Below are 57,671 nucleotides of genomic sequence, written 5' to 3'. Positions count from 1 at the left end.
GCAAGCCGCGGCAACACCCGCAAACGAGACTTGCGACGACACCGTCGCCTGACCGCCAGTCGAGTCGTGTGCGCCGTTATCGAGCAGCACGTGCGTGAGATTCGACGGACCGTACGCGCCGAGCGTCGCGAATGCGCCCATGCGCATCAGCGCGGCGCCGTCGCCGTCGAGCGCGACCACGTGCAGATCCGGACGCGCAAGCGCGAGACCCAGCGCGAACGGCGTCACGCAGCCCATCGAGCCGACCATGTACAACTGGTTGGGACGGTCGTCGATTGCATAGAGCTCGCGGCCGCAAAAACCGGTCGACGCGAGCACCACGGTCGATTCGACCGGCGTGTGGGCGATGACTTTCTGCAGCGCATCGTGACGTGAAGCCAATTCATTCGCCACGACGTTTTTGAATTGCGAACGCGGCGCTGCCGGCACACGGCGCGCAGCTGCGTTGCTCTCTTTCAACTCGTACGGCGCCACACTGCCCTTTTGCATCACGAGCGCGTACGGACGGCCGGTTTCGTCCATGTGGGCGATGGCACGATCCAGCGCCGGGCCGATCGCGTCAGCCTCGGTCGGGAAGGTTTCCCACGGAATTTCCATCGTATCGAGCATCGCGGGCGTGACCGGGCCCATCAGCGCGTGCTGCGGTTCGTCCGCGACGCCGGGTTGCCCGCGCCATGTAACGATCAGCAATTGCGGCAGACGGAAGGTCCACGTGAGCGAGGTCAACGGGCTCACCGCATTGCCGAGGCCGGAGTTCTGCATCATCGTGATGCCGCGCCGGCCGTTCTGCGCGCCGAGCGTGACGCCCGCGATCAACGCGACCGCATCGCCTTCATTGGCCGCCGAGACGTAATGCAGCGATTCATCCTGCAATACGTAATTGATGAACGGCGTCAGATATGAGCACGGCACGCCTGCATACCAGTCGAAGCCGCGTTCGCGCGCCGCCTCGACGAATTGGGCTGCCTCGATCATTGCGCGGCTCCGCTGGCGGCGTCCGTCTGGTTGCCGACTGCTGCCGCGAACGGTGCTTGCGCATGCGCGAAATCACCGGCACGACGGAAATCATCCAGATCGTTCACACCGCGCCAGTGCCCGTGCACGTATTGCACTTCGATCGCTTCACCCGCTTCGATCAACGCATTGAGCAGCGCGGGCATATCGAGCGAATCGAAATCCGGGCGTGCCTGCAGTTTGGCGAGCACCGCTTGCAGACGCTCACGGCCCTCGCCGCGTACATTCAGCAGCCCCATCCAGCGGCCGTGCGGCGTTTGCGAAGCGATGGCGGACGTTGCCTCCTGCCCGCTCGACACGTGACGCAGCGTGACCTTGTTGCCGAACAGACCGCGATCGTCGCCTGCCGAGCACCATGCGAAGTCGCGCACGCTAGCGTTTTCCGCATCGGTCAGCGACGAATCGACCACCACGCTGAACGCGGCTTCGCTCTCGACCAGATCGCGCAGGATGTAGCTGCGAAATAGCAGATCGCCGTACGAGATCACGGTATCGCCCGCAAGCTTGTCGGCTGCACACGCGAGCGACGCCAGCTCGCCGGTTTGCGCGTGACGTTCATTGACGACCAGCTTGATACCGGCCGTGTCGATCGCATCGGCGCGATAGCCGCCGACCACGGTGATGTCATTGACGCTCTGCTTCTTGAACGCATCGACGAGCCAGCGCAAGAGCGGCCTGCCCGCGATCGGCAGCATGACTTTCGGACGATCTTCGGTGACGGCTTCGAGCCCCTTGCCGCGGCTTGCCGCAAGCACGATAGCGGCACCGGCCGCGCGACCGCTCGACAGATAGCGGTCTTCGGCTTCCGAGTATTCGTCGGCGTCTTGCAAACGGAAGATTTCGTTGACGGCGGCGATGCTGTCTTCGACGTTGACGAGCGTTTCGCTCGAGTGAATTTCCTTGGCGACGGCCTGCATGGCCGAGGTCGCGGCGCGGATCAGATGATTCGCCCAGATGACGGTGCTGATGCCGGCCTCGCGGAACACTTCGGTGGGCGTGCTGTAGTACTTGGTCGGCACGATGACGAGCGGCCCGCGGCCGGCCCATTCGCGCGCGAACTCGAGGATTTCATCGGGGCGCGAGAGCTTGCTGTGAATCAGAATCGCATCGGCACCGGCTTGCCGATAGGCTTCCGCGCGACGTAGGGCTTCGTCCATGCCCCAGCCGGCGATCAGCGCTTCTACGCGGGCGACGATCGAGAAGTTTTCATCCGACTGCGAGTCTTTACCGGCTTTGATCTTGCCGCAGAACTCGTCCATATCGGCGAGCGGCTGGGCTTCGCCGTTGATGAAGCTATTCGTTTTCGGGAATTGTTTGTCTTCGATACAGACGCCGGCGATGCCGCGTTGTTCGAGTTTGCGCACGAGCCGGCGCACGTTGTTGAAGTTACCGTAGCCGGTATCGCCATCGAGGAGGATGGGCAGATCGCTGGCATCGGCCATGAATTCGAGGGTATCGACGACTTGCGTCCAGCTGGCTTCGTTGTTGTCGCGCACGCCGAATTGGGCGGAGATCGCGAGGCCCGAACCCCAGATCGCCTTGAAGCCGGCTTCGCGGACGATACGGGCGGAGAGGCCGTTGTGGGCCTCCATCATGAATTCGAGTTCGTTGCTGACGAGCATCTGGCGCAGGCGTGCGCTGCGCGAAGCGGAGACGAATGCAGATTCGCGGGCGTTCATTTTCTTTACTCCTGGTGGCGGGCTTATTGGTGCTCTTTTTTGCCCGGCTGGCGGCTGGAAAATGGCGACTATAACTGAAATCGTTTTTATTCGTCGCCTAAGTGGTATTGGGTTTTTATGAGGTTGTTGTTAAGTGGGGAAATGTGTTGTTTTTTGCGTTTCACGCAATGCGGTGGGGGTTTGGATTTTTTTGGCATTGTGTGGAGGAATGTGATTGGGCCATGCGGGGCTTGGGTTTGTGGTTTTTTGTTTGTCTTTTTCTTTAATCTTATTTTGGTTTGTTTTATGTTTTTTATATTGTCTGTATTTATTCAGATTTGGTATTAATTGTGTTATTGGTTTATTAGCGTTGCCCCTGTGCGGGGCGAACGCTAATAGACCACTAACAATTCAAGGAAAGGCCAAAGAGCCAGATCAGGGAAAGGCAAAGGCCAAAACCACAGGTCAACAGACAACCAGACCCCCATTTGATCAGACAAATAAAAAACAGCGGGTTTCCCCTCCCCTGCGGAGCAAAGAACAGGAAGCCGTAAACACAGTGAGCGACAAGCCAATCGCTGCAAGCGAAAGAGTGAAAGAGCAACCACCCTGACCGACCACCTCGCGAAAGCGAAAGCAAAAACCCATTGCTATGACTCTGAACAAAAAACTAGCCTCAATGATCGCGGTCCTCTGGACCGGCCTGATCCTGATCGGCGGCTTCGGCGCATGGCAAAACCGCGCGTCGATGATCTCGGACCGCCGCGATCAACTCACCTCGCTGATCGACCAGGCCAATCACATCGTCAACCGCTACTACACCCTCGCCCAGCAACACACGATCACCGAAGACGAAGCCAAAAAACAGGCGCTCGACACACTCGCCGCCATGCGCTACGGCAAGGACGGCTATATCTCCGTCAACGATTCGCAGCCAGTCATGCTGATGCACCCGTTCAAGCCGGAAATGGTCGGCAAGAACTTCGCGCAATTCACCGACCCGGCCGGCAACCATCTGTTCGTCGATATCGTCAAAGCAGGCAGCCGCGACGGCGGCGGCTTCGTCGACTATCTGTGGGCCAAGCCGGGCAGCAACGAACCGGTGGCCAAAACCAGCTACGCAGGTCACTTCGCGCCGTGGGACTGGTACATCGTCACCGGCATGTACATGGACGACGTGCAGCGCGCGTTCTACGCCAATCTGCTGCGCTGGCTCGTCATCACCCTGACGCTCGGCACGATCGCCACGGTCGTCATGCTGCTGGTGTTGCGCAGCATCCGCCGCACGCTCGGCGGCGATCTCGAAGTCGCGGTCGAAGCGGCCCAACTGATGGCGCGCGGCAATCTCGCCACGCGCGTGCCGCTGCAAACAAACGACACCGGCAGCAGTCTGCTGCACGCCCTCCACACCATGCAGGCCGGTCTCGTCGATACGGTTTCGCGCGTGCGTCTCGGTACTGACAACATCAATATCGGCGCAACGGAAATCGCCGCCGGCAACACGGATCTCTCACAGCGCACCGAGGAGCAGGCGGCGGCGCTCGTCGAAACGGCGTCGAGCATGGATCAGATGACGGTCAACGTGAAGCAGAACGCGGACAGCGCGCTGCAAGCGGCACAACTCGCCGGCCAAGCTGCGGATGTGGCCACACGAGGCAGCCGCGTGGTCGACGACGTGGTCCGCACAATGGGCGAAATCACCAGCAGCTCACGGCAGATCGGCGACATCATCGGTGTGATCGACGGCATCGCGTTCCAGACCAACATTCTCGCGCTCAATGCCGCCGTCGAAGCGGCCCGCGCGGGCGAACAGGGACGCGGCTTCGCGGTGGTCGCCGCCGAAGTGCGCAGCCTCGCGCAGCGCTCGGCCACGGCCGCGAAGGAAATCAAGGCGTTGATCGAAACGTCCACCCATACCGTCGAAGCCGGCGCGTCGTTGGTCGCCAACGCCGGTTCGACCATGGGTGAGATCGTGCAGTCGGTACGCCGCGTGAACGAAATCCTCGCGGAGATCAGCAATGCATCGCGTGAACAGAGCGCGGGCATCGAACAGGTCAATCGCGCAGTCGGCGAAATGGATCAGGTCACGCAGCAAAATGCCGCGCTCGTCGAAGAAGCCGCTGCCGCGGCCCATTCGCTGAAGGATCAGGTGGGCGTGTTGCGCGAGGCGATCTCGAGCTTCGCCTTGCCGGCCTGAGGCCGCCGGCTCCCTTCATGCAGCGGGGACGCTAGCAGAAGAGAGAGAGGCAGAGAAAAAGAAGGCGCTCTACAGGCAGAGAGCGCCTCTTTAACACGCCGCGTCGGAGTCGACGCATCAATCGAACGAACCAGCCGCGCGGATTTTTCAAGTCCGCGCGGCTTTTTTGCGGCCGCCTGCGTTTGCGCCTGTGCATGCGCCGGCTACGTCTTGCGACTACGGCTATGCCGGTGTGTGCGAAGCCGCCCCGTGCAGCGAACGCTTACCACGCCCAATCCCACAACCAGGTTAAGCCGAATTCGGCTTAAGGCATTTTCATCAGGACCAGCCGCTTCCGATAATGGCCACTCCGCCCGCGCTATTTATGAATTGCGCTGCGCGCGCTAGTCACATCGCGCGTCGAGACGGGCGGCGCCGCGTTGCCCCAGGTATTGCGGATGAACGTCAACACCTGGGCCATTTCCTCGCTCGTCAGCTTGTCCGCGAAGGACGGCATCTTGCGCGAGGGCGGCCCACTCTCCGTGTGCGGGCTCGCGCCGCCTTCGACCAGCAGACGTACGAGCGACGTGGTCTGCGGCGCGAGCACCGCGGGATTACCCGCGAGGCGGGGATATTTTTGCACGACGCCGAGCCCATCTGATTGGTGACAACGCGCGCAATAGCTCTGGAAGATGCCGGCGCCCGGCCGCTCCACGTCGCCGGTGCGCAACGCCTGCATGGTTTGCTGCGCCGCGCGCGAACGCATGTCGTAGAGTCCAGCCGGCTCGCGCGGCGGCAAGCTCTTCAGGTACGCGGCGACGGCCGCGAGGTCGTCGTCACTCAGATACTGCGTGCTGTCCTCAACGACCTGAACCATGCTGCCGAACGCGACGAGCCCCCCGCCGTGCCCGCTTCTCAGGAACGCTGCGATGTCCTGCGCCGGCACGCGTCCGAGACCCGAGCCCGGGTCGCCGGTGAGGTTCGGCGCAAACCAGTGGTCGTTGGTTCCGCCCGTCAGATAAAGATGCGCATCGCCGTCGTAACCGCGCTCCTCATAGGCCGGACCGCGCGGCGTATGGCACGCGCCGCAATGGCCGAGCGATTGCACAATGTACGCGCCACGATTCCACTGCGCGTCGCGCCCGGGCTGCGACACGTATTGCCCGCGCGGCACCAGCGCCCAGTCCCAGAACAGCAACGCCCAGCGCTGGCTGAACGGAAAAGGCAGACGTGTCGACGGCGCTGGCTGTGCGACCGGTTTGACGCCATGCATGAAGTACGCGTAAAGCGCGTGCATGTCGTCGTCGTTGATCTTCGCGAACGACGGAAACGGCATCGCCGGATAAAGCCGCTTGCCGCCGGGCGCTATCCCCTCACGCAGCGCTCGGGCAAAGTCGCCGTAGGTATAGCGGCCGATTCCATTGTCGGGGTCAGGCGTGATGTTGGACGAGTAGATCGTGCCGAACGGCGAGGCCATGCCCAAGCCGCCGGCGAAGGGAGCAGGCTGCGTTTCCTTGCCCGGTTGGCCGCCGGCGGGCGCTGCCGTATGGCAGCCCGCGCAATCGGCGGCTTTGGCTAGATACGCGCCACGGGCGATCAGTGCCGCATCCGTCGCGCCTTGCGTGGCGCCGACGTACGGCACGGCCGGTTCGGCCGCGCGTAGCGGGGCCGAACCGGCCAGCATTGCCGCGAAAGCCGCAGCGCAACCCGCCGCCAGCACGGCGTGCAGACGCTGGCGGCTGAGGCCGCCGTGGAAGCGGCCTCGCGTGGCTCGGCGTGCGGATTGGCGCGCGTTCATCTTCACCACCGGCAAGGTGAGACGATCAGCACCGCGGTATCGGTGGCGATCAGCGCGAACACGAACAGGGTGCTGGACATCGCCCCCACTCGCGCGAGAAAACCGTCCAGCAGAGCGGGTTCGCCGCTCGCATTGCCAGGCATGCCTGGCATTCCAGAATGATTCCTTCTGACGAATCGAACGTTGCGCCATGCAACGAAGGCGCCCCAACAACCCAGCACGAGACAGGCGAAATTGACCGCGAGAATGGCGGCATCCAGCCACGGCCACGTCGGCGCCGTAAGCGGACGATTGTGGGGAAAGCAGCTCTGGGCGGCCAAAGTCTCGGTGATGCCCATCTGCGCAACCCATGCGAACGGAGCAGCGAGCATGCCGATCAGCGCGTGCGAGCCCGGCAGGCGCAGCGTAACAGCAGGCGTCGAGGACTGCGTTGCTGGTTGGTCGGTTCTGGCGGGACTCATGACCCTTCCCGAAACAGATATGGCGTCAGATACAACGTGGTGAAGATAAACAGCCACACCACGTCGACGAAGTGCCAGTACAGGCCGCCGATCGTCAGCGCAACGCAACGCTGCTCGTCGAAATAGCCAAACGCCGTCCAGAACAACAGCAGCAACAGCACGACGATGCCCACCGCGACGTGCACCATATGAAAGCCGGTGATCGTAAAGTAGAGCGAGCTGTACAGATGCGCAGTCAGTCCATACGGATGGTTAAGCCACTCGCGAAACTGGATGCCGACGAACAGGATGCCGAGCGCGATCGCCACGCTCATCGATGCGACACCCCAGCGCAGCCGTCTGCGCCGCACGCAGCGTTCGCAGAACCAGACGAAGCCGCTGCTCGACAACAGGACGCCGGTGTTCAGAATGCCGAGGCCGAGCTTGGGCAGCCCCTCTGGCGGCCATTGCTGACCGGTTTGCGCCGCAAGGTACAGATACGAAAAAATCAGATAGCCGAACAGCGACCCTTCGGTGACGATCAGCGTGAGGCAGCCCCACCATCCGCCGGAGCGCTCACCGGCGCTGCCGACCGGCAACGTGTACTCATGACGTGCGGTGACCTCGCCCATCGTCAGTCTCCCGTCTCGCTCACGGTTTGCGGCTCGCGCTGGAGCAGCGCGCGTTCGGGCCACAGCCACACCACGATAGTGATTGCGCAAGCGAGCAGCATCGCCGCCGTAAAGAGTTCGGCGCGCAATACGAGCCCGGCGAAGACGAGCATCGCGAACAGGCCGAGCCAGAACGGCGCGTACGAATCGCCGGGCATCTTCAGGATCACATCCGGCTGGCCTTCGAGCGCCGTAGTGCCGAGCGCCTCGCGGCCTTCGCCCAGCAGGAAGCCCTCGTCGAGCCTCGAGCGGCGACGCGGCGCCTCGCCGGCTGTCTCCTCTCCCAGCCTGCCTTCCCACAGCGGATGACGGCTCGCGACGAAAGGCAGCACCGCGAAGTTATACGGCGGCGGCGGCGACGATACCGACCATTCGAGCGTCGGCGCATCCCACGGGTTATCGCCAGCGATGGCGCCGCGTCTGACGCTATAGAGCAGATCGACAAGGAATATCAGCACGCCGAACGCGAACACGAACACGAACGATCCGAGCGAAGTCACCAGATTCACCGTGTTCCAGCCCATGTCGGCCGGATACGTGTAGATGCGCCTCGGCATGCCAAGCAGCCCGGCGATATGCATCGGGAAGAACGCGACGTTAAAGCCGATAAACATCACCCAGAAACCGATTTTGCCAAGCCGCTCGCTCATCATCCGGCCGGTGAATTTCGGAAACCAGAAGTAGATGCCGCCGATCACCGGAAACACGTTGATGCCGAGCAGCACATAGTGCAGATGCGCGACGACGAAATAGGTATCGGTCAGTTGCCAGTCGAACGGCACGGCGGCTGTCATCACGCCCGACACGCCGCCCACTACGAACAGGAACACAAAGCCGGCGAAGAACAGGAACGGTACGCGCATAACCGGCCTGCCCGTCCAGATCGTCGCAATCCACGCGAACGTTGCCACCGCGCTAGGCACCGAGATCACCATGCTGGCCGCGCCGAAAAACGACAGTGCGAGCGCCGGGATACCGGTTGCAAACATATGATGGATCCACACGACAAATCCCACCAGCATGGTCGCCACCGTCGAGAGCGCCACCGGCCCGTAGCCGACCAGCGGTCGGCGGCAGAACACCGGTAAGGCATCCGAAACGATCCCCATCGCCGGCAGCACGACCGCGTAGACCCATGGGTGCGCAAAAATCCAGAACAGATGCTGCCAGAGCAACGGCCGCCCGCCGTTGAGCACGTCGAAGAAATGGGTGCCCACGCGCCGGTCCAGCCACAGCATAAAAAACGCCAGGCTCACGGACGGCACCGCGAGCAGGTTGGCGCATGATGCGGTCAACGTACCCCACACCAGCACCGGCATACGGTCGAGCGACATGCCCGGCGCGCGCATCCGCAGCAGCGTGACGACAAAGTTGATCGAGCCGACCGTGGTCGAAATGCCGAGCAGCACCATGCCGAGCGCGTACACGTCAATGTTGGGTCCGGTGTCATACTCCAGCCCGGACAGCGGCGCATAGTTGAACCAGCCCGCATTCGGTGCTTCACCAAGCGGAAAGCTCGCATAGAGAAACAGGCCCGCGAACACGAACACCCAGTAGGAAAACGCATTGAGACGCGGAAACGCCATATCGCGCGCGCCGAGAATCAGTGGCCACAGATAGTTCGAAAAGCCGGATAGCACGGGCAGTGCGTACAGGAAAATCATCGTCACGCCGTGCATCGTGAAGAGCTGGTTGTACTGTTCAGGCGTCAGCAGCGTCGCGTTGGGGCGCGCCAGTTGCACGCGCATCAGCAGCGCTTCGATGCCACCTGCCAACAGGAACACAAAGGCCGTCACCAGATAGCGCAGGCCGATGGTCTTGTGGTCGACTGTGGAGAGCCAGCCGCGCCAGCCCGGCCGCGCTTCCCACAGTTCCCGCAGGCGCGCTTCCTCAACGCTGCCCGGTTCGATGCGGCCGATGCGCAGCGTGCGCGTCAACCTCAATCCCTCGGGTTGCGCTGGAGACACTGTGGTATCGGCCATCGGCTGGGCTCCTTCGTCAGTGCAGCGTGGACAGATACGCGGAGAGCGCAGCGGCATCCGCTGCGCTCAACGTAATGGACGGCATCAGCGAGTCAGGCTTGATCCGTTGCGCGTGCTGGACCCAGTCGAGTTGATGCGCGGGCGTGTTGGTGAGCGCCCCGGCGGCCAGCAGGCGGCGCGAGTCCAGATGCGTCAGATCGGGTGCCTCTACGCCCAGCGCGTCGGTGCCGCGCACCGTGTGACAGCCCGCGCAGCGCTCGCCGAAGAGCCGCTGCCCCGCGGCTGCATCAGCGCCGCCCACCGGTTGCGCGGTCTGCCCCTGCGCGAGGCGCCACGCGTCGAAATCCTGGGCGCTTTGCGCGATCACTTCGAATGCCATGTGCGCATGCTGCGCGCCGCAGAACTGCGAACACTGGCCGCGATAAGTACCGGGCCGGTCGGCCTCGATCCATTGCTCGTTGATCTGACCGGGAATCGTCTGCGTCTTGCCGGCCAGTTGCGGCACCCAGAATGCGTGGATCACATCGGCGCTCTGCAGTTCGATCTTCACCGGCTCACCGACCGGAATATGAATTTCATTGGCCGTCACGAAGTTGCGCGCCGCGTCGGGCGCGTCGCTGTAGGTCACTTTCCACCACCAGTCGTACGCTGTGACGGTAATCGTCAGGTTCGGCTGCCGGGCAGGTGCCGCGACGGTTTCGAGGGTCACCAGCACATAAGCAAGTGTCACGAACAGCACGACCGACGTCACACCCGTGCCGACATAGATCCACGCAACCCCGCCGCTATCCGCATGCAGCGCAGCCGGATCGGCACGCGGCCGGCGGCGCGCAATGGCGACGAGCAACAGCACCGCTATCAGCGACGACACGGCTACCGCCAGCGCGGTGAGCATCCAGCCCAAGTGCATGGTGGGCGCCGCGGCGGGACCGGCCGAGTGCAGGAAGTAGTTGAGAGGTGCGATGCCCGGCGCCGGTTGCGCGGCGGCCGGCGTCGCGGCAAGCCATGCCGGTGCGGCCCACATGCGCATTGCAGGGCAGCCGCACCGTGCCATCGTGAACCGCCGCCGTATCCGCATCTGTCCCGTCTCCGTGAGTCCAGGTTTCGCGGCAGACGCCTCGAACGGAGAACGTCCTGCGTGTGGCAAGTAGCAAAAAATGGGCCGCACAATGAACCGCACCCCAGAGGTTGGATCGGTGTCCAACTTTTGGGGTGCAGTTCAGTCGGCGATGGTGCAATGCAGATGAACAACTCGGCAATGACGCCGCGTCTTACCCAGACATCCGCGCCGAGCCGACGGGCACTGCTGCGCTGGCCGCGGCCAGCGCGCAACTATGGTTTGCGAACCGCGCCCGGCGGCACGGGATTCTTGTCCTGCGCAGACTGCAGCGCGTTTTCGGAGCGGCTATGTTTGGCCTTCTCCTGCGCATCCCGCGCGCTTTGCACGGTATCTGATAGCGGGTTCGTGCCGGCCTCCCTTTGTGCGTCAGCCGGCCTCGTGCCGCGACCGCCGCCTGCGCGCATGTCCTTTTCACCTTCCTTGCCGCGCTCGTCAGCGTGGCCTGCCATGTGTCCCATGATGTCCTCTTCGCGATGACTGCTTCCTGTTAGTGATTCCACTTCTTCCGCCGCTGGGCGATCCGCGTCGTATTCGGCGCGCACGCCCTTGGGGTGCCACGGCTCCCTATGGCATCACCAAAGCTCGTAATAATGTTAGCTCGCAGCAAGCGCTGTACCCGGCATGCTGCTTTTACAAGGAGGGGCCCGTCGGCGAGCATTCTTTGCAGGCCGGTTTCTTGCTGCCCGATCAATCACAACCCAATAATCCTCATCGCTCGACCATGCGCCTGCTCAAACATCTGGCTGCTTTATCGGTTTTGCCTCTCGCCGCCTGCGCGATCGGACCATCAAGTTCGAGCGATACCGGTTTCGGCGCTTCGCCTGCCATACCGGCTGCAGAATCGACATTGATTCCCACGGTCAATATCGCGCCGGTTCAGGCGCGCCCCGCCGGCTTCATGCCCACCGCTCCAAATGGTTTTTTGGTCACCGAGTTCGCCGGCGGCCTGGCGCACCCGCGCTGGCTCTATACGTTGCCCAACGGCGACGTACTGGTGGCGGAAAGCGATGCACCCAAAGAGCACGACGAAGGGAGTGGCATATTCGGCTGGATCAGACGGCAAGTCATGAAGCGCGCAGGCGCGGGTGTGCCGAGTCCCGATCGCATCGTGCTGTTGCGCGACGCGAACGGCAGCGGCGTCGCTCAGATGCAAACCGTATTTCTCCGCGACCTGCACTCGCCGTTCGGCATGACGCTGATTGGCAATCAACTCTACGTTGCCGATACAGATGCCCTGCTGCGCTTTGACTACGTGACGGGCGCCACGCAGATCACCCTCCCTGGAACGAAGGTCGCCGATTTGCCAGCCGGCCCGATCAATCATCACTGGACAAAAAATATCCTTGCGGATCACTCAGGCAAACATCTTTACGTCACGGTGGGATCGAATAGCAACGCCGGGGAAAATGGCGTCGATACCGAACAGGACCGCGCGCGGATCCTTGAATTTGACGTGGACACCGGCCGCTTGCGTCCCTATGCGACAGGATTGCGCAATGCCAATGGCCTCTCCTGGCAACCGGAGAGCGGCGCGTTGTGGACCACGGTCAACGAGCGGGACGATCTCGGCAACAACCTCGTACCCGATTACATGACCGCGGTAAAAGATGGGGCGTTCTATGGATTTCCTTATAGCTACTACGGCCAGCACATCGACACGCGAGTCAAGCCCCAACGTCCCGATCTGGTTGCCACTGCCATTGCACCAGACTATGCCCTCGGCAATCACACGGCGTCGCTCGGCCTTGTCTTTTACGACCAGACACTGTTCCCACCGCATTACCGGGGCGGCGCATTTGTCGGCCAGCACGGCTCATGGAACCGCAAGCCGCGCACCGGCTACAAGGTGGTGTTCGTGCCATTCGCCGACGGCAAGCCTGCCGGCGCCCCTGAGGACTTTCTGAGCGGCTTCTTAACGCCGGACGGCCACGCAGTGGGGCGGCCAGTTGGCGTCACGCTGGATGCGCATGGCGCCCTGCTCGTGGCGGACGACGTGGGTAACGCTGTGTGGCGAGTCGCGCCGCTTGGCGCCGTCAAGTCGGCGCAAGTCGGGCCAACGGGCAAATGATCCCGTGCCGACGTCGGTGGTGATCACCGGCATTGACAACGAGAAGGTGCTCCCCCTCCTGCACCTAAAACGTCATGAGCGCGAGTTACGGACGACTGCTCGCATTCACAGCGCAATTGGCCGACAGCCGCGATTTTTCTCTCCCACCTGATGGGAGCGCGAATGCTCGCTCACTTTGGACCGCTTCGGCCTGTGCCTCGTCCGCACCGTCACCGCGCTCGGCGGCGGCACCGTGCGCGACGTGTTGCCTAGCCACTCTCCCCTTGCATGGATCTCGCATCCAGATTACGTTCTGATTACAATCAGGGCAGCGCCGATTGCCGCGACCGGCGCCAAATGGCTGCGCAACTGGCAATGGCTGTTCGTCACGGTCGACGGCGTCGTTCACGGTCATCGGTTGCGATGCCGCCGCGACGCTGGAAGTGCGCCCGGCGATCGTCGTGCTGGCCGTGCGGTTTCGCTGGCAACTCAAGGTATTCACCGCCGCCGATTCGGGCGGCGCAAGCTAATCCCGCTGCACGCCACGCGTGCTGCTTTCACTCGAGGAGCACGCTCGACAGTCACGCGCAACAAGCCGCCGGCGTCGCCGGTTTCCGCTCGTAACGCATTGCTGTTCGTTATCCGCACTCATGGTCCAAAAGAAGAAATCGCAGTCGCACGATCCGTACGCACCCGTCGCGAAGAACCAGCTGCTGGCCGCGCGCCTGCCGATGTGGCGCTCGAAACTTGTCATCCTGCTGGTGTTCGGCGCGTTCGCGTCGCTGGCGGGGCGCGCGTTCTGGGTGCAGGTGGTCAATCAGGACTTCTACGTCGATCAGGGGCAAAAACGCTATCAGCGCACCATCGAACTCGATGCGACGCGCGGGCGCATCGTCGATCGCAATGGCTCGATGCTCGCCGTCAGCCTCGCGACCTATGAGATCTGGGCCTCGCCCAAGCTGCTCGACGAAGCCGCGTTCGCACCGCTTTCGAAGCTGCTCGAGCTGCCGCTGGCGGAACTGCGCCGGCGTCTGAACGGCGACAAGACCTTCGTGCTCCTCAAGCGCCAGGTGGATGCCGACACCGCCGATCACCTCAACAAACTGGGCCTCGCCGGCATCACGCAGATCGCAGATTCGAAGCGCTTTTATCCTGAAGGCGAATCGGCGGCGCACGTGGTCGGCTTCACGGATATCGAGGACAACGGCCAGGAAGGCGTCGAGCTCGCCGCCAACGAGCAACTGCTTGGCATGCCAGGCCAGCGCGAAGTGATTCGCGACCGCCTCGGCCGGGTGGTGTCCGAGACCCGGCCGCTCGTGCCCGCGCAGAACGGCGACACCATCCATCTGACGATCGACCGGCGCATTCAGCAGCTCGCCTACGCGCAACTGAAGGACGCCATTGCCAAACATCACGCCGAAGCCGGCAGCGTGGTCGTACTCGATGCGCGCAACGGCGAGATTCTCGCGCTCGCCAATTATCCGAGCTTCGATCCCAACGACCGCGCCCGTCTCACAGGGCGGCAGCTGCGCAATCGCGCGGTAGTCGACACCTTCGAGCCGGGCTCGACGATCAAGCCGGTCGTCGTCGCGCTGTCGATGGACGAAGGCAAGGTGCGTCCGCAAAGCATCATCGATACCGCACCGGGCTGGTACAAGATCGGCCCGGCCGTGATTCACGACACGTCGAATCATGGCGCGATGACGGTTGCCGAAGCCGTGCAGAAATCGAGCAATATCGCGCTCGCCAAGCTCGCACTGAATCTGCCCGCCGAAAAGATATGGAATAAGTATCAGGAATACGGGCTCGGGTTGAGGCCCGAGCTGACCTTTCCGGGTGTCGCGTCAGGCAAGGTGCGCCCGTACAAACGCTGGCGTCCGATCGAGCAGGCAACCATGGCGTACGGCTACGGTCTGTCCACTTCGCTGCTGCAGATCGCACAGGTCTACACCGCTTATGCCGGTGACGGCACCATGCATCACGTGAGTCTGGTGCGTAAAGACAGAAACGCGGACAGAAACGCGGACAAAGACGCGGACGGGAACGCGGGCGCGAGTGGCGCGGCGCAGGCCAGCGACAAGGGCCATGCGGTCACCACGCCCGCCACCGCGCGCGCGATCCGCTCGATGCTCGAAATGGCGACCGGCCCGGGCGGCACAGGGCGCGCCGCGGTGGTGGAAGGCTACCGGATCGGCGGCAAAACCGGCACGGCGCGCAAACAGGTCGGCGCCACTTACGCGAAAAGCCGTTACCGCGCGCTGTTTGTCGGCATGGCGCCGATGAGCGATCCACGACTGATCGTCGCCGTCATGATCGACGACCCGGCCGGCAAGGTGTTCTATGGTGGGACGGTGGCCGGCCCGGTGTTCGGCGCGGTGACGGGTGGAGCGCTGCAATTGCTGGGGGTGCCGCCGGATGCGTGAGGCGGCCCCGCTTCCGTGAATCGCGCGGCGCCGTTTCAGCGGCGAGGGTTAGCGCAGCGGGTTAGCGCAGCGGGTTAGCGCAGCGCGTTTTCGCTGCCCGCTTTCGCCAGCGCCTCGATGCGGTTGCGGCCGTTGCGTTTGGCCTGATACATCGCCCGATCAGCTTCTTCCATCATCGCGTGGCCGTGCGCGGCCGCGTCGGCCGGCGTACCGGTAATCGTGCGCGCCGCGACGCCGATCGACACGGTCAACGCGATGCGTTCGCCGTGGTCGTCCTGCAAATGCAGCCTTTCGACAGCCAGCCGCACGCGCTCGGCCACCGTCAGCGCATCGGCCCGATCGCCTTGCAGCAGCGCGGTGAATTCTTCGCCACCGTAACGCGCCACGGTATCGCCCAGCCGCACCTGCTGCCGCACACAGGCCGCCACCGCTGCCAGAGCGCGGTCGCCGGTCTGATGTCCGTAGGTGTCGTTGATACGCTTGAAACTGTCGATATCGATAAAAAGACACGCAACCGGCACGCCATACCGGACAGCGCGCATGATCTCCTCGCGCATCCGTTCATCGAAGTAGCGGCGATTGGCGAGACTGGTCAGCGAATCGGTCATGCCGAGTTGCTTGAGCCGCTCGCGATGCGCGACATTGTCAAGACTCGCCGTAACGATGCTCGCAAAGCGCTCCAGAATATCCGTGGCCATGCCTTCAGCGAAACGGCCGGGATCGTCGCTGCAGAGGCATAGATAGCCACTGACGGTATCGCCGGCGGCAAGCGGCAGCAAGATCGCACTCCCCGGCGTATCGGCATTGCCGAAGAACGCGCGGCGCGCCGTCTCATCCAGCTCGCCCAGCTTGCCCAGCCACGGCCGGCCGTCGTCGCACAGACCAACAGCAGCGAGGCCGCCTTCGCGTGACGTTCTCAGGTTGGGCTGATCGAGCGCATGCAAAGCGCCCGGCTCAAGGAGTTCGAGCAACATCGGCGCGCGGTCGTCGAGCCACACCACCACGCTCGCCAACGAGAATTCTTGCGGCAGATGGCTGAACAGCGTGTCGAGAAACGACGCGAAATCCCGCGCGCCTATCAACCTCAACTCGACGTTCTGGAAGCGGCGCAGCGTGCGCTCGTTGTGCTGCACAGTATCGACGAGCGAGCGAAGGCGGTCTGAAAGAGGCGTTTGAGCGAGATTCGTCACGTTATCAACGATGCGGGCCCGGAGGCGAAGCGGGGTCGGCGCCCCCAATCGCTCTAATAACGGCCAATTCCGCGAGGTCTTGAGGGTTGGATCACCACGCCACGCAAAACAGCAGCTCACCGAGGCGATCGGGCAAGGCGCTCAGGCAAGGCGCTCAGGCAAGACAATCAGGCAAGACAATCAGGCAGAGGGATCAAGCGCGGGATTTTGAGCGCGATCTTAAGTCTGGCTTAATTCTCGCCTGTAACTATCACGCACAACATCCCCTGTTGAGCCGCCAGAACATCGGCGGCGCTTTTTTCTAGAGGGGTGTCGCCGACGCGCCGATAGATGGACAGCATGCCTGCGAAGAAGGAGTCAAACGATGGTGGAAGACACGGTATTCGAGCATTTGCGCGCGATGCCCGGCAACGAATGGGTGCGCCAGATCCACTCGTGCAAGGTCTCGGACCCCTTGCAGCCCCCTTGGGGACGCTCGTACAGACTCGTCGAATGGACCATGAAGCACACCCCCGAGTCGAGCCGCCGCGTCGTGCCCGCGGAAAGCACGCCACTCGAAATTGCACAGGCGGTCGTGTCGCACATTCCGGGGCGCCGCTTCTGCCAGCACAGCGACGACTAATCGCGCAGCCTGCAACCTGCCCTCAGCTTTTCGCGCGCTTCGCCACTTCTTCTTCAAACAGGGCGATTTCTTCCGCAGCGGCTTTTGCGACACTCGGGCGCTGCATCAATCGCTTGTAGTAATCAGCAACCGCCGGCCATTGCGACAGAGCGATCCCGCCATACGACGCCCAGTTCAGCACGGTGACCAGATAGGCATCGCCCACGCTGAACGTGTCGAGCAGAAACTCGCTTTGCGCCAGATGATCTTGCAGAACGCCCAGCCGTAACGCGGCCTTGTCGCGCGCATAGCGCTTCACGTCTTCGGGGGCGCGCGCATCGAGTAGCGGCACGAACACCGCCTTGTGCAACTCGGTACTGATAAAACCCAGCCATTGCTGCAGCCGCGCACGCTGCGCCGTGCCTGCGGCGGGCGCGAGCCGTGCGGCCGGGAAATGATCGGCCACATAAGGCAGGATCGCCGTGTTTTCGCTCAACAGCCAGCCTTCGTCCGTGCGCAGCACCGGCACCTGCCCAAGCGGACTGATCGGATAGAAGTCCGAGCCATCCGGCAACTGCTTTGACTTCGTGTCGACCTGAATGTACCCAGCCTGCGCCCCCGCCTCGTACAACGCGATTCGGGTGGCCAGTGAGCAAGCGAGCGGCGAGAAGTACAGATCCATGAGGAATTCCCTGTCGTTAGTGTTTTTGTACTATATTGCATATAAATCACTTCCGCCACATTTTTATGCCGACCAGTACAAAAAAAGAAATTCGCCCTCGCGGCCGCCCGCGTGCCTATGATTCCAACCAGGCGCTCACCGATGCAACAGACGTGTTCTGGCGCAGCGGTTACGCGGGCACCTCGCTGGATCAATTGAGCGCCGCGACCGGCATGAACCGCCCGAGCCTGTACGGCGCATTCGGCGACAAACATGCGTTGTATCTGACCACGCTCGAACGTTATATCGAGGCTGGCCGGCTCGCGATGGTTCATGCGCTCGGCGAGGACCTGCCATTGCCGCAGGCGCTGCTGCGCGTTTATGACGGCGCACTCGCGTGGTACTTGCCCGCCGACGGCGATCCACTTGGTTGCTTCATGATCGGCACCGCCGCGGTTGAAGCAGTGGATGACGCCGAGGTCCGCACAGCGCTTGCCGAAGGACTGCGTACCTACGACAAGGCCTTCGAGAAACGCTTCAAGCTGGCGCAGGTCGCGGGCGAACTGGCCGCCGATGCGCAACCATCCCTCCTCGCGAAGCTCGCGTCGGCAATCTTGCATAGCCTCGCATTACGCGCTCGCGCGGGCGACTCGCGCGCGTCGCTGCGGGCGACAGCGGTTGCAGGGGTAGCGTTGTTATGCGGCAATGCTGGCGAGTCACCTGTGCCGCCAACGGGTATAGCGACAGCGAAAGGACGTGGACGCTAGGCGGAAGGTGTTTCGCGCGCGTCGTTCAGTTTCCAACTCAGATCATAGGCAACCGGATAGCAGCGCCTTTGCAATGCTTGACAGTCACGGAGACCGGTTATGCCTATGATGGGCTCATCCTCCCCGACACCTTATGGTTTCGACATGAGCTATCCATACGACCTGATTACCGCCACGTGTCTTTTCATCATCGTGGTCTCCACCTCCATCATGCTCGCGCTCACCTGAGCGTGGTAACACCCTCTCTTGCAGAGGTTGCGAGCCGGTGAACGCGCGCTACGCGTTTCCGTGGAAAGACGGGATATACTGTACGCATATACAGTACTTTTCGTCTGAGCAATGCGCCTTCCTCCCTTCGACCCTCCCACGCTCGCCGAGTTGCGCGCCTGGTGGCGCACGCGCGACGAGCAGGCCATCCAGCGGCTCATCCTCGAAATCCAACGCCAACGGCTCACGCTGCTGGAGTTGCGCAACCTGATCGACAGCGGCGTCCAGCAGGCGCGCGCCACCGACCGCACGCTGGTCGAGCGCGGCGAACCATTAATGACGCTACGCATACGGATCGCGCAGGAAGTGCTGCGTGTTGGTGATATCGACGATACGCGGCAGATCAGCCGCGCCCAACAGGAAAGGCTCGCCGTGCGCACCCAAGGCCAGATGGAATACGCACGCGAAGGCCGCCTGAGGCGGCAGCGCCGGAATATCTAGCTCAAGGGGGCCAGCGTATTTCCGCGCGCCCGAACGAAAAAACGCCTCACGGCTAGGTCAATACCGCTGCGTCAGCGCGTTTGCGTCGCGACGCGCAGGCCGAGCGAAATGAACAGCACGCCGATGATCTTGTTTTGCCAGCGGCTAAGCCATGTCAGGCGTTTGACGAGTTTGCCCAGCGGACGAATGGTCAGCACGATCAGCGTTGTATAAAGCGCGCTCATACCCACGAAAATCAGTCCGAGTGTTGTGAACTGCAGGAATGAGGAGCCATGCTCAGGGCGAACGAACTGCGGCAGGAACGCGAGGAAAAACAGCGCGGTCTTGGGGTTCAACACTTCGGCGGGAATCGCCTGAAAGAAGGCTTTAGAAGCGGATATCGGCGCGATCGCCGCCGGCAAATGGGCGCTCGCCTGCTTTTCGCGCAAGGCGCGAATGCCCAGATAGACGAGATACGCGGCGCCGACGAATTTCACGGCATTGAAGGCGAGTGCCGACGTCATCAACAGAGCCGACAGCCCCACCGCTGCGCCTAACGTGTGTATGAAATCGCCAACTGCGATACCAAGACCGGTGAGAATGCCGGCCTTGCGCCCACCATGCACCGTGCGAGTCAAAACCAGCAGCACGGCCGGACCGGGAATCAGAAAGAGCCCCAATACAACGGCAACGAACGTTCCTAGCGTAGAAAGATCAAGCATGTCGTCTCCTTGGTCGCGCACCCGATTCAGCAGACAGGCACGCGTTTAGCGGACGATTATAGACATTCGCCGGTTACCCGTCGGCGATCCGTTACCATTGCGAGCACAGGGCCGCATGAGACCTCCATGAGGCCGCATTTTTCATCCACTGAAGTCTTTGCCTTGCCCACCTATACCTTGCCCGCGCCGCTCTCCGCGGAACTCGAGATTCGCAAGAGCCGTTTCATCGCGCATGCGATACCGGTCGCCGACCGCGACGCCGCGATGGCCGAGTTGCGGCGTCTGCGCGACGAGCATCCTGGCGCGACCCATGTGTGCTGGGCGCTGCTGGCAGGTGGCCAGTCAGGGATGTCCGACGACGGCGAGCCGTCCGGAACCGCGGGCCGGCCAATTCTCGAAGTGCTGCGGCATCATGATCTGGACGGCGTGCTCGCGGCCGTCGTGCGCTATTACGGCGGCGTGAAACTGGGCGCCGGTGGGCTGGTGCGAGCCTATACCGATGCGATTGCCTCGGCGCTATTGGACGCGCCGCGGGTGGAAAGGATTGCTCAGGTTACGCTGGTCGTCGAAGTGAGTTACGCCGATGAAGCGAAAGTGCGCAGATGGATCGAGGCTGAAGGTTACGGGCTCGTGGACAGCGCCTACGGGATGCTGGTGAAGATGACTGTCCGCCTACCCGTCAACGCGGTAGATGACGCCCGGCTAGCCCTGGTGGATATGACTCAGGGCAAAGCCGGTTTCTTTTGATTGGGCTGCCCTCTGAGAGGGGACTGTTTCGATCGGTCGAGAATTCCGGCCCCCGATCCTGTTTAGAGGATGCACGAGATTGGCTCGCTGTTACCATGCTGCTCTGTACCGGGATGACTCAACTTAAAAGGCAACTCCTCTGACCTCGACCGCCGCTTTTTCCAGCACAGCGCCCGCGTCGCCGCAACAGAGTCAGTCTCTGCGGCAATCGCCCGGCCCCCTGCGTCCGGCCCTGAGATCCGCAGTGCTCAAGGGTTGCAGCGCCGTCGCACTGCCGTTGATGCTATCCGCCTGCTCCTGGTCGTGGTTCGGGCTGAATAGCCCACCGCGCGCGGCCGCGCATTCAACCGGCTGGCTCAGCGTCGCCCCCGCCCGCGATTTCGTCTACATGCCGGCTCGCAACGGCGAGGTTTCGCCGAACCGGATCGAAAACACGGCGATGACCGGCATCGTGCTAAAAAACGACATCAACGAGGCCGTTCGCAACGGCATCGCGAGCAGTTTGCAGGTCGCCGGGTTTCATCTCACCGAGGGCAGGAAGGTTCTGAGCGGCAGCATCGAGAAGTTCACGGTAGACGACACGCGGTCGCCGGCATTCTGGACACTGAAGATGCGCTACGTCGTGACCGATGCCGCGACCCAGAAAGTTGTGTTCTCAACCACTAAGACGGTCCGGCAGAAATCGCCTAAATTCACCAGTAATACCATCGCCATCGAAGACACGGTCAGGCTGAGTGTCGATGCGTTGATCAGCGACCCGGGCTTCGTTAAATCGGTGAATTGAGCGGACGGACCGAATCGGCACGCTCCGCCGATTCGCTACAATCGGGAAAGATCGGGAATACGCAGAATCGCGCAGAATCGCGCAGAGTCACGGCGTCATGGGCACCTGCCGTCTCGCGCGCCCGATTCGTTGCAGTCCCGCCCCTTCTCCGTGCGAGCCGTCATGTCTATCACCACCTGGCTGTTCTTCCTGCCCGCCTGCTTCGCGATCAATCTCGCGCCCGGCCCGAACAATCTTCTATCGATCAACATCGCCGCGCGTCACGGCTTCATGACGGCGTTCGTCGGCGGCACCGGCCGGCTTGTCGCGTTCGCGTTAATGCTGGTGTTGGCGGCGACCGGCCTCGCCGTCGTGCTGCACGCATCCGAGTGGTTCTTTCTTGCGATCAAACTGGCCGGCGCCGCGTATCTGATCTGGCTTGCCATCCAGTTATGGCGCAGCGACGCGCCGGCCATCGATACGACCCAGCAGGACGACGCGTCGCTGTGGCGGATTGCGCGGCAGGAGTGTCTCGTGGCCGCAGGCAATCCGAAGGCGATTCTGGTTTTCACCGCATTTTTGCCGCAGTTCGTCGATATCGCCAAACCGATGCTGCCGCAGTTCGCGGTGCTCGGCGCGAGCTTTCTGGTACTCGAATGGGTGGCGATCGCGCTCTATTCCTGGGCCGGCATGCACCTTGGCAAATGGCTGGTTCGCGCCAAGGTTCGCCGGTGGTTCAATCGCTGCTGTGGGACGTTTCTGGCGGCAATCGGCGTGAGCTTTCTGCTGGTTCGGCGGACATAACACGCCTGATCCGAAGCCCAATACTAAGCTTAGCGAACTATCTCGCCAGTGACGCTCCGGCTGTACAGCACCCTCTCGCACCGTCGGAAACCGGCATGATATCCGGCCCATTTGCGCAACCATAAACGATAGCTAATACACGGTCACAGAAACTTTAACTGTCTGTAATCGTCCTGCATCCTTATGCTCGAAGAGTGACCCGCCGCCGCGGCAAAACGAGATGCGGCATCGGGCAAGCGAGTTCTCATAGTCATAGGGGCGGCATTATGAAGATCTGTATCTTCGGAGCAGGAGCGATTGGCGGTTTGATGGGCGTGCAACTGGCGCGTGCCGGCGCGGATGTGAGTTTCGTCGCGCGCGGCGCGCATCTTGCGGCAATGCGCGAACACGGCGCGCGCCTGATCATGGACGGCGAAACCTACAGCGCGCCGGTACGCTGTACGTCCGACCCGCGCGAACTCGGCGTGCAGGATGTCGTGATCGTCACGCTGAAGGCGCATTCGCTGCCCGGCGTGGTCGACACGATGCAGCCGCTCCTCGGCAAGCACACGGCCATCGTCACCGGCGTCAACGGCATTCCCTATTGGTACTTTTACCGGCACGGCGGAAAATTCGCCGGCACGCGCCTCGCCAGCATCGACCCGGACGGCAGCCAATGGACGAAGCTCGGCCCCGAACGGGCGATCGGCTGTGTGCTGTATCCCGCCGCGGAAATCGTCGAACCGGGCGTCATCAAACACGTGTACGGCAAGAAATTCCCGATCGGCGAGCCGAGCGGCGAACGCACGCCGCGCATTCAGCAATTGCACGAAATCATGCAGGCAGCGGGATTCGACGCGCCGATCCGCGACAATATCCGCGATGAAATCTGGCTCAAGCTGTGGGGCAATCTGTGCTTCAACCCGATCAGCGCATTGACCCACGCCACGCTCGATGTCCTCACCAGCGACCCCGGCACGCGTGCGGTATCACGCACGATGATGCTCGAAGCCAAACGCATTGCCGATCAGTTCGGCGTGCATTTTCGCGTCGATGTGGAGAAACGCATCGACGGTGCGGGCGCGGTCGGCGCACATAAGACCTCGACGCTGGTCGATCTCGAGAACCGCCGTCCAATGGAGATCGATCCGCTCTTGACGGTGGTGCAGGAAATGGGGCGTCTCGTTGCCGAGCCCACCCCGACTATCGACGTCGTGCTCGCTCTCGTCAAACTGCGCGAACGGATGGCATTGCAGGGCGATTGAGCGCCAACTCGCTCCTCGACCAACATCTCAATCTTCAGCATTCAGGACGAAAGGATCGAACGCCACGCGTTCGATCCTTTTTTTCACCGCTATTGATCGATCGCCAGCCACACCGCCTTCGGCTCGGTGAAGTTTTCAATCGCCACGTCGCCATGCTCGCGGCCAAAGCCGGAATCGCCGGAACCGCCCCACGGCAAGCGCACGTCGGTATAGCCGTAGGTATTGATCCACACGGTGCCCGCTTTCAGGTCGCGCGCCACCCGATGCACGCGGCCGATATCCGCGCTCCATACGCCGGCCGCGAGGCTATACAACGTGCCATTGGCGATACGGATCGCATCGGCTTCGTCGTTGAAGCGAATCACCGTCGCCACCGGCCCGAAGATCTCCTCCTGCGAAATGCGCATTTCATGCTCGACATCGGCGAACACCGTCGGCTCGACGAAGAAGCCGCGCTCGCCCACACGCGCGCCGCCAGTCACAAGCGACGCCCCTTCGGCGCGCCCTGCCTCGACATAGCCGAGCACGGTTTTCATCTGTGCGGCGGAGATAAGCGGCCCCATCGACGTTTCGCGCGCCGCCGGATCGCCGACCTTGATCGCCTTCGCACGCGCCGCGAGACGCTCGACAACTTCGTCATAGACATCACGGTGGGCCAGAATGCGCGAGCCGGCCGAACATACCTGGCCGGTGTTGAAGAAGATGCCTGACGCCGCGGCTCGCACCGCATTGTCGAGATTCGCATCCGGGAAGATCAGATTTGCCGACTTGCCGCCGAGTTCCAGCGTGACGCGCTTGAAGTTGCCGGCCGCGCCCTGCAGAATGCCCCGCCCCACGGAAGGCGAACCCGTGAAAGTCACTTTATCGATACCGGGATGCGCCACCAACGCATCGCCGACCACCCGCCCCTTGCCGGTGACGATGTTCAGTACTCCCGGCGGCAAGCCCGCTTCGAGCGCGAGTTCGCCGATGCGCAACGCGCTCAGCGGCGTAATCTCCGCAGGTTTGACGATCAGCGTGCAACCGCACGCCAGCGCGGGGGCGATTTTCCACATGCCGATCATCAGCGGGAAATTCCACGGCACGATCGCGGCGACCACGCCGACCGGCTCACGCAGCGTGTACGTCAATGCGTCAGGACGTACCGGCACGACCTGTCCATTGATCTTGTCGCACCAGCCTGCGTAGTATTCAAGCGTATCGATCGCTGCAGGAATATCCTGGCGCATCACCGCCGAGATCGGTTTGCCGGCGTCGAGGCTTTCGAGCGCGGCGAGCTCCTCCAGATTTGCGCGCATCAGCCCGGCGAGACGCATCAGGATGCGGCCTCGCTCGGCTGCCCGAATCGAATTCCATACCTTCAACGCGGCGCGCGCCGCATGTACCGCGGTATCGACATCGGCAGCGCTACCTTGCGCGACCAGCGCGATCGGCTCTTCAGTCGCCGGGTTGATGTCGACGGAATATTCACCGGTGCCGGGCGGCAAACGCTTGCCGTCGATCAGCAGATCATGGTGCCTGAGGTCGGTTTCAGTTTCCATCATGAAGCTCCTTGCGTGGAATGTCGCGTGGGCTAACTGGCAGCGGATCGGCGAGCGCAGCGAACTGCGCCCACGCCGCAGCAGCGTTGGGTCTGAGGGAGCGGTTGCGGCGATGCACGAGCAGCGTCGTCAGATTTATCTCGGGAACCAGCGGCCGGCTCACCAGTGACGCGGCGGGCGCGGGCCAATATCCACCGACAGGTAAGACGCCAACACCGATACCCAGCTCGACCATGCGCGACACCGCCGCGACGTGCCCGAGTTCCTGCACCGGCCGTCGCTTCAGGCCATGCGCGCTGAAGGCGAGCTCAAGCGCGGCGCGCATGCCCGCATCGGCATTCAGGGTGACGAGCGCCCATTCCTGCAATGCGCTCCATGCGACGCTGGCTTGCCGCGCCAACGGATGCGCGGGCGGCATCACTACGTGCAGTGGCGTCGTGAAAACCACTTGTGCGTGCAACTGATCGGCGCTCAGGGGCTCCGCCACCGAGACCACGCCGAAGTCCACCTCCCCCTGCTCGACACTCGCGAGCACACTGCTTTGCGGTTGATCCTTGACGGACACGATCAGTTCGGGAAATGCCGATGCGCAACGGGCAAGCCCCTGAGCCACCCAACTCGACGACAGCACAGGATTGCTCGCCAGCACAACCACGCCGGTGTGTCCGTCGTAAGCGGCACGCTCCTCGCGCAGCGTCAAGTCGATTTCATCGAGCAGGCGGCCGATTCTGCGCTCGAGACTCGCGCCCGCATGAGTCAGTTCGACCTGGCGTGTGGTGCGGTCGAACAGTTTCAATTCGACAGCGTCTTCAAGTTCGCGCACACAACGGCTCACCGCCGACTGTGTCAGATCGAACTCGCGCGCCGCGCGCGTGAAGCTCCGTTCACGCGCAACGGCGACGAACACCTTGAGTTGCTGCAACGAGACATTCATGAGGTCACTGCCGGGTGTGGGCCGGTCACCCTATTCCCCTGTCTGCTCAGGCCAGTGGCTAAGCCGCGAGGCCTTGCTGCCGGCAACGGCCAGCGCGCCCTGGGGCTCGTTGTGTACTTCGATCCAGCGCGAACGCATTGGCGCAAGAATGAACTTCGCCGAGATGCCCGCGGCGATCGTGACGACGGCGGAAACGATAAGGACGAGACTCCAGCCGCCGGTGGCCGACAGTACCGAAGCAATCGGCACCAGCAGCGACGCCGTACCCTTCGCGGTGTAAAGCGTGCCCGCATTGGCCGCCGCGTATTTGCTGCCGAACGTGTCGGCGCAAATCGCCGGGAAGATCGAGAAAATTTCGCCCCAGAACAGGAAGATCAACGCGGCGAACGTCATGAACGCATACGGGTTGCTGCCGTACTGCATAAGGCCGAGCAATGCGAGGCCTTCACCGATGAAGATCACGAACATTGTGTTTTCGCGGCCGAGTTTGTCAGAGATGAAACCGCACAGCGGACGGGTAAAGCCGTTGCAAATGTTGTCGATGGACAGCGTGGCAGTGAGCAGCGGCAAGGTCATGCCGAAGATCGTCATCGGGATGCGTGCGAGTCCCCAGTCTTTCGCGATCGGACCGATTTGCGCCGTCGCCATCAGGCCGCCCGCTGCCACCGCGACGAACGACACGTAGATCACCCAGAACACCGGCGTCTTGATCATCTGGCCCGGCGTGTAATCGACCTTGGTGACTGCGAACTTCTTCTTCGGTGCGGCTTGCTGGCGCAAGTTCGGCTTCTTCAACAGCAACGCGAGCGCGAGTATGCAAGTACCCTGCAGGATGCCGAAGAAAAAGAAGGTGTGCTCATAGCCGGTGCGCGTGATCATGTTGGCGATCGGAATGACGGTGACGGCCGCGCCGGCGCCAAAACCCGCTGCAGTCAGACCGGCCGCAAGACCGCGGCGATCCGGAAACCACTTCAACGCATTGCCGACACACGTACCGTACACACCGCCCGCACCGATCCCGGCAATGACCGCCGACACATACAGCATCGGCAAGGTCGTCGCATACGAATTGATGACCCACGCGAGACCGGCGCATACCGCACCGCCGGCGACCACCGGGCGCGGACCGAACTTGTCGACCAGCCAGCCCTCTACCGGCACGAGCCATGTTTCAGTGAGAATGAAAATAGCAAAGGCGAGTTGAATGGATGCTTCACCCCAGTGATGCCGCGTATTCATCGGCGTGACGAACAATGTCCATGCGTATTGCAGATTGGCCACCAATGCCATGCACATCATGCCGATGACGAGCTGCCACCAACGGTTCGCCCAGAATACGCGAGCCGTGGTCTGCTGAGTGATATCGTCCATGCGCTTTGTCTCCGCTTTTTATAGAGTGCGGCCGCCCGTCGCGCCGCACAGTTATGCGTCTCGCCTTATGGTTATGACCCGAACAGCCTTGCCATTCGGGAATATTTAATATTTGCGTCTTTAATTCACATTATTTAAAAACTGTCCCGCCTGAATCATCGCTTTACAGGCCAGTTCTTTATTCCGATCAATTAAGCATCGGTACTGCATCAATTTTTTGTTGCCGCCCCCGCTGCGCCTCGAATCCAAGCGTTAACCCGAGTGCCGCGCCAACAATTCCGCTTCTTATACAGACCCATGCTAGGGTCATTGCTGAATTACTAATAATTAAAGTTTGTTATTATGTTGATTCACGTTTGCTTATACATTGGCCATGACGATGCGCAATGCGACTCTGCGGCAACTGAAGGTCTTTGAAACGGTGGCGCGCCACCTGAGCTTCTCGCGCGCCGCGGAAGAATTGCATCTGACGCAGCCCGCCGTTTCCACGCAGGTCCGGCAACTCGAGGAACACGCAGGGCTGCCGCTGTTCGAGCAGCTCGGCAAAAAAATCTATCTGACGCCGGCCGGCACCGAGATGCTTCACTACAGCCGCGCGATCATTCAGCAGTTCCATGAAGTCGACGAGGCGATGGGTCAGCTCAAGGGCGTGTCCGGCGGCAAGCTGAACGTCGCGGTGATCAGCGCCGGCGACTATTTCTTTCCGCGCCTGCTGGCTGAATTCACGCGGCGCTACTCGGGCGTCGTGCTCAATCTCGCAGTACACAATCGCGCGGAACTGTTGCATCAACTCGCGACCAACCAGACCGATCTCGCGGTGATGGTGCGCCCGCCGCACGAAACCGACGCGACCAATGAGCCGTTCGCGCCGCACCCTTACGTGATCGTGGCGGCGCCCACGCATCCGCTCGCGCACAAACGCAACATCAAGATGAACCAGTTGGCGAACGAGGCCTTTATCGTGCGCGAGCGCGGCTCGGACACATGGAATTCGATGGAAGAAGGCTTCGCCGGCCGTCTCGCCAATCTCAAGATCGCAATGGAGATCAAGAGCACCGAGACGATCAAGCAGGCCGTGATCGCCGGCATGGGCATCGCCTTCCTGTCCGCGCATACCATCAGTCTCGAGTTGCAACTCGGCCATCTGGTCGTGCTCGACGTCGAGAGCTTTCCAGTCATGCTCAACTGGTACGTCGTGCACCGCAAGAACAAGCGCCTGCCGCCGGTCGCGGTCGCCTTCAAACGCTTCCTGATGGAGGAAGGCGCGAGTCTCATCGAGAAAATCACGCGCGTGAAGGAATTGAGCGTCTATAAGCAGTAGGCTATGGAAAGCCAATAAAACTTTAACTATTGGAAATTGATCGGCATCCCTATGCTGCAAGTGAGTTCCCGCTTTAGTTCTCTCACTTGTCAGCCCAGGAGGCCGATCATGAATCACGCTTCGGTTGAGTCTCATGCCAGCACGCGTCCAGCAAGCGTGACCATGGATAGTCCCGATGACGCCCATCTGAGCGCTTACAACGCCGCCTTCAGCGACCTTGGCCTGCGGTTTCGCTGGGACCAGTCCACACTCGACGTGCTGAAGGAATTCAACAGTGAAGCGGCTCGCATCACTGCCTACATCGAGCGGTTTCACGCCCATCTTCACAGGGCGTACGATGCTGAGTTTCTCGCCCAGATGATCTTGAGCAAAAAAGCCAGGTACTACAGCGAATTCGCGGCGACCGGCGATTGAGGGTTTCGGCGAGACCGTCTCGCCATTCGCTCCATTTGCCGCTCGACGCGTTGGTGTATTCATCTTTGACGGCGGATCGCGCGGTGACTGGAGCGTTGACGGACCGACCCACGCTTTTGTGCGCCCATGTTCCCAGTGTTATGCCAGCCGCGGCGGTGCCGGTATGCTGCCGCGCGCACCATGCCCGGCGTTATTTCACGCAGCGCCCATGCTTGCTCTTCGCCACCGTGCCATTCGATGCGCGCCAACAGTCCGCGCCGCTCGAACGCCAATCCCTGGCAATGTCCAGCGAACGCATGAGTGTTTGAATCGCGATCTTTCCAGTACTCGTGGCTGATCATCAGATGCGTGCCTAGCGCAGCGGCTAGCACGCTCATCGCAAGCAGCGCAGCGAGCCCGAACGGCGGCGCCTGTTCAGTGACGAAGCCGTAGCCGAGCCATCCACACAGCAGCAGCGCCGACACATTGACAATGCCGTGCCCCGGATGCGCCGCCGCGCTCAGGTCCAACGTACCGCGCATTTTGCAGAATGCGATTGCGGAGGTGGCGAAGACCAGCGCACCGATGAAGACCGCGGCATAGAGTTCGATACGCTCGACATTCGCCTGCGATGTCGCCGTCCCCGTCGCCGTCCGCGTTGCGAAAAGATAGCAGGCAAATCCGCCCAACATGACAGCGAGCCCGATGGCGCTGCCAAGCAACGCGACGAGCCCGGGCCGTCGCCTCATAGCGCTACCTCACACGCAGCGGTCAAGGTATTGCTTAGCGTGCCGATCCCTTCGATTGTGATCGTCACGGTCGCACCGTCCTTGATCGATCCAACGCCGACCGACGTGCCGCAAGCGATCACGTCACCCGGCTCGAGCGTCAGGTCCTGCGAAATCAGACGCACCTGCTCGGCCGGCGAAAAAACCATATCGTCGAGCGGATAGTTCTGCCGCTCCACGCCATCGACCATCGTCACGAGACGCGCCGAGCGCCAGTCGAGACCGGACACGATCGAGGGCCCTATACAGCAGAACGTATCGAAGCCCTTTGCGCGGCACCATTGCGGGAAGTGCGGATTCTCGTTCAGCAGGTCGGCTGCGGTCACGTCGTTGATGAGCGTGTAGCCGAAGATCGATTCAGCCGCCTCTTCAGCGCTCGCATCGCGACAGCGCCGCCCGATCACAATGCCGAGTTCACCCTCGTAGACGATCTTGCCCGCGTAACTGAGCGGCCGCCGGATCGCATTTCCCGAGCCGATCACTGATCCCGCCGGCTTCAGCAGAAATAGCGGATGCGCCGGCACGGGTTTGTCGAGCTTCGCCGCGAGCGCGTGATAGTTATTCCACAATGCGATGATCTTGCTGGGCGCACAAGGCGCGAGCGGCGTGAGTGCACGTGTCGACAACACGGCGCCGGTCGGCACCGGTTGATCGAGACTCTCGTATTCGTGCAGATAACCGCCTTCCACCCGGCCAAATACGACTTCACCGTCGCTCGACATGAAACGCATCCATGTGTCCATACGTCGCTCCTTGAGTTCTCAAATCGCGCCGGCGGTGCGCAATGCGCTGATCTGTTCGGGCGAGTAGCCGAGTTCAGTCATCACCTCGTCGGTGTGTTCACCGAGCAGCGGTGAGCGTGTGACTTCGGTCGGGCTGTCCGACAGTTTGATAGGATTACCAACCGTCAAATACTTGCCGCGGGTCGGATGATCCACTTCGACAATCGTGCCGGTTTTGCGCAGCGACGGCTCTTCGGCGATTTCCTTCATCGACAGAATCGGCCCGCAAGGGATGTCGTATTTGTTGAGAATCTGCATGGCCTCGAACTTGGTCTTGGTCATGGTCCAGCGCTCGATCTCGGCAAAGATGTCCTTCAGATGCGGCAAGCGCGCGGCAGGTGTCGCGTAGTTCGGATCGGTGGCCCATTCTTCCTTGCCGATCACCTTGCAGATCTTCGCCCACACCGGCGCCTGCGTGATGAAGTAGATATAGGCATTCGGATCCGTCTCCCAGCCCTTGCACTTCAGAATCCAGCCTGGCTGGCCACCGCCCGAAGCATTCCCAGCGCGCGGCACCGCTTCACCGAACGATCCGTTCGGATATTGCGGATACTCTTTCATCGTGCCGGTGCGTTCGAGCCGCTGCTGGTCGCGCAGCTTCACGCGGCACAGGTTGAGCACGCCGTCCTGCATCGCGGCGAGCACCTTCTGACCGCGTCCGGTTTGCGTGCGCTGGTACAGCGCCGTGACAATGCCTAGCGCCAGATGCAAACCCGTGCCGCTGTCGCCGATCTGCGCGCCGGTCACTACCGGCGGACCGTCGTCGAAACCGGTGGTCGAGGCCGCACCGCCCGCGCATTGCGCGACATTTTCATAGACCTTGCAGTCCTCGTAAGGACCAGGGCCGAAACCCTTCACCGAAGCCACGATCATGCGCGGATTTAATTCCTGAATCCGCTCCCACGTGAAGCCCATCCGGTCGAGCGCGCCGGGTGCGAAATTCTCCACCAGCACGTCGCACTTCTGGATCAGCGCCTCGAGAACCTGCTTGCCTTCCGGGTTCTTGGTATCGATCGTGACCGAGCGCTTGTTGTGGTTGAGCATCGTGAAGTACAAGCTGTCCACGTCGGGAATATCGCGTAGCTGCTCACGCGTGATGTCGCCTGCACCGGCCCGCTCCACCTTGATCACGTCCGCGCCGAACCATGCGAGCAACTGCGTGCAGGTCGGGCCAGATTGCACATGCGTGAAATCGAGAATGCGCACACCGTCGAGTGCTTTGCTCATTTTCAAGTCTCCAAAAGGTTCGCGTGTTTTACTTGTACATGGTCTGATTCCTGGTGCCCGGCGCGTATTCGCGTGGGTCGACCCAGATATTCACGATCGCCGAACGGCCCGTGCGATGAATCGCTTCGCGAGCGCGCTGCAAGGCGCCGGCTATCTGCGCCGGGTCGCGCACTTCTTCGCCATAGCCGCCGAGCATTTCCGCGAACTTGCTGAACGGCACATCGCTCAGCAGATTGCCGACGTTGCCGCGCTCTTCACCATACTTCGCGAGCTGGCCGTAGCGGATCTGGTTCATCGCCGAGTTGTTGCCGATCACCGCGAGATACGGCGCGCCAAAACGGTTGGCGGTTTCCATGTCGAACGCAGTCATGCCGAACGAGCCGTCGCCGTAGTAGCACAGCACTTCTTTTTGCGGATGCGCGAGCTTGGCGGCGAGGGCGAAGCCGGTGCCGACACCGAGCGAGCCGAGCGCGCCGGGGTCCATCCATTGACCAGGTCGGCGAGGACGCACCGCTTGCGCGGAAATCGTCACAACGTCGCCGCCATCGCCGATGTACACGGTGTCGTCGGAGAGGAATTCGTTGAGTTCGTAGGCGACGCGATAGGGATGGATCGGCATGCTGTCCGACTTGAAAAGCGGCATCAGCTTTTCGGTCGCGGTGGCTTCGGCGTCCTGCAACTGCGCCATCCATTTGCGTCGCGCCTGGCGCTTATCGTCTTTGAGACGGCCGCTCGCCGCCTGCAGCACAGCAGCCAGAATCGCGCCCGGATCGCCGACCAGACCGAGATCGATATCGCGGTTCTTGCCGACCGTGCGGTAGTCCATGTCGATCTGCACCAGCGTCAGCTCTTTGCTGATGCGCTTGCCGTAACCCATGCGGAAATCGAACGGCGTGCCGACGACGATCAGCACGTCGGCATTCGCAAAGGCCTGCGAGCGCGTGCGGTCGAAGTGATGCGGATCGCCCGGCGGCAAGAGTCCACGGCTTGCCCCATTGAAGTAGCCGGGAATGTCGAGGCCGCGCAGCAGCGCAATCGCTTCTTCATGACCGCGCGCGGTCCACACCTGCTGGCCGTACAGAATCGCGGGCCGCTCGGCATTGACGAGAATGTCGGCAAGCTTCTCGATATCGCGCGGATCACCGATCGATTTGGTCGACGCCCGGTAGTGGCCCGGCTGCGGCACCACCGCGCGCGTCAATTCCACTTCGCGGTCGAGCACGTCACGCGGAATTTCCAGGTACGCCGGACCGGGCGCGCCATTGAAGCATTCGCGTGCCGCCATCGAGATCATGTCGGCGACCCGCTCGGTGCTCGGCACGCTGGCGGCGAACTTGGTGATCGGCGCCATGATGTCGACGTGCGGCAGGTCTTGCAGCGAGCCCATCTTGTGCTGCGTCAGGGCGCCTTGTCCGCCGATATGCAGGACCGGACTTTCCGAGCGGAACGCCGTCGCGATGCCCGTCACCGCGTTCATGCAACCGGGGCCCGCCGTCGTCACCACGCAACCGAGCTTGCCGGTCTGCCGTGCGTAACCATCCGCTGCGTGCGCGGCGACCTGCTCGTGGCGCACGTCGATGATGCGAATCCCTTCGTCGACACAACCGTCGTAGATATCGATGATGTGACCGCCGCACAGCGTGAAGATCGTGTCGACCCCTTCGTTTTTCAGCGCCTTGGCAACCAGATGACCACCCGAGACGACACCGGCATTGCGGGTCTTCTGCTTGAGCGTGTCTTCGGCTGTCGTGCTGCCCGTGGCGGCCTTCAGGGATGAAGCAACTGCAGACATGGTCGTCTCCTGTGTCGACCGGAGTTAGCGCTTTAGCGCTTACTCCGGTCCCATGCACAGCTGTCGACCGGAGTTAGTGCTTTAGCACTTACTCCGGTCCCATACACCGTATGTCGACAGGAGTTAGCGCTTCAGCGCTTACTCCGGTCCCATGCACAGCTGTCAATCGGTCGTTACAACGGTTGTCGACGGACGCGGCTGCTTCGATAACGTCCACTCGCGCGGATGCCGGATTAGCCTTGACACACACGGTATGTGATATATCACATTCAATCAAGATCGATTTCAAGATGCGCCCGTTCCGGTGTTGCTGTACTAAATGCTTGCCTGGCCTACGTTGCAGCGAAATGACGCCGTGCACACTCTCTTGCTCCAAGGGAAAACACCAGGTTATCGCCTATCTCGACCTCGTTTGATATATCACATACCATATTTCATCGACCGTCAAGCAGGGCTTATCCCGTACTGCAGGCTGACAGCATCCAAGCAAGGAGATGGCGACTGCTCACGGATATGAATCAAAGACGCCGGCTGAACGCGGCATTGGGAGACCATCGTGGTGCCGCAGCGTGGCACTACTTGCCGGTCAGCCTCGCCCGCACATACGGATCGGAAAACAAAAAGGCCTGCGGTGATGTCATCACCGCAGGCCTTTTCCGTCCGTAGCGCCAATCAGGCGCCTAAGCAGCCGTCAATCCAGAAAATCGCAATTCGCCTCGACAAACGCCGCCAGATCGAGCGAATGCTGGCGCGTCAGCCGCTCAGCCAGTTCGGTATCGCGCTGCTCCAGCGCCTCGATAATGCGCAGATGGTCGACGATCGAACGCGACGCGCGGTCGCTTTGCGAAATGGTCATGCGGCGAATCGCCCGCACGTGGATGAAGATGTTCTTGATCGTGTCGAGAATGATCTGCGACTTCGACAACTCGACGATCGCCTGATGAAACGCGATGTTGGCGTCGGAATACTCGGCGATGTGCTCAGCCGGCGTGGCGTCGCGAAAATTGTCGAACATGTGGCGCAGGCGGGCGATTTCCTCGTCCGTGGCATGCAGCGTGGCAAGACGCGCCGCCATGCTTTCGAGCGCGGCCCACATCTGGATCATTTCAACGATCTCACGCTTGCTCTTGCGCACGATGTAGATGCCGCGCCGCGGCACCATGCGCAGAAAACCTTCCTGCTCAAGCAGTGTCATCGCCTCGCGCACCGGCGTGCGACTCACGCCCAGCGATTCGCTCAGCACGCGCTCGTCGAGACGGATTTCTTCGCGGGTCTGATAGATATCCGCGTCGGCAATGGCCTGGCGGAGCATGGCATACGCCTGATCGCGCAAGCTCACGCTCGCGCTGATCGGCTGCAATGACAACGTCAAGGGTGTGGCCACTGCTTCAGTTTGAAGTTCTGACGACATTCATCGCCTCTTGTTGAACATGCGCGCGATACGGCGCCGCTGCAGCCATGCCGCCGTCTTGCTCGCCCAAGCCGATGAACCGGCCATGTTGCGCTGCAAGTTGCGCAACCGGCTGCGGGATCCAGCGGGTCAACAGGACGGTGGCGGCAGAGCCTAAACCCACGGCAGCAACGGCAAGCAGCGCGAGAGGAACAAATTCCATTTGTAACTCCGAATGATTGAGCGAATAGATGACTCAATCATATGCTGCAGCGCCGCAAAAATCAATATTCCGTATGTAGTATATCAGTCGATGTTGTTTTTAGGATTGCATACTCAAGGTAGCACGAGCAGCCTGCGGGCGGTTCCTCTGCTTGTCCAAACAGATGATGCTCGGTGTAAACGCGCAAAACGCGCGCTATGCGCGCAGCTGCGTTCGATGATCGCGCAATTTCACCCGTATGTGGATTGTGGGAACGGCTTCCCATCATTAACCTTCGGGGAATCCTGTGGTGGGCTCGCAGCGGCCACTGCCCTGCACCCGCCGCGCGCTTCCAGACAGCATCCCGAGAATCCGAAGGAGACACCGTCATGAGTACCACCATCCCAAAAGCGCCGCAAGCGGCCATCGCCGGTAACCGCACGGCGCGCAGCCAGGCACGCAAAGCGGCGCTTGGCAGCTTCGTCGGCGCCGTGGTCGACTGGTACGATTTTCTGCTGTACGGCATCGTCGCCGCACTCGTCTTCAACGCCGAGTTCTTCCCGAAGGTCAGCCCGGCGATGGGCACGCTCGCCGCATTCGCGACCTTCGGCGTCGGCTTTCTGTTCCGGCCGCTCGGCGGCTTCGTGTTCGGCCACTACGGCGATCGGCTCGGACGCAAGCGCATGCTGGTCCTCACGGTGATGATGATGGGCCTCTCCACCGCGGCGATCGGCCTGCTGCCGGCCTTCTCGAGTATCGGCTGGTGGGCACCGGTGTTGCTCGTGACGTTGCGCGCGATCCAGGGTTTTGCGGTCGGTGGCGAATGGGGCGGCGCGGCGTTGATGGCAGTCGAAAGCGCGCCGGAGAAGAAAAAGGCGTTCTACAGCAGCGGCGTGCAGGTCGGCTATGGCGTGGGTCTCGTGCTCTCGACCGGGCTGGTCGCGATCATCAGCCGCTCGATGGACAACGCGTCGTTCCTGAGTTGGGGTTGGCGCCTGCCCTTCCTGTTCAGCGTGGTGCTGGTGCTGATCGCGCTGTGGATCCGCTCGAGCATGGAAGAATCGAAGGAGTTCGTCGAAAAGGTCGGCCAGCACGGTGAACGCAGCGTGCGGCTGCCGATCGTTGAGGCATTGCTGAAGCACCCCAAGGCTTTCCTGCTGATCATCGCGCTGCGCCTTGCCGAGTTGTTCACGATGTATATCGTGACGGCGTTCGCACTGAACTACTCGACTGCAAATCTGCACATGCCACGCGAGTTCTTCCTCACGATCGGCCTGCTGGTCGGTGCGGTGAGTTGCGTCACGATCCCCTGTTTCGCGTGGCTTGCGGACCGCTTCGGCCGCCGGCGCGTGTACATCGTCGGCGCGCTGGTCGGTATGTTCAGCGCGGTGCCGTTCTTTCTCGCTCTCGAAGCCCGCTCGACGGTGTGGATCGTGATCTTCGCCGTCATGCTCGCCAACATCGCCCACGACATGGTAGTGAGCGTGCAGCAACCCATGTTCACCGAACTGTTCGGCACCGAGTACCGCTACAGTGGCGCCGGCGTCGGTTATCAGGTGGCAAGCGTGGTCGGCGGCGGCTTCACACCGTTTATCGCAGTGGCGCTGGTCAGCTTTGCCGGCGGCTCCTGGCATCCGGTGGCGGCTTATCTCGCGATCGGCTGCCTGATCTCGGTACTGGTGGCGGCGAAAATGAAGACCGGGCGCGCGGTCGCCTGATTCTCATCGGTGACTGTTGCGGCGGGTCGGCTTGGCGAAAGCGCCAGTGCCGGCCCGTTTGCTTTTGGGTGCTGGATTTCTTGCGGATAGCGGTACTTCACCGGCTTCACACCCCCCCTGTCTCCCCAGCCCCCTTCCTCCGCTTTTTTTTCCGATTCTGGACCCTGATTGCCCGGCATTCGGTAGTCCGTTCCAGGCGTTCGTGCCGCATTGCCGCAACTCGACAGATTACGGTCGTATTTCACCAGGCTAATGCCTTATGCATTTGCATCTCATATTGCAAAGGTCAAGTTCGCGTCCTATCGTTCGTCGCAGGAGGTTCCATATCAAATTAACGCACGTTATATGAAATATTAATACATATATCGGCGGCGTGCAGACTCGCAATTTTTGCGCCGCGACACTAAAGCATCATGTAAGAAACGCCGATAACAAAGAATTCGTCACGGGAGACCGACCATGAGTAGCATCACCGAGCCGAGCGGGAATTCAGGCTCCGCCCCATTCTTTTCCAAACGGGCCACCGTCGCGAAACCCGGGTTTTCGCGCTGGATGGTTCCGCCCGCGGCCCTCGCCGTTCACCTCTGTATCGGCCAGGCGTACGCCTTCTCCGTGTTCAACGGTCCGCTGACCAAAGTCATCGGCATTACGCAATCCACCGCTGACGACTGGTCGCTGACCTCGCTCGGCTGGATCTTTTCGCTGGCGATCGTGTTCCTGGGTTTGTCGGCGGCGTTTGCCGGCAAGTGGCTCGAACATGTCGGTCCGCGCCGCACGATGTTCACCGCCGCGTGCTGCTTCGGCGGCGGCTTCCTGGTCTCCGCGCTCGGCGTGTATCTGCATCAGATCGCGCTGCTCTACCTCGGCTACGGCGTCATCGGCGGGATCGGACTCGGCCTCGGTTACGTGTCGCCGGTGTCGACGTTGATCCGCTGGTTCCCGGACCGTCGCGGTATGGCAACCGGCATGGCGATCATGGGCTTCGGTGGCGGCGCGATGATTGCCGCGCCTTTGTCGGTGGCGTTGATGAACCATTTCCGCAGCGCGACCAGCATCGGCGTGGCCGAGACCTTCGTTGTGCTCGGCATTGCGTACTTCATCTCGATGTCGATTGGCGCACTCGCGATTCGCGTGCCGCCGGCAGACTGGAAGCCGGCCGGCTGGACGCCGCCCGCGACCAATCAGAAGAAGATGATTTCGCGCAACCACGTGCACATCGATCAGGCGTTGAAGACGCCGCAGTTCTATCTGATCTGGCTGGTGCTGTTCCTCAACGTGACCGCCGGCATCGGCATTCTCGGCCAGGCTTCGGTGATGATTCAGGAAAGCTTCAAGAACACCGTGACGGCTGCCGCGGCGGCCGGTTTCGTCGGTCTGCTGTCGCTGTTCAATATGGGCGGCCGTTTCGTGTGGGCCTCGGCTTCGGACTGGATTGGGCGCAAGAACACCTACTTCATCTTCTTCGCGCTTGGCGCCGTGCTGTATTACCTCGTGCCCGGCTTCGCCGCATCCGGCCAGATTGCCCTGTTCGTGCTCGCGTACTGCGTGATCCTGTCGATGTACGGCGGCGGCTTTGCGACGGTGCCCGCGTATCTTGCGGACATGTTTGGCACCGCGTTCGTCGGCGGCATTCATGGCCGCCTGCTGACCGCCTGGGCCGCGGCAGGTGTCGCGGGTCCCGTGCTGGTGAATTACATCCGTGCGTATGAAGTGGCGCACGGCGTTGCAAAGGCGGATGCCTACACGATGACGATCCACATCATGGTTGTGCTGCTGGTGATCGGCTTCGTCTGCAACCTGCTGGTCAAGCGTGTCGACGACAAGCACCACATGACCGACGCACAACTCGCCAAAGGCGCCTAAGGGGACTCGCATGTCGACCATTCAAGCCGTTCATCCGACCAACAAGGTCAAGCTCGCCGTCTTCTGGCTGTATGTGACGCTGCCGCTGGCATGGGGTGTGATCAATACACTCTCGCAAGCGACGAAGCTGTTCAAGTAAGTGTTGCACCGCCGCCCCGCACGATCGAACGTGCGGGGCGTCAGAAAAGCTTGTCGACGCGCGCGCAGGCCGCGCGCGTTCTCCTACCCTCCTTCTGCGGTTACCACTGGTACGCCGCGCCGGCGCCGACTGTCGTCGCAGCAGAACTGATGCCCGCCCCGAGCTTCACCTTGATGCTCTGCGTGACACGGGCCGACAAACCCACCGCCACTGCCTGATAGCCCTTAAAGCCGGCCGTCCCGACACCGATTGCGAGGTTCTTGTTCGCATCGACCTCCGGAACCATGGTCAACGCAATAGCCGACGCCGTGCCCGAATACGCATTGCGCGCGATATCGTTCATGCCGCCCTGGAACTGCTGCATATTCACGGCGTCACCCGGTGCCTGCCCCGCTGCGACGTTGGTAATGCGGCGCTCGTTGCCGGTCGAACCAACCGAAACCGTGTTCGACTGATCGGCCACCGAGCCTTCGCCGATCGCGACCGAGTTCGGTGCACTCGCTTTCGCGCCGCCGCCGATCGCCACGGTGCCGTTGCCGATCGCCTGCGCCGCATTGCCCGAACTGTTGACGGCGACATATGAGCTGCCCGTGACCTGAGTATTCTTCACCGCCTGACCGAGGTCCCCGATCTGCTGACCGAGGTTGCCAATCTGTTGATTGGTGTTCCAGAGTTGCGCGCCGGTGACCGCATCGGTGCTGGTGGACGACACCTCGCCATCCTGCAGGTTGGTGAGCGTGACCTTCGACGCATTGGCTGCCGTGCCGCCGAGCGTGACCTTGTCGTGCGCGGAACTGTCGTACTGGACCGCATTCGCCACCGAACCGCTGATGTTGCTAATCGTGGTTTGCAGCCCGGCAATGTCACTGGTGTTCTGGGTCACGCGGCCATCCAGATTGCTGATCGCGCTGCCGACGTTGTTCACGACCGTGCCACCCACGCTGTACGAGGGCGCCGTCACCGAGCCGTCCGAATTGACCGTCGAGCCACCACCGAGCGCCACCGCAGTACTTGCCGCGTGCGTATAGAGTTGCGAGCCGTTGATCGCATCCGCGCTCGCGGCGTTGACCGCGCCGGACGCCACGCCGGTGACCACACGGTTGCCCGCCGTACCGGCCATGTTGATCAGCGTGCCGTCCGTCGTCGCGCCGACGTTGATGATGCGCGACACGGAATCTTGCGTGACGATGCCAATGCCGCCGGTCTCCATGTTTTGCTGCAAGGTGGTTAGCCCGCTGTCGAGCGAGCCGAGCGCATCGCCGACGGTGGTCTGCGTGCCGCCCTGCATATGATAGGTGGGACCGGTCAGCGAACCGTCGGCATTGATCTGCGCGCCGCCGCCGAGTGCAGCCGCCACCGGCTTGAGCTGCCCGAGGTTTACCGCGGACGTATCCGTGGTGCCGGCCGCGATCCCCGTCAGTTCGCGTGCGCCGGCGGTGCCGGTGAAATCGACGCTGGCGCCGTCGGTGTCCTTGGCGACAGTGAGATTGCGCGACATCTGATCCTGCTGGACAAGCCCGAGCTCGCCGTTCGTGATCTGATTCGTGATGTTGCTCACGTCCCCTTCGATCGTCGTGGTGCGCGCGTCGAGGTTGGTGATCTGGGTGGTGTTGTCCGTGACACGCTGATCGAGGTTGGTGATGCTGCCGGTGTTAGCGGCGATGTCGCTGGTGTTCTGCGCGACCGCCTGGTTGGTCGCGAACAGTTGCGAACCGTTGACGGCGTCTGAACTGTCGGCGGCGAGTGCTCCGGCGCGCACGTTGGTGACTCGAACCGGGGTGCCAATGTTGCCTAACGTCACCGTGTCGTGCGAGGTCGAGTCGTATTGAACCGAGTCGGCGCTCGCCGAAACGCCGGCTGTCACAGCTGCCGCGAGGGCCGCGCCTACGTCGTTATAGCTGTTTCCGCCGATGTTGTAGACGGGCTGCTTGAGCGTTCCGTCCGGATTGATTTTCGCGCCGCCGCCTAGCGCTGCCGCCGTGCTCGCAGTATTCGCATACAGCTGCGCGCCGTTCACCGCCTGATCGCTGACGGCATTGATCGCACCTGCAGCCACACCAGATATCGAACGGTCGCCGCCAGTGCCCGCCATATTGACACGCGCCCCGTCAGTCGTCGCGCCGACAAGCAAATCATGAGACGTTGGATCTTGTGTCACCAAACCGACAGTGCCGGCGTTGATTTGCGTCTGCAACGACGACAATCCGGTGTCGAGCGAACCGAGTGCGCTACCCACCGTGGTCTGGGTGCCGGCTTGCACATGATAGGTCGGGCCGGTTACTGAACCGTCCGTATTGACGGCGGCCCCGCCCCCAAGCGACGAGACGACCGGACTGAGCTGGCCGAGATTGACCGCGGAACCTGCCGTCGTACCCGCTGCTACGCCGAGTAATTCGCGCGGACCGATGGTCCCGGTGAAGTCGACGTGCTTGCCGTCCGTGCCTTTTGCAACGGTCAAGTCATGGGAGACGGGGTCTTGCTGGACGAGACCGATCGTACCGTTGTTGATGTTCGTGGTGATGCCGGCAATATCCACGGTGTTCTGCGCGACCGCCTGGTTGGTACTGTAAAGCTGCGCGCCCGTGACGGCGTCCGAACTATAGGCTGACAGCGCACCATCCGCGATGTTAGTGAGCTTGACCGGCGCGCCCGCATTGCCCAGTGTCGCGGTGTCGTGCTTTGCGCTGTCGTACTGGAGCGCGTCAGCGCTGCCCGCCGCGCTGCTTTTCGCAACCGCAGCCAAAGCCGCGCCGACATCGTTGTAGGTCGTCCCGGCGATGGTGTAAGCCGGTGTGGCGATCGAGCCGTCCGGGTTGATCGCCGCACCGCCGCCGAGCGCCGAGGTCACGCCCTTGAGTTGACCTATGGTCGCAGCATCGGAATCGAACGTACCATCGGCCACATTAATGATTTGACGGCGCAGCGTAGCGCTACCCACGGCCACCGAATTTACCCGGTCGGCCACCGATCCGCTACCGAGTGCCACCGAGCCTGGTGTGTTGACCTGCGCGTTCGTACCCAGCGCCAGCGCATTAGTTGCGCTAGTTGCTGTGAAGGTGTTGGTTCCCATGGCGACGGAGCCATCGCCGTTCGCCATGCTGCTCGTTCCAAGCGACAAGCTATCGGCACCTTCAGCATCAGCCCTGTAGCCGATCGAAACGCCGTTGGTTGCGTCGAAGCCACTTGATGCGCCTGCTCCCACGACAGTAGCGTTCACCGCCAATGCCGCCGCAGCAGCGCCGATCGCGGTCGACCCGCTACTGCCGGCGGCGGCCTGAGCGCCGACCGCTGTCGCATTGACCCCGGTCGCTGCCGCGGTCGGTCCGACCGCCATCGCATTCATGTCTGTTGAGGTATGCGTCGCCACGCCAACCGTGACGTTCTCGCTCACGGCAATGTAGTCGGTCACGGGAGGCACCGCAGAAACCGCCGCGAGACTCATCGAACTAGCTTGAGCACTGCCCACCCGCTGCACTGCGGCGACCGACGGATGACCCGCGAACGCGCTTGCATTATTGATCGCCACCGCCAACTGTTCGGGCGTGGCGGCATCGCCGGTAGCCAGATTTGCCGAGTCTGCAGATTGCGTTGCCGGCGTTCCCTCCATATTGATACACCCTTGGGTCTCTACCCCACAGTCCGCCGCACTCACCGGCAGCGAAAACGCCAACGCGCCCAACAACCCCGCGCCGGCCGCCACCAGCGCCCCGCATGCCGATGTGCCTTTCGCGCCACGGCTCTTCACCACCTCGGATGCCGCGACGTAGGTACGGGTCGTTTTATTCCAAACAGTCTTGTAAGTCTTATTCAACATTCCTCCCAATCATTTTTATCGAAACACAGCCACCAAGATTTTTCTTAAGAAATCCTAATCATTTAACTTAAACATTGAGAAATTTAAGAATGCACCGCACGTTCACTGACCGACAAACACGTCGCCGCTCGTTTGCCGCCACTCAACGAGATGACGGACATACATATCTACCCGAAACGTCGAAGAACTTAAGAATGCATCGCGCTTTCACCTGGTCGACAAACGCGAGGCCATAGTTTGCCGTCCGCTTACAAGCTGGCGAATACGAAAACTCCTAAAAGCAATTTTTTCGCTTGAATAAGTACAAACGACATACCCCGTTTAGGACGCAAAGTGCCAAACGTCTTAGATCGACGGGGATATCTTTAGGCGACATTAAGACGCGCTCTTAACGCTTCTTAAACCAGGGGAGCGGGCATTGAGATCACGACGTGACACCGTGCGCCACACGGGCAACGAGCGAAAAAAAGCGAGCGGTCTGATGCCGCTCGCCGAGGTAGACACGACTAAGTGTCGAGGCGCGAGAGCGGTTAGACCGCCCCGGGCGCCTCCAGTACTCATTTTATGCAGGGAAAATTAACCAGGATCAGGACGCGTTATCCACAAACGGCGCAAACACCACACCGCCGCCTTAGATCTTCTCGAACAACACATCCTGCGCACCTTCCCACAGCACCTTGGTGCCAAGTTCGCGCAGCTTTTCCTTGCCTTCGACGATGGTCAGGAAGTGATTACCCGCAAGCTGACCCATCTTGCTGGCGAAGCAGCACGAACCGTACGCGAGAATGATCTCCGTTTCGCTGTAACCGCCCGGATAGAACAGGATGTCGCCTACCGACGGATGGCTTGTGTGATTTTCGAAGCCGACTGCCGCGCCGTCGTTCTCGAGTTTGAAGTCGCCAAGCGGAACCCAGCAGCCCTCGCCGCTCCAGCGCACGTGGATGATCTTCTGACGGTATGGCAGGAGCTTCAGAAACGCAGCCACGGTTTCCGGCGCATCAGGATGGGTTTCGGCGGTAAAGACGTGGCCGCAGGAGGTGATTCGAAGTCGGGTCATCGCTAGGTATCCGGTGTGACGGGTTGAATGGAAGGGTCGGTCAGACGCCGGCTGGGGCCAGGCTGTAGGCGCAACATTCTGTCGGCCGGTGCAATGCTTCGACAGATACAGTTGCCGTGCATCTGGTCAGGCCAGTTGATCCAGTGGCTGCGGCAGCCGCACATCGCGCAGGCCGCCACCAGCCAGTGGCGACCCGGCGCGAACCACCGCAACCCAGCAGGCACAACGGTTGCACGCGGCTTCGTGCTTCACCATATTGAATCCGAAGGCTCCAGGACTGGCCGGATCAGCATCGAGGCCTGTCCATGCCAGGTTCATCCCGAACAGCGCCACGAAAGTTCGTAGTTTGCAAGCCGCGCAATGCACAGCACACTGCGAAACGTGCGTAATTTCCGTTGCGGCGATTCATTGAACCCCGCCTTCGATGACCCACCGCGGCCGGCCCCGATACGCTGTGCCGCGCGGCGACCGGCCATTCCGCGCTGCACGGCAGCACAGCATATCGCGATCGGCGAACGCCTGCGTGTCCTCAATCGTCGGCACGCTGCCCGGCCATCGCATGCTGGCGAGCCACACAATATCCAGCCGCGCAACCGACTCTCAGCCGCGCAGCCGGTAAGCAAGCGGCGTCACGCCGTAGCCACGCTTGAACTGCACGGAGAAATGACTGGCATTCTCGAAACCAACCGCGATCGCGATTTGCAGCACCGGCTGATCGGTGGCCCGCAGCAGCCGCGCAGCCTCCTCGAGCCGCAAGCGCGTCACGAACTGATGAGGCGTTTCACCGGTCTCGCGGCGGAACACACGAGCAAAGTGGAAGCTGCTTAACCCGGCCTGCACAGCCAGTTCGCCGATAGCCAGATCGGCGGCAAGATTGGCGCGAATGTAATCCGTTACACGGCGGATGCGGCGTGGCACCAGGCGCTCGGGATGAGGCGGCAGGCCGGTCTCGGCGTGACCGCCGCGCGAGTAATGTTGCAACAGATGAGCGGCGAGCGCGTGGGCCAACGCGTCGACATACAGCCGCGAGTCGGTGGGGTCGCCCGCGGCGCGATGCAACGCGCCGAGCATCGCGGCGATCAGTGGATCGTGAAACTGCATGGCGTCGCCAAGCGACAGCTCGCGTGAGCCGCCCAGCTCCATCTGGTCGGCGACGCTGTCGATCAGGCTGCGCTCCAGGTGCAAATGGACGGTCGACAGCGGCTCATCGCTGATCGAACGCCAGCGCCACGAGATCGGCACGGGCGGCACGAACCAGACGTCGCCCACGCGCAGCTCGGCGCTCTCCCAGCGCCCATTCAGGTTGCGCTCGAGATATTCGGCGCCGCTGCCGAGCGTCATCAGCGTGACGTCCTGCAGGCCAGGCGCCTCCAGCAGTTCCTGCTCGTCCGGTTCGAGATACGAGCGCAGCACCAGGTGCCGCCAGGGGCGATCCACGCTCGACACCAGTTTCTGGCCCGCCATATAGCGGTCGTAGGCAAGCGTCGTTGTCAGCTTTGGAATTTTTGCCATCACGTCTCTTTCTGGGAGGTCCTATATGCACATGAGCAAACCCTGCCACACCCACGTCGCCGGTTAGAGGTCAGCGCAAGATCTCAAAAATGATAGCAAGGAACCGGCTACCGTAATATTTGGAAATAGTTAATCATCCAGGTTGTCGTCCATCACGCGTTTCGAACGCCGGAGCTACCGTTTCATGGAACACGAATGCGATACGCTGCCGCATTGGCTGACCGGCTCGCCGCAAGGCGAAGCCAGCCACGTGTCGGCGGCTTACAACTCAGCGGTTACCGCTCAACCGGCTTACCCGGCCGGCACGCGGCAACCCGAGAAATCAGCCCACGCGGCTGAAGCATCCAGGGCATCCACCCGCACCGCATCAGGCATGGCGCCCGCAGGTTTTCTCACGCTCTTCACCGAGGAGGAGATCGGCACGCCCTCGCCCGCCGCGCGGCGGGCCGCGCCGATAATCAGTCCGCTGGTTCGATTTGGCAGCGCGCAGGACCGCATCGAATTCGTGCGGCGGCGCATCAGGCAACTCGGCTTCGACTCGTTCAGCTATTCGGCCACGCGCACCACCGCGCATCACAAGACGATGTTCGTGCTGACCAGCTACGAGTCGCAGGCATGGCTCACGCGCTATTTCCGCGAGCGTTATTTCGAGCTCGACCCGCGCGTCGCGCTGGCGTCGCCGACCGGCATGCCGTTCCTCTGGAACACTGTCGACATGCGCGCCGACCTGCCGCGCGCGCAAATGCGCAGTGAAAGGCTCGGCGGCCTGATCGACATGCTGGAGGCCACCGGCCGCAAAAGCGGGATTCTCACGCAGATGCCGCTGCCCGAGCCGGAACTGAGCGCGAGTCTGTGCTTCAACTCAGAGGTCGGCAACCCGCGCTGGATGACGGAATCGATCGTGGCCGAAACGCTGATGTTCGCGCACACGATCCACGAATTCATCTGGACGCACGCGAAGAGCGTGATCGGCATCGCGCCCGCGCAGCAGCAGCGCGTCTCGCTGAGCGAATTGCAGCATGCGGTGCTGAAGGCGGTCGTGCAGGGGCAGCGCGACAAGGAAATTGCCTACTTCCTCGGGCTGTCGCCGCATAACGTCGACTACCACTTGCGGCGTCTGCGGCAGTTGTTCAACGTGCGCAATCGCGTGCAGTTGATCAACGTGGCGCAGGGGTATGTGACGTAGGAGAGACAAAAAAGCGAGCTGCGGCCGGCGCGCGTGTCGAACCGGCCGCAGTCTTTGAACCTTAGCGCCGCACGATGCGCGGCGGCGAACCTCAAACGCTGCGCATCGTGCGCAGGCAATCCGCCGCGAGTTGCTGGTAAATCCGGGTTCCGGACGATTTCGCCACGATCTCGTCTTCGCTCAGGGTGCGCACCACGCGCCCTGGCACCCCGGCCACCAGCACGCCCGCGGGCACCCGCCAGTCCTTCTTGACGAACGCGCAAGCGGCCACGATGCTTGTCGCGCCGAGCACGACGCCGTCCATCACGACGGCATGCATGCCGACCATCGTGTTCGGTTCCAGGGTCGCGCCGTGAATGATCGCGCTGTGCCCGACATGACTGTCGACGCCAAGCCGGCAAGCATTCGCCACGCCGGTGTGCAGCACACAACTATCCTGCACGTTGCTGCCGCGCTCCACCACCACCGCGCCGAAATCCCCCCGCAGGCTCGCAAGCGGCCCGATGTAACAGCAGGCGCCCACCGTCACGTCGCCGATCAGCACGGCGCTCGGGTGAACGTACGCCGACGGATCGACGCGCGGCCGCTTGCCGTTGAATTCGTAGAGCGCCATCGTGCCGCCGTGCCGGTTCAGCTCGCGTCCGCGAGCACGTGGTAATCGTCCGCACCCCAGTACGCACGCATGCGCAGAATCTTGCCGGCGGCGTCGAAGTCCATCACGTCGGTCACGTCGATGTGTGCGGGCCGGCCGTCCTGCGCCGTGATATGCACGCGAAAGCTGATCGACGCGCTATTGCCGTGCGAGCCGCGCGGCGGCGCCATCAGTTCGAGCCGGGCGCCCACCGACGTCGCGTATGTATAGAACGTTTCGATCTCGCTTTTGCCCTCTTTCAAGGGCGTGCCGACCGGGTCTTCGATGCTCGCGTTATCGGCGAACAGCGCGATGACGCGCGAAGCGTCGGCCGCATTGAACGCCTCGATATAGTCGACGAGGCGGGCCTTCATGTTTTCGCTGGTGTTCATCCGTCCTCCTAGCGTGCGGTGTAGCCGCCGTCGATCACCAACTCCGTGCCGGTCACATAGCGGCCGGCCGGCGACACCAGATACAGAATGCCCGCTGCAATATCCTGCGGATCGCCGATCTTCGCGAGCGGCACGAGCGTTTTCATATGCGCGAAAATCTGCTCCGGGTCACCGAGCTTTTCGAACGCCTCTTCCAGCAGCGGTGTGCGGATAAAGCCGGGATGCACGGAATTCGCGCGAATATTCTGCGTGGCGTACAGCATCGCGTCGGTCTTCGCCATCAGCCGCACCGCACCTTTCGAGGCGTGATACGCCGGCACGTCCGGGCCGCCAACCAGCCCATACATCGACGACAGATTCACGATCGAGCCGCCGCCCGCCGTCAGCATGTGCGGAATCGCGTACTTGGTGCAGAGGAACACGCCCGTCACATTGACGTCGATGACCTTCTGCCATTGCTGCAGCGTCATTTCGTGCGTGGGCAGATTCGCACCTTCGATACCGGCGTTGTTCACCAGCGCGTCGAGCCGCCCAAAGCGGGTGGCGATTTCTCCGAACACGCGCTGCACGTTGTCTTCCTGCGTGACGTCCATCTTCCAGAACGCCGCGCGGCCGCCCGACTCATTGATCTCGGCGACCAGCTGCTCGCCCGGTTCCGTCAACACGTCGAGCACCGCGACCGCCGAACCGGCCGCCGCCAGCGTGCGTGCTGTCTGCGCACCGATGCCGCGCGCACCGCCCGTGATGGCGGTCACCTTGCCGCTCATGTCGAATAGTTGATGGGGAAATGTCATACCGTCTCCGTCATGTTGTAGTTGGGGTTTCTGCGGCGCATGGCGTTGGGTCGGCCGCACCGGTCACACCATTCGCGCCATTCGCGCCATTCGCGCCGCATCCGAAGCATGCCTCAAGCGGCGTGCTGCTCCGCGAGAAATTCCAGACATTCGCGATTGAAATATCGCCGATGCTCGACCATCACCCAGTGGCCACAGCGATTCATCAGAACAAAGCGCGCGTCGGCGCAGTGTTCGAGAAAACGCATCGCGCCGCTGGCCGGATTGAAGCGGTCGTCCGTGCCCCAGAAACCCAGCACCGGGCATTTGAGTTCGCCGAGGCGGTCAGTCAGGTTGGGCACGCGCATCGTCGACAGCACTTCGGGCGGCTGCTGCTCGCACACGGCGAGACGCTCTTCGACCAGCGCATCCGTGACGAGGCTGCGATCGAATACCAGCAGTTCGAGCAATTGCCGCATCGTCAGGCGGTTCATCTGGCGGTTCGTGAAGAGCGACACCATCTTCTGGATGCCCTCCATTTTGAAGTAGGTCTCGCGCTCCTCGACACCGCCTGGGGCCATCATGATCAGGCTGTCGACGTCGTCGGGATAGTCGAGCGCGTATTGCAGTGCGATCGCTCCGCCGAGTGAATTGCCGAGCAAGGTCGCCCGGCCAATGCCGTTCGCGGCGAGCTGCGCGCGCAACGCGCTGACGAAGAAATCGAGCGTGTAGTTCACGTCCGCGGGCTTCGACGACGCGCCATAGCCCGGCAGATCGACCACGATCGCACGATGACCGGCCGCGGCGAACTGCGGGTAGTTATGCTTGAAGTTGCTGAAGCCGCTCGCGCCAGGACCGCTGCCATGGATGAATACAACGGGCGCACCGCTGCCGGCTTCGAAGTGATGCAGCGTCAGGCCGCCGGGGACTTCCGTGAAAATCCCCTTGGGCGCCTGCAGGGTGGGCGGCGCGCTGCGTGACTTGTCTTGCGCGTTACCGTGCGCGTCGGCGTGTTGTGACTCCGTGGGCGTTGCGTTCATGCGCGCTTGTCTCCTAGCTCGCGCCGCGCTCGTCGGCGCGGCAGATTGTATGAGGGTCGCCAGCGAAAACATCATCCCTTCGAATCCGCAGCGGGGCATCGTCTTTTCAGACTACGAGGCAGCGCCGCATTTCTCCTACCATCGGCCCCACATGAACAGAGGGAGACAGCGGCAATGACAGGGTTCGATTTCAGCGGCAAGGTGGTGCTGGTAACGGGCGGCACCAAAGGGATCGGCGCGGCCATCGCGCAAGCTTTCGGAGATGCGGGCGCAACGGTGTACGTGTGCGGACGCACGCCGCCCGCGAGCGTAGCGGCGGGTTCACAAACGAGCCTGCAGACGGGGGCGCAGGAGGGTCTTCGTGCGGGTTTGCAGGCAGGGCAGCACGAAGATCGACATGCGGGGTCTCCTGCGGGGTCTCCTGATTCGCCGACAGGTTTGCAGACGGGCTCGCAGGCGAACCTGCATTCGGCCTCACGTCAGAAAGCCCCGCGCTTCATCGCCGCGGACGTGCGTGACATCGACACTATCGACGCCATGCTCGCGCAGATCGAACGCGAATCCGGCCGGCTCGACGTGCTCGTCAGCAATGCCGGCGGTGCGCCGTTCGCGCTCGCCGCGCAGGCCTCGCCGCGCTTTACCGAAGCCGTCATCCGCCTGAACCTGGTGGCGCCGCTACACATCGCGCAACGTGCGAATGCGCTGATGCAACAGCAACCGGAAGGCGGTGTCCTGCTGTTCATCGGCAGCGTGAGCGGTTTGCGGGCGTCGCCGGGAACAGCGGCTTATGGCGCAGCGAAAGCCGGCCTGCTGAATGCGGTGCGCTCGCTCGCGGTGGAATGGGCCCCCAAGGTTCGCGTGTGCGCGGTGAGCCCGAGTCTCGTCGAAACCGAAGCCGCCACCAGCGGCCATACGGGGTCCTCTCCGGCAGACGGCGAGGCCGCACTCGACAACATCACCGCGACGATTCCCGCAGGCCGTCTTGCCAAACCCGGCGATATCGCGTCCGCGTGCCTGTTCCTCGCTTCGCCACACGCCGCCTACGCATCGGGCAGCAATCTGATTCTCGAAGGTGGCGGCGAAGTGCCCGCCTTTCTCGCCGCCACCGACCTGCACAAGGCGTTCGCCACAAAGCCATAGACGCATTCACACGCGCACACCTCGCGTCCCTGGGGCAAGCGACTAGTCCGTTTTGACGATTCTCGCGCCGCACGTGCCCCCTAACCTCTGATCACAACAAATTTCAGATGTGACCACAGAGGAGACAGGATGCAGATCAACGGAACACAACAGCGCGTACCGGTAATGCGCGCGGTGTGCGCGGCATGCAGACTCGCCGTGCTGGCAGCGGCGTCGGCAGCGACGATAACAACGTTCGCCACCCCGGCTTACGCGGGCGACACAGTGAATCTCGGCACGGACACCACGCTCGATTACAACTTCACACTCGGCTATGGCCTGGGGATGCGCACGCGCGCGCCGAGCGGCAATCTGCTGACACCGGAGAACATCAACGGCGACGACGGCGACCGCAACTTCGCGAAGAACAAGCTGATCGAGAATCAGGTGAGCCTGCTCGGCGAAGTGAACCTCAAGCACGACGACTGGGGTGTCTTCGTGCGGGCCAACGTGTTCTACGATCAGGCATACCAGCACCCGAACAACAACGACGCGCCTTACACCGTCAACCATAGCGGCGCGTACAACCAGTTCACCAGCGATGCGAGCTATTTTGCCGGCGGACACCCGCAGTTGCTCGCAGCCTACGCGTACGACACGATCCACCTGGGCGGCACGAGTCTGAACGTCAAGGTGGGGGACCAGGTCGTCGCGTGGGGCGAAAGCGTGTTCTTTCCGAACATCGCGGGCGCCCAGGGGCCTGCCAATGCCACCGCGTCGTATGTAGCCGGAGCGGAGGTCAAGGACATCCTGCTGCCAGTTCCGCAGATTTCGACGCAGTGGCAACTCGCGCCTAACTTCAGCCTGCTCGGCTATTACCAGTTCGCGTTCGAGCCTAACCAGCTGGTGCCGCCGGGCGCTTACTGGAGCTACTCGGACGTTGTCGGTCCCGGCGCGCAATACATCATCGGCCCCGGCGGCATCAAGATTCCGCGCGGCAACGACATCCGGCCGAACGGCGACGATCAGTGGGGCCTGGGCGCACGCTGGCGCGTCTTCGGCGACACCGAAATCGGTGCGTACTACCTGCACTACAACGACATGAATCCGAGTGTCGTGACGACGTACTTCCCGTCGCTGCAGTACCAGGAGAAGTACTTCGACCACATCAAACTCACCGGCCTGAGCTTCTCGACCGATCTGAACGGCGTGAACGTCGCTGGTGAAACGTCGTACCGGCAAGGCGCCGCGGTGCTCGTGAACACACCCACGGGTGCGCAATCGACGCGCGGCGACGTATGGCAATCGAATCTCTCGGCGATCTATTCGATCGGACCGACCTTCCTTGCCGCATCGCAAACGCTGGTGGGTGAAATCTCGTATGTGCACGCCGGCAACCTCACGCCGATTATGGGCTCGACGACGCTCACGAACACGCGTAATTCCGCCGCCTTCGAGGTGGCATGGACGCTCAGCTACAAGAACGTGTTCAGCGGCTGGGACGTCGACGTGCCGCTCACTTATGCCGACGACTTCACCGGCCAATCCGCGCTATCCGGCGCACTTGGTTCGCTGACGGGCGTGGGTGACCACCGCGTGACGGTCGGTGTGAACTTCACGCGCCTGAGCAACCTGAAACTAGGGATCGTCTACGCGAAATTCCTGGGCAACCCGAATCCGGTTAACCGGCCGCTCGCCGATCGCGATTATGTGCTCGCGACCGCGACCTACTCGTTCTGATGTTGCGCGCCGGAATGAACCGCTGCGGCGAGTCTCCGGCGCATCACAACATGCTGCGCCCTTTGAATCAGCCGTCTTTTTACTGCAAGAGGATTTGGTCATGAGTCGAATTTTCAATCCCACATTGCGTGTCTGCGTGTTCGCGGCAGGCGCCGCGCTCGCCGCCGCATCAGGCGCCCCATCGTTCGCCAAAACCAGCCCGGAAGATCTCGCCAAACTCGAAGGCCCGCTCACGCCGATGGGCGCCGAGCGCGCGGGCAACGCCGACGGCACGATCCCCGCGTGGAGCGGCAAATGGTTCGGCACGCCGCCGGGCGTCGACTACAAACCGGGCCAGCGCTTCCCCGATCCGTATGCGAACGAGAAACCGCTCTTTGTGATCACCGCGCAGAACATGCAGCAATACGAAGCGCGCCTCACCGACGGCGAGAAAGCCATGCTCAAGAAGTATCCGGACAGCTTCAAGATTCCGGTCTATCCGAGCCACCGCGATTTCAGCTATGGCGACGCCGTGTACAAGGACATCCGCCTGTACGCCCCCACCACTACGATGACGAAAGACCAGAACGGTCTGAAAGATTTCCCGCCGGTCACGCCGTTCCCGGTGCCGAAGAACGGGGTCGAAGCGATGTGGAATCTGCGCTTCGCATCCGCAGTCGAAGGCGAAACCGCAACCTACGACCAGGCCGTGGTCTACCCCGACGGCAATATTGCATGGGGCAAGGTGCAGTATGCGATTTACGGGCCGCGCAGCGCGGACCATTTCGATCCGAAGAACGCGCTGAACGCGAAGAGCTTTTTCCGTCAGACCACGATGCTGCCGCTATCCGATCGCGGCACGATCATCACCGGCTTCGAGATGTGGGACCAGGAAGGCTCCGACACTCGCCGCACGTGGTCGTATAACCCGGGCACGCGGCGCGTGCGGCAAGCGCCGGAATTCGGCTTCGATCAGCCCGAAGGTCCAGGCGGCTTTCGTACCGTCGACGACGACCGCCTCTTCAATGGCTCCGGCGAACGTTACGACTGGAAGATCATCGGCAAGCGCGAAGTGTATGTGCCGTACGACAACTACAAGCTGATGGACCCGTCGATCAAATACACCGATATCCTGACCAAGGGTCATGAGAACACGCAGTACATGCGCTTCGAACTGCATCGCGTGTGGGTGTTGCAAGCCACACTCAAGTCCGGCTATCGCCATCAATACGCGAAACGGGTGCTGTATCTCGACGAGGACACGTGGAACGCAGTCGCCGCCGACAACTACGACGCACGCGGTACGTTGTGGCGCACCAACCTGGCCCCGACGCTCTACGCGTACGACGCCAAATCGTTCTACTCGACCGCCGTCTTCTATCACGACCTGATCTCGGGCGCCTATTACGCGGACCGTCTGGCGAATCAGGAACCGATGCCCGTACTCACACGCGGCTCGCAACTGACCGAAGCGTACTTCTCGCCTGATGCGATTCGCGGCGCGGGCAATTGATTTCGTTGCGCCTCTATTGAAGCCACGGCCGGGGACGAATTCAGGTTCAGCCCCGGCGCTTTTCCCTTTCCAATTGCGGTCGTCATGACTTCGACACTTCACACCACACTCGGCGACGAGCTTTACCACGCATGGCGCGAGCGCGCGCCTATCGCACCGTTCTCGGCGCGCGCCGGCGGTTTGTCGCTCGCCGACGCTTACCGCGTGCAGCAGCACTTCGTCGCGCGTCGCATCGAAGCGGGCGAAACGATCGTCGGCAAGAAGATCGGCGTGACGAGCCAGGCCGTGCAGGACATGCTCGACGTGCGTCAACCCGATTTCGGCGTGCTGCTTTCCGGCATGCATTACGTCGCCGGCGAGGACATCCCGATCGCAAAGCTGATCGCGCCGCGCGCGGAAGGCGAAATTGCGTTCTATCTGAAAGACGATTTGCGCGGCCCGGGCATCACGCGAGACGCCGTGCTTGCCGCCACCGAAGCGGTCGGCGCGTGCTTCGAGATCGTCGATTCGCGCATCCGCGATTGGGCGATCCGTATCGGCGACACGGTGGCCGACAACGCGTCATGCGGCGTCTACGTGCTAGGCGAAGAACGCGTCGCGCCGCACGCGCTCGACCTCGCCGCTTGCCGCATGACACTCGACAAGAACGGCACGCGTGCGGCGGAAGGAATCGGCGCCGCCGCGCTGGGCCACCCGGCCGATGCAGTGGCATGGCTCGCGAACACGCTAGGCGAACTCGGCGTGCCGCTGCTCGCCGGAGAAGTCGTCCTGTCGGGTTCGCTGGCGGCCTTGATTCCGGTCGTTTGCGGCGACCAGTTGCACATGCAGATTGAAGGCATCGGCAGTTGTTCCGTGCGCTTCATCTGACCGTTTGACCGTCTTTTCCTTGAGGATGCACTGAATGAGCAAGATCAAATGCGCGTTGATCGGGCCCGGCAATATCGGCACCGATCTGCTGTACAAACTGCGCCGCAGCGCGGTGCTCGAACCCGTGTGGATGGTGGGCGTCGACCCGGACTCCGACGGCCTCGCACGTGCCCGCGAAATGGGGCTGAGAACGACTGCGGACGGCATTGACGGCCTCCTGCCCCATCTGGCCGCCGACGATATCCGTATTGCCTTCGACGCCACGTCCGCGTACGTGCACCGCGAGCATTCCGACAAGCTGACCGCGCGCGGCGTGCGCGTGATCGACCTGACGCCCGCCGCGATCGGTCCGTTTTGCGTACCGCCGGTCAATCTTGCTGCGCAGATCGACCAGCAAGCGATGAACGTCAACATGGTCACATGTGGCGGCCAGGCCACCATTCCGATGGTGTACGCGGTGTCGCGCGTGCAGCGCGTGGTGTATGGCGAGATCGTCGCGACCGTGTCGTCGCGCTCGGTCGGTCCCGGCACGCGCAAGAACATCGACGAGTTCACCCGCACCACGGCGCAGGCGATCGAACAGGTCGGTGGCGCGGCGGCGGGCAAGGCGATCATCGTGATCAATCCGGCGGAGCCGCCGCTGATCATGCGCGACACGATCCATTGCCTGACCGAAACCGATCCGGATGTCGAGGCAATTACGGCTTCCGTGCACGCCATGATCGACGAAGTACGCCAATACGTACCGGGCTATACGTTGAAAAACGGCCCGGTGTTCGATGGCCGCCGCGTGTCCGTGTTCATGGAAGTCGAAGGCCTCGGCGACTATTTGCCGAAATACGCCGGCAATCTCGACATTATGACCGCTGCTGCCGCGCGCACCGCCGAGCTGTTCGCCCAACAGATGCTTGCCGCATCGCCTGCCACCGCCTGAGGAACCGACTATGTCTTTAGCAGGAACCCGCATTACCGTGCACGACATGACATTGCGTGACGGCATGCATCCCAAGCGCCACCAGATTTCACTCGACCAGATGTGCTCGATTGCGCGCGGACTCGACGCTGCCGGCGTACCGTTGATCGAAGTGACCCACGGAGACGGCCTGGGCGGCGCATCGGTCAACTATGGCTTTCCGGCGCATACGGACGAAGCGTATCTGAGCGCCGTGATTGCGGAAGTGAAACAGGCCAAGGTATCGGCGCTATTGCTGCCGGGCATCGGCACGGTCGATCACTTGCGGCTCGCGCACGGGCTTGGCGTGCATACGATTCGTATCGCGACACATTGCACGGAAGCCGATGTGTCCGAGCAGCACATTGGCCTTGCTCGCAAGCTGGAGATGGATACCGTCGGCTTTCTGATGATGGCGCATATGTCGCCGCCCGAACAACTCGCAAGCCAGGCGAAGCTGATGGAATCGTACGGTGCCAACTGTATCTACATTACTGATTCGGCGGGTTACATGCTGCCTGATGACGTGACGGCACGGATTGGGCTGGTGCGGGCGACGCTGAAGCCGGAGACCGAACTTGGTTTTCACGGTCATCACAATCTGGCGATGGGGGTGGCGAATTCGATTGCGGCTATCGCTGCGGGGGCTAACCGTATTGACGCCGCTGCGGCCGGTCTGGGGGCTGGCGCTGGCAATACGCCGATGGAAGTTTTTATCGCTGTGTGCGAGCGGATGGGGATTCAGACTGGCGTCGATGTGTTCAAGATTTCGGACGTTGCTGAGGATCTCGTTGTGCCGATTATGGATGCGCCGATCCGGATTGATCGCGATGCGTTGACGCTCGGGTATGCGGGGGTCTATTCGTCGTTTTTGCTGTTTGCCAAGCGGGCTGAAGCGAAGTATCGGGTTCCGGCTAGGGATATTCTTGTTGAGATGGGGAGGCAACGGCTTGTTGGCGGGCAGGAGGATATGATCGAGGATACGGCTATTACGCTTGCCCGTGAGCGGGGGGTCACGGTTTAGTGGTTTTTTGCCTGCGCGGCGCTTTGTTGTCTGTTTGCCTGCGGGGGTGGGCCTTGCTTGAGCTGGTTGCCTGTGCGGCGCTTTTTTTGTCTGTGCTTTTTAGGGCTTTGGCCTTTCCTTGAATTGTTAGTGGTCTATTAGCGTTCGCCCCTGTGCGGGGCAGGCACCTACTTTTCTTTGCCGGCTGCAAAGAAAAGTAGGCAAAAGAAAGCAGCTCAAACCGCTAATTCTAAGTGGGAACCGTGGCCTGCAAGGGGTAGTGGCTCCGTGGAATCCGGGCCCTCGCACCTTCAGGCGCTAGTGACAAAGGCATCATCAGCTCCCACTCCGCACTACGTGCGTCGCGGATGGGTCTGCCAAGGAAACCACGGGCCTCGTTCGCGCGTCGTGAGAGCCGTCGGCTTCGCCTCGGCGACGCACCTCTGCATTCACCCGGAAACCCTCGCTCCAAATGATATGTCGGTGTGCTCCAATCACAGTTGCAGTTGCAGTTGCAGTTGCAGTTGCAGTTGCAGTTGCAGTTGCAGTTGCAGTTGCTGCTCCAATCCTAATCGCGGTGACGGTGGTGCAATGACGAGCCACGGTCTGGTAGCGAGACGCGGGTGCGAAAACGCAGTGGTTGGTTTTCTGAAGTACTCTTCGGCGCGCGCAGCGTCGCCGGAAGTATGACGCCCTTGTCACCAGCGCATGCGGGGCACGAGCACAGACTCTACGGAGCCACTCCCCCTTGCAGGCCACGGTTCCCACTTAGAATTAGCGGTTTGAGCTGCTTTCTTTTGCCTACTTTTCTTTGCAGCCGGCCCTCCATGTCAGGCTAGTTGTCGCCTCACCCGAACCGATTGATGTAAAGATGGGGGGCGGACAGCGAATGGGAAATGAAACGCTATTCAGCGGAAACCCGGGAATGGGCAATCCAGCAGATGATGCCGCCGTTCAATCGTGCGGTCATCGAGTTGTCAGGAGCGACGGGCATCACGACGGTGACGCTACGGACCTGGCGGCAAAGTGCAAGACAGACAGGGAAATTCATGCCGGGCAATGGCAAAACCAGCGATCGATGGTCAAGCGCCGACAAGTTCAGGGTGGTGCTGGAGAC

Annotated in this window: 52 protein-coding genes and 1 pseudogene (1 of these 53 running past the window's edge); 25 read left to right on the top strand and 28 right to left on the bottom strand. The window is 62.0% G+C overall.

The genetic code is table 11. From position 1 onward, the window contains the following. A protein-coding gene (gene aepY / locus HHL24_RS28075; protein ID WP_169488610.1) for a phosphonopyruvate decarboxylase crosses the window boundary here: on the bottom strand, positions 1-975 show its 5' portion. Its footprint begins 192 nt before the window's first position; only the first 975 of its 1,167 coding nucleotides appear in the window; it begins with the start codon at positions 973-975; the stop codon falls past the left edge of the window. Further along, complete coding sequence (gene aepX, locus HHL24_RS28070; RefSeq protein WP_169488609.1) at positions 972-2,693, bottom strand: phosphoenolpyruvate mutase; 1,722 nt, start codon at positions 2,691-2,693, stop codon at positions 972-974. Before aepX ends, aepY begins: the two co-directional genes overlap by 4 nt. A 631-nt stretch (positions 2,694-3,324) precedes the next feature. Here aepX and HHL24_RS28065 point away from each other — a divergent pair. Next, positions 3,325-4,869, top strand: a complete 1,545-nt coding sequence (locus HHL24_RS28065; RefSeq protein WP_169488608.1) for a methyl-accepting chemotaxis protein — start codon at positions 3,325-3,327, stop codon at positions 4,867-4,869. Positions 4,870-5,227: 358 nt separating this feature from the next. Here the strand turns inward: HHL24_RS28065 and HHL24_RS28060 are convergent, their stop codons facing one another. From HHL24_RS28060 to HHL24_RS28035, 6 genes are all read right to left on the bottom strand, one after another. Further along, positions 5,228-6,532, bottom strand: a complete 1,305-nt coding sequence (locus HHL24_RS28060; protein WP_407947532.1) for a c-type cytochrome — start codon at positions 6,530-6,532, stop codon at positions 5,228-5,230. Between the two features lie 116 nt (positions 6,533-6,648). Further along, positions 6,649-7,107, bottom strand: coding sequence for a hypothetical protein (locus tag HHL24_RS28055; RefSeq protein WP_230417596.1), 459 nt, complete (start codon positions 7,105-7,107; stop codon positions 6,649-6,651). Continuing rightward, the gene (locus tag HHL24_RS28050; RefSeq protein WP_169488606.1) at positions 7,104-7,718 is read right to left on the bottom strand and encodes a cytochrome c oxidase subunit 3; all 615 of its coding nucleotides are present in this window, start codon (positions 7,716-7,718) and stop codon (positions 7,104-7,106) included. Before HHL24_RS28050 ends, HHL24_RS28055 begins: the two co-directional genes overlap by 4 nt. Before the next feature lie 2 nt (positions 7,719-7,720). Continuing rightward, a complete protein-coding gene (gene ctaD, locus HHL24_RS28045; RefSeq protein WP_169488605.1) occupies positions 7,721-9,739 on the bottom strand; it encodes a cytochrome c oxidase subunit I in 2,019 nt (672 codons plus the stop codon). A gap of 16 nt (positions 9,740-9,755) precedes the next feature. Then, positions 9,756-10,769, bottom strand: a complete 1,014-nt coding sequence (gene coxB, locus HHL24_RS28040) for a cytochrome c oxidase subunit II (RefSeq protein WP_169488604.1) — start codon at positions 10,767-10,769, stop codon at positions 9,756-9,758. 302 nt (positions 10,770-11,071) lie between these two features. Beyond that, positions 11,072-11,317, bottom strand: coding sequence for a hypothetical protein (locus HHL24_RS28035; RefSeq protein ID WP_169488603.1), 246 nt, complete (start codon positions 11,315-11,317; stop codon positions 11,072-11,074). 263 nt (positions 11,318-11,580) lie between these two features. Between HHL24_RS28035 and HHL24_RS28030 the strand changes: the two genes are divergently transcribed. The 3 genes from HHL24_RS28030 to HHL24_RS28020 all read left to right on the top strand — a co-directional run bounded on the left by HHL24_RS28030 (position 11,581) and on the right by HHL24_RS28020 (position 15,329). Next, a complete protein-coding gene (locus HHL24_RS28030; RefSeq protein WP_169488602.1) occupies positions 11,581-12,927 on the top strand; it encodes a PQQ-dependent sugar dehydrogenase in 1,347 nt (448 codons plus the stop codon). A gap of 317 nt (positions 12,928-13,244) precedes the next feature. Further along, positions 13,245-13,436 (top strand): hypothetical protein, encoded by a 192-nt coding sequence (locus HHL24_RS44155; RefSeq protein WP_230417603.1) that lies wholly within the window; start codon positions 13,245-13,247, stop codon positions 13,434-13,436. A 120-nt stretch (positions 13,437-13,556) separates the two neighbouring features. Next, a complete protein-coding gene (locus tag HHL24_RS28020; protein ID WP_169488601.1) occupies positions 13,557-15,329 on the top strand; it encodes a peptidoglycan D,D-transpeptidase FtsI family protein in 1,773 nt (590 codons plus the stop codon). Between the two features lie 74 nt (positions 15,330-15,403). On the opposite strand, the gene HHL24_RS28015 is transcribed toward HHL24_RS28020, so the two are convergent. Continuing rightward, positions 15,404-16,519 carry a GGDEF domain-containing protein gene (locus HHL24_RS28015; protein WP_169488600.1) on the bottom strand — a complete coding sequence of 372 codons (1,116 nt, stop codon included), beginning with the start codon at positions 16,517-16,519 and terminating at the stop codon, positions 15,404-15,406. 364 nt (positions 16,520-16,883) lie between these two features. On the opposite strand from HHL24_RS28015, the gene HHL24_RS28010 reads away from it, so the two are divergent. Further along, positions 16,884-17,141, top strand: coding sequence for a DUF2866 domain-containing protein (locus HHL24_RS28010; RefSeq protein ID WP_120295794.1), 258 nt, complete (start codon positions 16,884-16,886; stop codon positions 17,139-17,141). 22 nt (positions 17,142-17,163) lie between these two features. Here HHL24_RS28010 and HHL24_RS28005 read toward each other — a convergent pair whose 3' ends face one another. Next, on the bottom strand, positions 17,164-17,802 hold the full coding sequence (locus HHL24_RS28005) for a glutathione binding-like protein (protein WP_169488599.1): 639 nt from the start codon (positions 17,800-17,802) through the stop codon (positions 17,164-17,166). A 65-nt stretch (positions 17,803-17,867) separates the two neighbouring features. Between HHL24_RS28005 and HHL24_RS28000 the strand changes: the two genes are divergently transcribed. From HHL24_RS28000 to HHL24_RS27995, 3 genes are all read left to right on the top strand, one after another. Beyond that, a complete protein-coding gene (locus HHL24_RS28000) occupies positions 17,868-18,548 on the top strand; it encodes a TetR/AcrR family transcriptional regulator (protein ID WP_169488598.1) in 681 nt (226 codons plus the stop codon). 99 nt (positions 18,549-18,647) lie between these two features. Next, entirely contained in the window at positions 18,648-18,776 is a 129-nt protein-coding gene (locus HHL24_RS44645) for a hypothetical protein (protein ID WP_268966746.1), read from the top strand. A 111-nt stretch (positions 18,777-18,887) separates the two neighbouring features. Next, complete coding sequence (locus tag HHL24_RS27995; protein WP_169488597.1) at positions 18,888-19,256, top strand: hypothetical protein; 369 nt, start codon at positions 18,888-18,890, stop codon at positions 19,254-19,256. A gap of 71 nt (positions 19,257-19,327) precedes the next feature. On the opposite strand, the gene HHL24_RS27990 is transcribed toward HHL24_RS27995, so the two are convergent. Further along, a complete protein-coding gene (locus tag HHL24_RS27990; protein ID WP_169488596.1) occupies positions 19,328-19,957 on the bottom strand; it encodes a LysE family translocator in 630 nt (209 codons plus the stop codon). A gap of 126 nt (positions 19,958-20,083) precedes the next feature. On the opposite strand from HHL24_RS27990, the gene HHL24_RS27985 reads away from it, so the two are divergent. The 4 genes from HHL24_RS27985 to HHL24_RS27970 all read left to right on the top strand — a co-directional run bounded on the left by HHL24_RS27985 (position 20,084) and on the right by HHL24_RS27970 (position 23,515). Further along, positions 20,084-20,704 carry an IMPACT family protein gene (locus HHL24_RS27985; RefSeq protein WP_169488595.1) on the top strand — a complete coding sequence of 207 codons (621 nt, stop codon included), beginning with the start codon at positions 20,084-20,086 and terminating at the stop codon, positions 20,702-20,704. Between the two features lie 244 nt (positions 20,705-20,948). After that, on the top strand, positions 20,949-21,488 hold the full coding sequence (locus HHL24_RS27980; protein WP_169488594.1) for a hypothetical protein: 540 nt from the start codon (positions 20,949-20,951) through the stop codon (positions 21,486-21,488). 162 nt (positions 21,489-21,650) lie between these two features. Then, positions 21,651-22,271: a LysE family translocator gene (locus tag HHL24_RS27975; RefSeq protein WP_169488593.1), complete on the top strand. Its 621-nt coding sequence runs from the start codon at positions 21,651-21,653 to the stop codon at positions 22,269-22,271. Between the two features lie 266 nt (positions 22,272-22,537). Then, the gene (locus HHL24_RS27970; protein WP_169488592.1) at positions 22,538-23,515 is read left to right on the top strand and encodes a 2-dehydropantoate 2-reductase; all 978 of its coding nucleotides are present in this window, start codon (positions 22,538-22,540) and stop codon (positions 23,513-23,515) included. Positions 23,516-23,604: 89 nt separating this feature from the next. Here HHL24_RS27970 and HHL24_RS27965 read toward each other — a convergent pair whose 3' ends face one another. From HHL24_RS27965 to oxlT, 3 genes are read right to left on the bottom strand one after another with little or no spacing between them, the layout of a single operon-like run. Beyond that, positions 23,605-25,056 (bottom strand): aldehyde dehydrogenase family protein, encoded by a 1,452-nt coding sequence (locus HHL24_RS27965; protein WP_169488668.1) that lies wholly within the window; start codon positions 25,054-25,056, stop codon positions 23,605-23,607. Continuing rightward, the gene (locus tag HHL24_RS27960) at positions 25,046-25,990 is read right to left on the bottom strand and encodes a LysR family transcriptional regulator (protein WP_169488591.1); all 945 of its coding nucleotides are present in this window, start codon (positions 25,988-25,990) and stop codon (positions 25,046-25,048) included. Before HHL24_RS27960 ends, HHL24_RS27965 begins: the two co-directional genes overlap by 11 nt. 30 nt (positions 25,991-26,020) lie before the next feature. Then, positions 26,021-27,361 (bottom strand): oxalate/formate MFS antiporter, encoded by a 1,341-nt coding sequence (gene oxlT, locus HHL24_RS27955; protein ID WP_169488590.1) that lies wholly within the window; start codon positions 27,359-27,361, stop codon positions 26,021-26,023. Positions 27,362-27,734: 373 nt separating this feature from the next. On the opposite strand from oxlT, the gene HHL24_RS27950 reads away from it, so the two are divergent. Both HHL24_RS27950 and HHL24_RS27945 read left to right on the top strand, forming a co-directional pair. Continuing rightward, positions 27,735-28,682, top strand: a complete 948-nt coding sequence (locus HHL24_RS27950; protein WP_169488589.1) for a LysR family transcriptional regulator — start codon at positions 27,735-27,737, stop codon at positions 28,680-28,682. A 108-nt stretch (positions 28,683-28,790) separates the two neighbouring features. Beyond that, positions 28,791-29,096, top strand: a complete 306-nt coding sequence (locus HHL24_RS27945; protein ID WP_169488588.1) for an HAD family hydrolase — start codon at positions 28,791-28,793, stop codon at positions 29,094-29,096. A gap of 59 nt (positions 29,097-29,155) precedes the next feature. Here HHL24_RS27945 and HHL24_RS27940 read toward each other — a convergent pair whose 3' ends face one another. From HHL24_RS27940 to HHL24_RS27915, 6 genes are all read right to left on the bottom strand, one after another. Beyond that, a complete protein-coding gene (locus HHL24_RS27940) occupies positions 29,156-29,824 on the bottom strand; it encodes an NAD(P)(+) transhydrogenase (Re/Si-specific) subunit beta (RefSeq protein ID WP_169488587.1) in 669 nt (222 codons plus the stop codon). Next, the gene (locus tag HHL24_RS27935; protein WP_169488586.1) at positions 29,821-30,606 is read right to left on the bottom strand and encodes a fumarylacetoacetate hydrolase family protein; all 786 of its coding nucleotides are present in this window, start codon (positions 30,604-30,606) and stop codon (positions 29,821-29,823) included. The genes HHL24_RS27940 and HHL24_RS27935 overlap by 4 nt, the downstream gene beginning before the upstream one ends. Before the next feature lie 18 nt (positions 30,607-30,624). Continuing rightward, a complete protein-coding gene (frc, locus tag HHL24_RS27930) occupies positions 30,625-31,872 on the bottom strand; it encodes a formyl-CoA transferase (RefSeq protein WP_169488585.1) in 1,248 nt (415 codons plus the stop codon). A 28-nt stretch (positions 31,873-31,900) separates the two neighbouring features. Next, positions 31,901-33,664, bottom strand: a complete 1,764-nt coding sequence (locus tag HHL24_RS27925; RefSeq protein ID WP_169488584.1) for a thiamine pyrophosphate-binding protein — start codon at positions 33,662-33,664, stop codon at positions 31,901-31,903. Between the two features lie 691 nt (positions 33,665-34,355). After that, positions 34,356-35,075, bottom strand: a complete 720-nt coding sequence (locus tag HHL24_RS27920; RefSeq protein WP_169488583.1) for a GntR family transcriptional regulator — start codon at positions 35,073-35,075, stop codon at positions 34,356-34,358. Beyond that, positions 35,053-35,277 carry a hypothetical protein gene (locus HHL24_RS27915; RefSeq protein ID WP_169488582.1) on the bottom strand — a complete coding sequence of 75 codons (225 nt, stop codon included), beginning with the start codon at positions 35,275-35,277 and terminating at the stop codon, positions 35,053-35,055. The genes HHL24_RS27920 and HHL24_RS27915 overlap by 23 nt, the downstream gene beginning before the upstream one ends. Positions 35,278-35,645: 368 nt before the next feature. On the opposite strand from HHL24_RS27915, the gene shiA reads away from it, so the two are divergent. From shiA to HHL24_RS27900, 3 genes are all read left to right on the top strand, one after another. Further along, on the top strand, positions 35,646-36,974 hold the full coding sequence (shiA, locus tag HHL24_RS27910; protein WP_169488581.1) for a shikimate transporter: 1,329 nt from the start codon (positions 35,646-35,648) through the stop codon (positions 36,972-36,974). A 459-nt stretch (positions 36,975-37,433) separates the two neighbouring features. After that, positions 37,434-38,837: an L-lactate MFS transporter gene (locus HHL24_RS27905; RefSeq protein ID WP_169488580.1), complete on the top strand. Its 1,404-nt coding sequence runs from the start codon at positions 37,434-37,436 to the stop codon at positions 38,835-38,837. A gap of 10 nt (positions 38,838-38,847) precedes the next feature. After that, positions 38,848-38,976, top strand: coding sequence for an MFS transporter small subunit (locus HHL24_RS27900; protein WP_169488579.1), 129 nt, complete (start codon positions 38,848-38,850; stop codon positions 38,974-38,976). A gap of 100 nt (positions 38,977-39,076) precedes the next feature. Here HHL24_RS27900 and HHL24_RS27895 read toward each other — a convergent pair whose 3' ends face one another. From HHL24_RS27895 to HHL24_RS27880, 4 genes are all read right to left on the bottom strand, one after another. Beyond that, positions 39,077-42,790: a YadA-like family protein gene (locus HHL24_RS27895; protein WP_169488578.1), complete on the bottom strand. Its 3,714-nt coding sequence runs from the start codon at positions 42,788-42,790 to the stop codon at positions 39,077-39,079. A gap of 631 nt (positions 42,791-43,421) precedes the next feature. Next, positions 43,422-43,847, bottom strand: coding sequence for a DUF3830 family protein (locus HHL24_RS27890; protein ID WP_074288243.1), 426 nt, complete (start codon positions 43,845-43,847; stop codon positions 43,422-43,424). Between the two features lie 126 nt (positions 43,848-43,973). Then, positions 43,974-44,180, bottom strand: a complete 207-nt coding sequence (locus tag HHL24_RS27885) for a hypothetical protein (RefSeq protein WP_169488577.1) — start codon at positions 44,178-44,180, stop codon at positions 43,974-43,976. 267 nt (positions 44,181-44,447) lie between these two features. Continuing rightward, the gene (locus HHL24_RS27880) at positions 44,448-45,359 is read right to left on the bottom strand and encodes a helix-turn-helix domain-containing protein (protein WP_169488576.1); all 912 of its coding nucleotides are present in this window, start codon (positions 45,357-45,359) and stop codon (positions 44,448-44,450) included. Between the two features lie 184 nt (positions 45,360-45,543). On the opposite strand from HHL24_RS27880, the gene HHL24_RS27875 reads away from it, so the two are divergent. Beyond that, positions 45,544-46,545, top strand: coding sequence for a helix-turn-helix transcriptional regulator (locus HHL24_RS27875; RefSeq protein ID WP_169488575.1), 1,002 nt, complete (start codon positions 45,544-45,546; stop codon positions 46,543-46,545). A gap of 91 nt (positions 46,546-46,636) precedes the next feature. On the opposite strand, the gene HHL24_RS27870 is transcribed toward HHL24_RS27875, so the two are convergent. The 4 genes from HHL24_RS27870 to HHL24_RS27855 form a co-directional block, all read right to left on the bottom strand. Then, a complete protein-coding gene (locus HHL24_RS27870) occupies positions 46,637-47,158 on the bottom strand; it encodes an acyltransferase (protein ID WP_169488574.1) in 522 nt (173 codons plus the stop codon). A gap of 17 nt (positions 47,159-47,175) precedes the next feature. Then, on the bottom strand, positions 47,176-47,568 hold the full coding sequence (locus tag HHL24_RS27865) for a nuclear transport factor 2 family protein (protein WP_169488573.1): 393 nt from the start codon (positions 47,566-47,568) through the stop codon (positions 47,176-47,178). An 8-nt stretch (positions 47,569-47,576) separates the two neighbouring features. Next, positions 47,577-48,362 (bottom strand): SDR family NAD(P)-dependent oxidoreductase, encoded by a 786-nt coding sequence (locus HHL24_RS27860; RefSeq protein ID WP_169488572.1) that lies wholly within the window; start codon positions 48,360-48,362, stop codon positions 47,577-47,579. Positions 48,363-48,475: 113 nt separating this feature from the next. Next, positions 48,476-49,381 carry an alpha/beta fold hydrolase gene (locus HHL24_RS27855; RefSeq protein ID WP_169488571.1) on the bottom strand — a complete coding sequence of 302 codons (906 nt, stop codon included), beginning with the start codon at positions 49,379-49,381 and terminating at the stop codon, positions 48,476-48,478. Between the two features lie 174 nt (positions 49,382-49,555). On the opposite strand from HHL24_RS27855, the gene HHL24_RS27850 reads away from it, so the two are divergent. From HHL24_RS27850 to HHL24_RS27820, 7 genes and pseudogenes are all read left to right on the top strand, one after another. Further along, a complete protein-coding gene (locus HHL24_RS27850) occupies positions 49,556-50,521 on the top strand; it encodes an SDR family oxidoreductase (protein WP_169488570.1) in 966 nt (321 codons plus the stop codon). Between the two features lie 129 nt (positions 50,522-50,650). After that, positions 50,651-52,240 carry a DUF1302 domain-containing protein gene (locus HHL24_RS27845; RefSeq protein ID WP_169488569.1) on the top strand — a complete coding sequence of 530 codons (1,590 nt, stop codon included), beginning with the start codon at positions 50,651-50,653 and terminating at the stop codon, positions 52,238-52,240. Between the two features lie 100 nt (positions 52,241-52,340). Then, positions 52,341-53,732 (top strand): DUF1329 domain-containing protein, encoded by a 1,392-nt coding sequence (locus tag HHL24_RS27840; protein WP_169488568.1) that lies wholly within the window; start codon positions 52,341-52,343, stop codon positions 53,730-53,732. 84 nt (positions 53,733-53,816) lie between these two features. Then, entirely contained in the window at positions 53,817-54,599 is a 783-nt protein-coding gene (dmpE, locus tag HHL24_RS27835; protein WP_169488567.1) for a 2-oxopent-4-enoate hydratase, read from the top strand. A gap of 34 nt (positions 54,600-54,633) precedes the next feature. Next, positions 54,634-55,533, top strand: a complete 900-nt coding sequence (locus HHL24_RS27830; RefSeq protein WP_169488566.1) for an acetaldehyde dehydrogenase (acetylating) — start codon at positions 54,634-54,636, stop codon at positions 55,531-55,533. A gap of 10 nt (positions 55,534-55,543) precedes the next feature. Next, positions 55,544-56,575: a 4-hydroxy-2-oxovalerate aldolase gene (gene dmpG / locus HHL24_RS27825; protein ID WP_169488565.1), complete on the top strand. Its 1,032-nt coding sequence runs from the start codon at positions 55,544-55,546 to the stop codon at positions 56,573-56,575. A gap of 875 nt (positions 56,576-57,450) precedes the next feature. Next, positions 57,451-57,671: pseudogene (locus tag HHL24_RS27820) on the top strand (IS3 family transposase); the annotation flags it as partial.

The sequence above is a fragment of the Paraburkholderia polaris genome (assembly GCF_012927345.1).
Classification (GTDB): domain Bacteria; phylum Pseudomonadota; class Gammaproteobacteria; order Burkholderiales; family Burkholderiaceae; genus Paraburkholderia; species Paraburkholderia polaris.
This window is presented reverse-complemented; position numbering and strand designations above follow the sequence as displayed.

Bases quoted from the DNA above. Each gene is read 5' to 3' on its own strand.
- HHL24_RS27960 (WP_169488591.1), bottom strand. From the start codon at position 25,990: ATGAATGTCTCGTTGCAGCAACTCAAGGTGTTCGTCGCCGTTGCGCGT.
- HHL24_RS27895 (WP_169488578.1), bottom strand. From the start codon at position 42,790: ATGTTGAATAAGACTTACAAGACTGTTTGGAATAAAACGACCCGTACC.
- dmpG (WP_169488565.1), top strand. From the start codon at position 55,544: ATGTCTTTAGCAGGAACCCGCATTACCGTGCACGACATGACATTGCGT.
- HHL24_RS28060 (WP_407947532.1), bottom strand. From the start codon at position 6,532: ATGCTGGCCGGTTCGGCCCCGCTACGCGCGGCCGAACCGGCCGTGCCG.
- ctaD (WP_169488605.1), bottom strand. From the start codon at position 9,739: ATGGCCGATACCACAGTGTCTCCAGCGCAACCCGAGGGATTGAGGTTG.
- HHL24_RS28030 (WP_169488602.1), top strand. From the start codon at position 11,581: ATGCGCCTGCTCAAACATCTGGCTGCTTTATCGGTTTTGCCTCTCGCC.
- HHL24_RS27890 (WP_074288243.1), bottom strand. From the start codon at position 43,847: ATGACCCGACTTCGAATCACCTCCTGCGGCCACGTCTTTACCGCCGAA.
- HHL24_RS27865 (WP_169488573.1), bottom strand. From the start codon at position 47,568: ATGAACACCAGCGAAAACATGAAGGCCCGCCTCGTCGACTATATCGAG.
- HHL24_RS27945 (WP_169488588.1), top strand. From the start codon at position 28,791: ATGAATCACGCTTCGGTTGAGTCTCATGCCAGCACGCGTCCAGCAAGC.
- HHL24_RS27845 (WP_169488569.1), top strand. From the start codon at position 50,651: ATGCAGATCAACGGAACACAACAGCGCGTACCGGTAATGCGCGCGGTG.
- aepX (WP_169488609.1), bottom strand. From the start codon at position 2,693: ATGAACGCCCGCGAATCTGCATTCGTCTCCGCTTCGCGCAGCGCACGC.
- HHL24_RS44645 (WP_268966746.1), top strand. From the start codon at position 18,648: ATGCCTATGATGGGCTCATCCTCCCCGACACCTTATGGTTTCGACATG.
- HHL24_RS27850 (WP_169488570.1), top strand. From the start codon at position 49,556: ATGACAGGGTTCGATTTCAGCGGCAAGGTGGTGCTGGTAACGGGCGGC.
- HHL24_RS28005 (WP_169488599.1), bottom strand. From the start codon at position 17,802: ATGGATCTGTACTTCTCGCCGCTCGCTTGCTCACTGGCCACCCGAATC.
- HHL24_RS27855 (WP_169488571.1), bottom strand. From the start codon at position 49,381: ATGAACGCAACGCCCACGGAGTCACAACACGCCGACGCGCACGGTAAC.
- frc (WP_169488585.1), bottom strand. From the start codon at position 31,872: ATGAGCAAAGCACTCGACGGTGTGCGCATTCTCGATTTCACGCATGTG.
- HHL24_RS27840 (WP_169488568.1), top strand. From the start codon at position 52,341: ATGAGTCGAATTTTCAATCCCACATTGCGTGTCTGCGTGTTCGCGGCA.
- HHL24_RS27870 (WP_169488574.1), bottom strand. From the start codon at position 47,158: ATGGCGCTCTACGAATTCAACGGCAAGCGGCCGCGCGTCGATCCGTCG.
- HHL24_RS27995 (WP_169488597.1), top strand. From the start codon at position 18,888: ATGCGCCTTCCTCCCTTCGACCCTCCCACGCTCGCCGAGTTGCGCGCC.
- HHL24_RS27925 (WP_169488584.1), bottom strand. From the start codon at position 33,664: ATGTCTGCAGTTGCTTCATCCCTGAAGGCCGCCACGGGCAGCACGACA.
- HHL24_RS27880 (WP_169488576.1), bottom strand. From the start codon at position 45,359: ATGGCAAAAATTCCAAAGCTGACAACGACGCTTGCCTACGACCGCTAT.
- HHL24_RS27920 (WP_169488583.1), bottom strand. From the start codon at position 35,075: ATGTCGTCAGAACTTCAAACTGAAGCAGTGGCCACACCCTTGACGTTG.
- HHL24_RS27875 (WP_169488575.1), top strand. From the start codon at position 45,544: ATGGAACACGAATGCGATACGCTGCCGCATTGGCTGACCGGCTCGCCG.
- HHL24_RS27985 (WP_169488595.1), top strand. From the start codon at position 20,084: ATGAGGCCGCATTTTTCATCCACTGAAGTCTTTGCCTTGCCCACCTAT.
- HHL24_RS28050 (WP_169488606.1), bottom strand. From the start codon at position 7,718: ATGGGCGAGGTCACCGCACGTCATGAGTACACGTTGCCGGTCGGCAGC.
- HHL24_RS27935 (WP_169488586.1), bottom strand. From the start codon at position 30,606: ATGGACACATGGATGCGTTTCATGTCGAGCGACGGTGAAGTCGTATTT.
- HHL24_RS28065 (WP_169488608.1), top strand. From the start codon at position 3,325: ATGACTCTGAACAAAAAACTAGCCTCAATGATCGCGGTCCTCTGGACC.
- HHL24_RS27965 (WP_169488668.1), bottom strand. From the start codon at position 25,056: ATGGAAACTGAAACCGACCTCAGGCACCATGATCTGCTGATCGACGGC.
- HHL24_RS28035 (WP_169488603.1), bottom strand. From the start codon at position 11,317: ATGGGACACATGGCAGGCCACGCTGACGAGCGCGGCAAGGAAGGTGAA.
- HHL24_RS27975 (WP_169488593.1), top strand. From the start codon at position 21,651: ATGTCTATCACCACCTGGCTGTTCTTCCTGCCCGCCTGCTTCGCGATC.
- HHL24_RS27970 (WP_169488592.1), top strand. From the start codon at position 22,538: ATGAAGATCTGTATCTTCGGAGCAGGAGCGATTGGCGGTTTGATGGGC.
- HHL24_RS28010 (WP_120295794.1), top strand. From the start codon at position 16,884: ATGGTGGAAGACACGGTATTCGAGCATTTGCGCGCGATGCCCGGCAAC.
- HHL24_RS27900 (WP_169488579.1), top strand. From the start codon at position 38,848: ATGTCGACCATTCAAGCCGTTCATCCGACCAACAAGGTCAAGCTCGCC.
- HHL24_RS27940 (WP_169488587.1), bottom strand. From the start codon at position 29,824: ATGAGGCGACGGCCCGGGCTCGTCGCGTTGCTTGGCAGCGCCATCGGG.
- HHL24_RS28000 (WP_169488598.1), top strand. From the start codon at position 17,868: ATGCCGACCAGTACAAAAAAAGAAATTCGCCCTCGCGGCCGCCCGCGT.
- HHL24_RS27905 (WP_169488580.1), top strand. From the start codon at position 37,434: ATGAGTAGCATCACCGAGCCGAGCGGGAATTCAGGCTCCGCCCCATTC.
- HHL24_RS27830 (WP_169488566.1), top strand. From the start codon at position 54,634: ATGAGCAAGATCAAATGCGCGTTGATCGGGCCCGGCAATATCGGCACC.
- HHL24_RS28055 (WP_230417596.1), bottom strand. From the start codon at position 7,107: ATGAGTCCCGCCAGAACCGACCAACCAGCAACGCAGTCCTCGACGCCT.
- dmpE (WP_169488567.1), top strand. From the start codon at position 53,817: ATGACTTCGACACTTCACACCACACTCGGCGACGAGCTTTACCACGCA.
- coxB (WP_169488604.1), bottom strand. From the start codon at position 10,769: ATGCGCATGTGGGCCGCACCGGCATGGCTTGCCGCGACGCCGGCCGCC.
- shiA (WP_169488581.1), top strand. From the start codon at position 35,646: ATGAGTACCACCATCCCAAAAGCGCCGCAAGCGGCCATCGCCGGTAAC.
- oxlT (WP_169488590.1), bottom strand. From the start codon at position 27,361: ATGGACGATATCACTCAGCAGACCACGGCTCGCGTATTCTGGGCGAAC.
- HHL24_RS28020 (WP_169488601.1), top strand. From the start codon at position 13,557: ATGGTCCAAAAGAAGAAATCGCAGTCGCACGATCCGTACGCACCCGTC.
- HHL24_RS27915 (WP_169488582.1), bottom strand. From the start codon at position 35,277: ATGGAATTTGTTCCTCTCGCGCTGCTTGCCGTTGCTGCCGTGGGTTTA.
- HHL24_RS27950 (WP_169488589.1), top strand. From the start codon at position 27,735: ATGACGATGCGCAATGCGACTCTGCGGCAACTGAAGGTCTTTGAAACG.
- HHL24_RS27860 (WP_169488572.1), bottom strand. From the start codon at position 48,362: ATGACATTTCCCCATCAACTATTCGACATGAGCGGCAAGGTGACCGCC.
- HHL24_RS27990 (WP_169488596.1), bottom strand. From the start codon at position 19,957: ATGCTTGATCTTTCTACGCTAGGAACGTTCGTTGCCGTTGTATTGGGG.